54 protein-coding genes and 2 pseudogenes (1 of these 56 cut by a window edge) are annotated in these 56512 nt (G+C 56.1%); 28 read left to right on the top strand and 28 right to left on the bottom strand.

What is annotated here, in order from left to right; genetic code table 11:
- Window positions 1-347: the 5' portion of a nitroreductase family protein gene (locus tag VEV40_RS17365; RefSeq protein ID WP_324834146.1), read on the bottom strand. It extends 268 nt beyond the left edge of the window; the window shows 347 of its 615 coding nt (coding positions 1-347); it begins with the start codon at window positions 345-347; its stop codon lies beyond the left edge, outside the window.
- A gap of 134 nt (window positions 348-481) precedes the next feature.
- Here VEV40_RS17365 and VEV40_RS17360 point away from each other — a divergent pair, with 134 nt between their 5' ends.
- Both VEV40_RS17360 and VEV40_RS17355 read left to right on the top strand, forming a co-directional pair.
- The gene (locus VEV40_RS17360) at window positions 482-1363 is read left to right on the top strand and encodes a creatininase family protein (RefSeq protein WP_324834144.1); all 882 of its coding nucleotides are present in this window, start codon (window positions 482-484) and stop codon (window positions 1361-1363) included.
- Window positions 1364-1425: 62 nt separating this feature from the next.
- On the top strand, window positions 1426-2988 hold the full coding sequence (locus tag VEV40_RS17355) for a S10 family peptidase (RefSeq protein WP_324834143.1): 1563 nt from the start codon (window positions 1426-1428) through the stop codon (window positions 2986-2988).
- An 88-nt stretch (window positions 2989-3076) separates the two neighbouring features.
- Here VEV40_RS17355 and VEV40_RS17350 read toward each other — a convergent pair whose 3' ends face one another.
- Together VEV40_RS17350 and VEV40_RS17345 are read right to left on the bottom strand one after the other, a co-directional pair.
- Window positions 3077-3553 carry a hypothetical protein gene (locus VEV40_RS17350; protein ID WP_324834140.1) on the bottom strand — a complete coding sequence of 159 codons (477 nt, stop codon included), beginning with the start codon at window positions 3551-3553 and terminating at the stop codon, window positions 3077-3079.
- Window positions 3554-3555: 2 nt separating this feature from the next.
- Entirely contained in the window at window positions 3556-3759 is a 204-nt protein-coding gene (locus tag VEV40_RS17345) for a hypothetical protein (protein ID WP_324834138.1), read from the bottom strand.
- A gap of 532 nt (window positions 3760-4291) precedes the next feature.
- Here VEV40_RS17345 and VEV40_RS17340 point away from each other — a divergent pair.
- Window positions 4292-4564: a hypothetical protein gene (locus tag VEV40_RS17340; RefSeq protein ID WP_324834137.1), complete on the top strand. Its 273-nt coding sequence runs from the start codon at window positions 4292-4294 to the stop codon at window positions 4562-4564.
- Window positions 4565-4819: 255 nt separating this feature from the next.
- Here the strand turns inward: VEV40_RS17340 and VEV40_RS17335 are convergent, their stop codons facing one another.
- Window positions 4820-5773 (bottom strand): isoaspartyl peptidase/L-asparaginase, encoded by a 954-nt coding sequence (locus tag VEV40_RS17335; RefSeq protein WP_324834135.1) that lies wholly within the window; start codon window positions 5771-5773, stop codon window positions 4820-4822.
- Window positions 5774-5811: 38 nt separating this feature from the next.
- Window positions 5812-6264 (bottom strand): hypothetical protein, encoded by a 453-nt coding sequence (locus VEV40_RS17330; RefSeq protein WP_324834134.1) that lies wholly within the window; start codon window positions 6262-6264, stop codon window positions 5812-5814.
- 83 nt (window positions 6265-6347) lie between these two features.
- On the opposite strand from VEV40_RS17330, the gene VEV40_RS17325 reads away from it, so the two are divergent.
- The 3 genes from VEV40_RS17325 to VEV40_RS17315 all read left to right on the top strand — a co-directional run bounded on the left by VEV40_RS17325 (window position 6348) and on the right by VEV40_RS17315 (window position 9856).
- Window positions 6348-7037 (top strand): hypothetical protein, encoded by a 690-nt coding sequence (locus tag VEV40_RS17325; protein WP_324834133.1) that lies wholly within the window; start codon window positions 6348-6350, stop codon window positions 7035-7037.
- 59 nt (window positions 7038-7096) lie between these two features.
- A complete protein-coding gene (locus VEV40_RS17320; protein ID WP_324834131.1) occupies window positions 7097-7513 on the top strand; it encodes a hypothetical protein in 417 nt (138 codons plus the stop codon).
- A gap of 72 nt (window positions 7514-7585) precedes the next feature.
- The gene (locus VEV40_RS17315) at window positions 7586-9856 is read left to right on the top strand and encodes a TonB-dependent receptor (RefSeq protein WP_324834130.1); all 2271 of its coding nucleotides are present in this window, start codon (window positions 7586-7588) and stop codon (window positions 9854-9856) included.
- A gap of 4 nt (window positions 9857-9860) precedes the next feature.
- Here VEV40_RS17315 and VEV40_RS17310 read toward each other — a convergent pair whose 3' ends face one another.
- Together VEV40_RS17310 and VEV40_RS17305 are read right to left on the bottom strand one after the other, a co-directional pair.
- Window positions 9861-10340: a hypothetical protein gene (locus VEV40_RS17310; RefSeq protein WP_324834128.1), complete on the bottom strand. Its 480-nt coding sequence runs from the start codon at window positions 10338-10340 to the stop codon at window positions 9861-9863.
- Between the two features lie 5 nt (window positions 10341-10345).
- Window positions 10346-11584: an FAD-dependent oxidoreductase gene (locus VEV40_RS17305; RefSeq protein WP_324834126.1), complete on the bottom strand. Its 1239-nt coding sequence runs from the start codon at window positions 11582-11584 to the stop codon at window positions 10346-10348.
- A 41-nt stretch (window positions 11585-11625) separates the two neighbouring features.
- Here VEV40_RS17305 and VEV40_RS17300 point away from each other — a divergent pair, with 41 nt between their 5' ends.
- Window positions 11626-12213, top strand: coding sequence for an FmdE family protein (locus VEV40_RS17300; RefSeq protein WP_324834125.1), 588 nt, complete (start codon window positions 11626-11628; stop codon window positions 12211-12213).
- Between the two features lie 49 nt (window positions 12214-12262).
- Here VEV40_RS17300 and VEV40_RS17295 read toward each other — a convergent pair whose 3' ends face one another.
- The 4 genes from VEV40_RS17295 to VEV40_RS17280 form a co-directional block, all read right to left on the bottom strand.
- Window positions 12263-15469, bottom strand: coding sequence for a TonB-dependent receptor (locus VEV40_RS17295; protein WP_324834123.1), 3207 nt, complete (start codon window positions 15467-15469; stop codon window positions 12263-12265).
- A gap of 228 nt (window positions 15470-15697) precedes the next feature.
- Complete coding sequence (locus tag VEV40_RS17290) at window positions 15698-16906, bottom strand: glycosyltransferase (RefSeq protein WP_324834121.1); 1209 nt, start codon at window positions 16904-16906, stop codon at window positions 15698-15700.
- 23 nt (window positions 16907-16929) lie between these two features.
- A complete protein-coding gene (locus tag VEV40_RS17285) occupies window positions 16930-17775 on the bottom strand; it encodes a hypothetical protein (protein WP_324834120.1) in 846 nt (281 codons plus the stop codon).
- Between the two features lie 109 nt (window positions 17776-17884).
- A complete protein-coding gene (locus VEV40_RS17280) occupies window positions 17885-18358 on the bottom strand; it encodes a hypothetical protein (RefSeq protein WP_324834119.1) in 474 nt (157 codons plus the stop codon).
- Window positions 18359-18841: 483 nt separating this feature from the next.
- On the opposite strand from VEV40_RS17280, the gene VEV40_RS17275 reads away from it, so the two are divergent.
- Genes VEV40_RS17275 through VEV40_RS17265 form a run of 3 tightly spaced genes read left to right on the top strand, consistent with a single transcriptional unit; the run spans window position 18842 to window position 21193 of the window.
- Complete coding sequence (locus tag VEV40_RS17275; RefSeq protein ID WP_324834118.1) at window positions 18842-19048, top strand: hypothetical protein; 207 nt, start codon at window positions 18842-18844, stop codon at window positions 19046-19048.
- Window positions 19048-19815 (top strand): septal ring lytic transglycosylase RlpA family protein, encoded by a 768-nt coding sequence (locus VEV40_RS17270; RefSeq protein WP_324834117.1) that lies wholly within the window; start codon window positions 19048-19050, stop codon window positions 19813-19815. The genes VEV40_RS17275 and VEV40_RS17270 overlap by 1 nt, the downstream gene beginning before the upstream one ends.
- The gene (locus tag VEV40_RS17265; protein ID WP_324834116.1) at window positions 19808-21193 is read left to right on the top strand and encodes a M48 family metallopeptidase; all 1386 of its coding nucleotides are present in this window, start codon (window positions 19808-19810) and stop codon (window positions 21191-21193) included. The genes VEV40_RS17270 and VEV40_RS17265 overlap by 8 nt, the downstream gene beginning before the upstream one ends.
- Window positions 21194-21207: 14 nt before the next feature.
- Here VEV40_RS17265 and tyrS read toward each other — a convergent pair whose 3' ends face one another.
- Window positions 21208-22479: a tyrosine--tRNA ligase gene (tyrS, locus tag VEV40_RS17260; RefSeq protein ID WP_324834115.1), complete on the bottom strand. Its 1272-nt coding sequence runs from the start codon at window positions 22477-22479 to the stop codon at window positions 21208-21210.
- A 93-nt stretch (window positions 22480-22572) separates the two neighbouring features.
- Between tyrS and VEV40_RS17255 the strand changes: the two genes are divergently transcribed.
- Window positions 22573-23007, top strand: coding sequence for an MmcQ/YjbR family DNA-binding protein (locus VEV40_RS17255; protein ID WP_324834114.1), 435 nt, complete (start codon window positions 22573-22575; stop codon window positions 23005-23007).
- 206 nt (window positions 23008-23213) lie between these two features.
- Here VEV40_RS17255 and VEV40_RS17250 read toward each other — a convergent pair whose 3' ends face one another.
- Complete coding sequence (locus VEV40_RS17250) at window positions 23214-24296, bottom strand: class I SAM-dependent methyltransferase (RefSeq protein ID WP_324834113.1); 1083 nt, start codon at window positions 24294-24296, stop codon at window positions 23214-23216.
- Between the two features lie 177 nt (window positions 24297-24473).
- On the opposite strand from VEV40_RS17250, the gene VEV40_RS17245 reads away from it, so the two are divergent.
- Together VEV40_RS17245 and VEV40_RS17240 are read left to right on the top strand one after the other, a co-directional pair.
- Complete coding sequence (locus VEV40_RS17245; protein ID WP_324834112.1) at window positions 24474-25262, top strand: SDR family oxidoreductase; 789 nt, start codon at window positions 24474-24476, stop codon at window positions 25260-25262.
- 2 nt (window positions 25263-25264) lie between these two features.
- Entirely contained in the window at window positions 25265-26047 is a 783-nt protein-coding gene (locus VEV40_RS17240) for a hypothetical protein (RefSeq protein WP_324834110.1), read from the top strand.
- Window positions 26048-26271: 224 nt separating this feature from the next.
- Here VEV40_RS17240 and VEV40_RS17235 read toward each other — a convergent pair whose 3' ends face one another.
- Window positions 26272-27303, bottom strand: a complete 1032-nt coding sequence (locus VEV40_RS17235; protein ID WP_324834109.1) for a hypothetical protein — start codon at window positions 27301-27303, stop codon at window positions 26272-26274.
- A 236-nt stretch (window positions 27304-27539) separates the two neighbouring features.
- Here VEV40_RS17235 and VEV40_RS17230 point away from each other — a divergent pair, with 236 nt between their 5' ends.
- Window positions 27540-28487, top strand: a complete 948-nt coding sequence (locus tag VEV40_RS17230; protein WP_324834108.1) for an FRG domain-containing protein — start codon at window positions 27540-27542, stop codon at window positions 28485-28487.
- A 54-nt stretch (window positions 28488-28541) separates the two neighbouring features.
- On the opposite strand, the gene VEV40_RS17225 is transcribed toward VEV40_RS17230, so the two are convergent.
- A complete protein-coding gene (locus VEV40_RS17225; protein ID WP_324834107.1) occupies window positions 28542-29942 on the bottom strand; it encodes a neutral/alkaline non-lysosomal ceramidase N-terminal domain-containing protein in 1401 nt (466 codons plus the stop codon).
- 156 nt (window positions 29943-30098) lie between these two features.
- Between VEV40_RS17225 and VEV40_RS17220 the strand changes: the two genes are divergently transcribed.
- Together VEV40_RS17220 and VEV40_RS17215 are read left to right on the top strand one after the other, a co-directional pair.
- Window positions 30099-30593, top strand: coding sequence for a DinB family protein (locus VEV40_RS17220; RefSeq protein ID WP_324834106.1), 495 nt, complete (start codon window positions 30099-30101; stop codon window positions 30591-30593).
- A gap of 259 nt (window positions 30594-30852) precedes the next feature.
- Window positions 30853-31155, top strand: a pseudogene (locus VEV40_RS17215) (alkaline phosphatase family protein); the annotation flags it as partial.
- 49 nt (window positions 31156-31204) lie between these two features.
- On the opposite strand, the gene tdh reads toward VEV40_RS17215, so the two are convergent.
- Complete coding sequence (gene tdh / locus VEV40_RS17210; protein WP_324834105.1) at window positions 31205-32239, bottom strand: L-threonine 3-dehydrogenase; 1035 nt, start codon at window positions 32237-32239, stop codon at window positions 31205-31207.
- A gap of 104 nt (window positions 32240-32343) precedes the next feature.
- Here tdh and VEV40_RS17205 point away from each other — a divergent pair, with 104 nt between their 5' ends.
- Window positions 32344-32970: a Maf family protein gene (locus tag VEV40_RS17205; protein ID WP_324834104.1), complete on the top strand. Its 627-nt coding sequence runs from the start codon at window positions 32344-32346 to the stop codon at window positions 32968-32970.
- Here VEV40_RS17205 and VEV40_RS17200 read toward each other — a convergent pair.
- Together VEV40_RS17200 and VEV40_RS17195 are read right to left on the bottom strand one after the other, a co-directional pair.
- The gene (locus VEV40_RS17200) at window positions 32948-33097 is read right to left on the bottom strand and encodes a hypothetical protein (RefSeq protein ID WP_324834103.1); all 150 of its coding nucleotides are present in this window, start codon (window positions 33095-33097) and stop codon (window positions 32948-32950) included. The two genes, VEV40_RS17205 and VEV40_RS17200, sit on opposite strands and share 23 nt — an antisense overlap.
- A 6-nt stretch (window positions 33098-33103) precedes the next feature.
- Entirely contained in the window at window positions 33104-34249 is a 1146-nt protein-coding gene (locus VEV40_RS17195; RefSeq protein WP_324834102.1) for a M20 family metallopeptidase, read from the bottom strand.
- A gap of 154 nt (window positions 34250-34403) precedes the next feature.
- Between VEV40_RS17195 and lpxC the strand changes: the two genes are divergently transcribed.
- Window positions 34404-35324, top strand: coding sequence for a UDP-3-O-acyl-N-acetylglucosamine deacetylase (lpxC, locus tag VEV40_RS17190; protein ID WP_324834101.1), 921 nt, complete (start codon window positions 34404-34406; stop codon window positions 35322-35324).
- Here the strand turns inward: lpxC and VEV40_RS17185 are convergent.
- Both VEV40_RS17185 and glyA read right to left on the bottom strand, forming a co-directional pair.
- The gene (locus VEV40_RS17185; protein WP_324834099.1) at window positions 35321-36445 is read right to left on the bottom strand and encodes a lactonase family protein; all 1125 of its coding nucleotides are present in this window, start codon (window positions 36443-36445) and stop codon (window positions 35321-35323) included. The genes lpxC and VEV40_RS17185 overlap by 4 nt on opposite strands.
- A 103-nt stretch (window positions 36446-36548) precedes the next feature.
- Window positions 36549-37826: a serine hydroxymethyltransferase gene (gene glyA, locus VEV40_RS17180; protein ID WP_324834097.1), complete on the bottom strand. Its 1278-nt coding sequence runs from the start codon at window positions 37824-37826 to the stop codon at window positions 36549-36551.
- Between the two features lie 52 nt (window positions 37827-37878).
- On the opposite strand from glyA, the gene VEV40_RS17175 reads away from it, so the two are divergent.
- The gene (locus VEV40_RS17175) at window positions 37879-38778 is read left to right on the top strand and encodes a M23 family metallopeptidase (protein ID WP_324834096.1); all 900 of its coding nucleotides are present in this window, start codon (window positions 37879-37881) and stop codon (window positions 38776-38778) included.
- 9 nt (window positions 38779-38787) lie between these two features.
- Here VEV40_RS17175 and VEV40_RS17170 read toward each other — a convergent pair whose 3' ends face one another.
- From VEV40_RS17170 to VEV40_RS17160, 3 genes are all read right to left on the bottom strand, one after another.
- Window positions 38788-40014 carry an abhydrolase domain-containing 18 gene (locus tag VEV40_RS17170; RefSeq protein ID WP_324834094.1) on the bottom strand — a complete coding sequence of 409 codons (1227 nt, stop codon included), beginning with the start codon at window positions 40012-40014 and terminating at the stop codon, window positions 38788-38790.
- A gap of 18 nt (window positions 40015-40032) precedes the next feature.
- On the bottom strand, window positions 40033-41214 hold the full coding sequence (gene alr / locus VEV40_RS17165; protein ID WP_324834092.1) for an alanine racemase: 1182 nt from the start codon (window positions 41212-41214) through the stop codon (window positions 40033-40035).
- A gap of 89 nt (window positions 41215-41303) precedes the next feature.
- A complete protein-coding gene (locus VEV40_RS17160) occupies window positions 41304-43187 on the bottom strand; it encodes an AI-2E family transporter (RefSeq protein ID WP_324834090.1) in 1884 nt (627 codons plus the stop codon).
- A 182-nt stretch (window positions 43188-43369) separates the two neighbouring features.
- On the opposite strand from VEV40_RS17160, the gene VEV40_RS17155 reads away from it, so the two are divergent.
- Complete coding sequence (locus tag VEV40_RS17155) at window positions 43370-43804, top strand: NINE protein (RefSeq protein WP_324834089.1); 435 nt, start codon at window positions 43370-43372, stop codon at window positions 43802-43804.
- Window positions 43805-43811: 7 nt separating this feature from the next.
- Here VEV40_RS17155 and VEV40_RS17150 read toward each other — a convergent pair whose 3' ends face one another.
- Window positions 43812-44744 carry a hypothetical protein gene (locus VEV40_RS17150; protein WP_324834088.1) on the bottom strand — a complete coding sequence of 311 codons (933 nt, stop codon included), beginning with the start codon at window positions 44742-44744 and terminating at the stop codon, window positions 43812-43814.
- An 83-nt stretch (window positions 44745-44827) separates the two neighbouring features.
- Here VEV40_RS17150 and rbsK point away from each other — a divergent pair, with 83 nt between their 5' ends.
- Entirely contained in the window at window positions 44828-45754 is a 927-nt protein-coding gene (rbsK, locus tag VEV40_RS17145; RefSeq protein ID WP_324834087.1) for a ribokinase, read from the top strand.
- On the opposite strand, the gene dnaG is transcribed toward rbsK, so the two are convergent.
- The 3 genes from dnaG to VEV40_RS17130 all read right to left on the bottom strand — a co-directional run bounded on the left by dnaG (window position 45751) and on the right by VEV40_RS17130 (window position 49786).
- Window positions 45751-47508: a DNA primase gene (gene dnaG, locus VEV40_RS17140; protein ID WP_324834086.1), complete on the bottom strand. Its 1758-nt coding sequence runs from the start codon at window positions 47506-47508 to the stop codon at window positions 45751-45753. The genes rbsK and dnaG overlap by 4 nt on opposite strands.
- 439 nt (window positions 47509-47947) lie before the next feature.
- Entirely contained in the window at window positions 47948-48793 is an 846-nt protein-coding gene (gene gluQRS, locus VEV40_RS17135; protein WP_324834085.1) for a tRNA glutamyl-Q(34) synthetase GluQRS, read from the bottom strand.
- Between the two features lie 285 nt (window positions 48794-49078).
- Window positions 49079-49786: a Crp/Fnr family transcriptional regulator gene (locus VEV40_RS17130; RefSeq protein ID WP_324834084.1), complete on the bottom strand. Its 708-nt coding sequence runs from the start codon at window positions 49784-49786 to the stop codon at window positions 49079-49081.
- A 343-nt stretch (window positions 49787-50129) separates the two neighbouring features.
- Between VEV40_RS17130 and VEV40_RS17125 the strand changes: the two genes are divergently transcribed.
- Window positions 50130-50762 carry a hypothetical protein gene (locus VEV40_RS17125; RefSeq protein ID WP_324834083.1) on the top strand — a complete coding sequence of 211 codons (633 nt, stop codon included), beginning with the start codon at window positions 50130-50132 and terminating at the stop codon, window positions 50760-50762.
- A gap of 373 nt (window positions 50763-51135) precedes the next feature.
- Here VEV40_RS17125 and VEV40_RS17120 read toward each other — a convergent pair whose 3' ends face one another.
- On the bottom strand, window positions 51136-51567 hold the full coding sequence (locus tag VEV40_RS17120) for an anthrone oxygenase family protein (RefSeq protein ID WP_324834081.1): 432 nt from the start codon (window positions 51565-51567) through the stop codon (window positions 51136-51138).
- Between the two features lie 94 nt (window positions 51568-51661).
- On the opposite strand from VEV40_RS17120, the gene VEV40_RS17115 reads away from it, so the two are divergent.
- From VEV40_RS17115 to VEV40_RS17090, 6 genes and pseudogenes are all read left to right on the top strand, one after another.
- Window positions 51662-52009: a helix-turn-helix domain-containing protein gene (locus tag VEV40_RS17115; protein ID WP_324834079.1), complete on the top strand. Its 348-nt coding sequence runs from the start codon at window positions 51662-51664 to the stop codon at window positions 52007-52009.
- Window positions 52010-52385: 376 nt separating this feature from the next.
- Complete coding sequence (locus VEV40_RS17110) at window positions 52386-54530, top strand: PAS domain S-box protein (RefSeq protein WP_324834077.1); 2145 nt, start codon at window positions 52386-52388, stop codon at window positions 54528-54530.
- A 193-nt stretch (window positions 54531-54723) separates the two neighbouring features.
- Window positions 54724-55356, top strand: coding sequence for a GrpB family protein (locus VEV40_RS17105; RefSeq protein ID WP_324834076.1), 633 nt, complete (start codon window positions 54724-54726; stop codon window positions 55354-55356).
- A 226-nt stretch (window positions 55357-55582) separates the two neighbouring features.
- Window positions 55583-55987, top strand: a complete 405-nt coding sequence (locus VEV40_RS17100; RefSeq protein WP_324834074.1) for a DoxX family protein — start codon at window positions 55583-55585, stop codon at window positions 55985-55987.
- Window positions 55988-56087: 100 nt separating this feature from the next.
- Window positions 56088-56318, top strand: a complete 231-nt coding sequence (locus tag VEV40_RS17095) for a hypothetical protein (RefSeq protein WP_324834072.1) — start codon at window positions 56088-56090, stop codon at window positions 56316-56318.
- Window positions 56315-56512: pseudogene (locus tag VEV40_RS17090) on the top strand (hypothetical protein); the annotation flags it as partial. The gene VEV40_RS17095 and the pseudogene VEV40_RS17090, both read left to right, overlap by 4 nt.

Below are 56512 nucleotides of genomic sequence, written 5' to 3'. Positions count from 1 at the left end.
TGAATCGAGTACTGGTTCGGCTTCCCGTTCTGCGCAAACTTGTTGCTCCCGACCGACAAAATCAGCACAGGTGCGCTCTTTGCCCAGCCCTGGTTGAACTCCACCAGCGAATCGAAAATTTTCTGGTAAGTTGCGTCCCCGCGCCGACCAAGAAAAAAGCGCCATGGCTGCTCGTTGTAAGACGATGCCGCCCAGCGCGCCGCCTCGAATATCTTCTTCAGATCATCGTTCGACACATCCTTATCCGCAAAGGCGCGAGGGCTCCAGCGGCGCAGAAAAAGATCTTCGACTCCGGGCACAGCCGGAGCATGCTTCAGCTTTTCTAACTCTTCTGGCGTATAAGGCACAAATAGAACTCCCTTCAGGAATGTTTCTGTACATGCTTAGATTCGGCTTGCGTCGCAAACGTCGTGAAAATCTCATGTCTCATTTCGCTGTATCATGGGTTTTCCAGAAAGCATTCAGGAGACCCGCTGTGAAGATGCGCCATCTCGCGCTCGGCCTGCTGGCAGCCGCGTCCATCGCCGGCCTTGCCCAAACCCAGAGCCAAACGGAAAACAAGCTCTCGCCCAAATGGGAAGAACTCACCGCTGCGGACTTCATCACCGCCATCCATCAGTCGCAGGGCGTCTGCATGCTCCCCTTCGGGATCATTGAAAAACACGGCCCACATCTGCCCCTTGGCAACGACCTCATCAATGCGCGCTATGTCGCCGAGCATGCCGCCGCGGAAGAATACGCTGTCATCTTCCCCGCCTACTACTTCGGACAGATTGCCGAAGCGAAGCAAGAGCCGGGCACGGTTTCCTACAGCATGCACATGCAGCTCGATCTTTTGCAGGAAACCACCAACGAAATGGCCCGCAACGGCTGCAAGAAGATCGTCATCGTCAACGGGCATGGAGGCAACGACAGCTTTCTGCCCTATTTCGCTCAATCACAGTTACAAATGTCGCATGACTACGTCGTTTACATCTACCGCTGGCATGAGAACTATCCCGGCCGTCCCGCGCTGCACTCAAAAGTTGACATGCACGCCGGCGAATCGGAAACAGCGCACACCATGGTCTCGCGCCCCGACCTCGTCCATCAGGACCGCGCCGCGCAGGAATCCGGCGCCGACCAAGCCCGTCAGCATCTGCCGCCTGACGTCTACACCGGCATCTGGTGGTATGCGCGCTTTCCCAATCACTACGCGGGAGATGGCAGCGCCGCCACGCTCGTCCTCGGCGAGGCCGATATGAAGGCAAACGTCAGCGACCTCGTCAGCGCACTCCGCGCCATCAAGGCCGACCAGACCAGCCTGCAACTGCAAAACGAGTTCTATGAGAAGGCGCAGCACCCGCTCGATACGAAGCAGTAGAGTGAAATTCGTTTTAGCTTAAAACCTGTACTGTCTGTCACAAACTGTTATGCAGGTCGTCCATGCCGCCATGTATCGTATTCCTCATGAACTTCCAAAAGATTCGTAAGACCGGCAGCCTTCTGCCGGCCGTCGCTGCCTTATGCTTATTTGCACTTTGCTCCCTCCCAACCCGCGCACAAGCTGACAAAGAAAAACCCGCCGACAAAACCGCCCCCGAAAAATCAGACAAGGACAAGGCACAACCGCCACTTCCGGCCGACGCACATGTCGAGCAGTCGATGCAGCTCGACGGCAAAACGCTGCGCTATATCGTCACCGTTGGCACACTGCCTACGCGCGATAAGGACGGCAAAGAAGCCGGCAAGGTTGTCTTCACCGCCTATACGGTTGATGGGCCAAACCGCCCCGTCACCTTTGCCTTCAACGGCGGCCCGGGCGCATCTTCTGTCTATCTCAACTTCGGCGCCATCGGGCCCAAGCATCTTCAGGGCGTCGGCAATGAAGGCGACAGCCCCTCCGACCCAACTACGCTGGTCGACAACCCCGGCACCTGGCTTGATTTCACCGATCTTGTCTTCATCGATCCCATCGGAACCGGCTTTAGCCGCTCAGAAGTCCCTGAAGCCGAAGGAAAGAAGCTCTTCTACAGCACAGAGTCCGATATCGAATACCTCTCGCGCGCCGTCTATGACTGGCTTGTCACCAACAATCGGCTCACTTCCAGAAAATATCTCGTTGGCGAAAGCTACGGCGGATTCCGCGGCCCGCGCATCACGCACTATCTGCAAACGCAGCTTGGCGTGGCCATGAACGGCGTCGTGCTCGTCTCGCCCTACCTCAACCCAACCATCGAACAAAATGGAGACCTCTCACCTATACCCTGGATGGTCACGCTGCCGTCTATCACCGCCGCACATCTTGAGCGCGAGAACAAGCTCACGCCTGAGGCCATGCAACAGGTCATCTCCTACACGCTCGGCGACTACGCCACCGACCTCTTCAAGGGCCGGACCGACCCCCAGGCCACCGACCGCATCGTCAAAAAAGTGACCGAGATGACCGGCCTTGACCCCGAATTCGTCAAGCACTCCGGAGGCCGCCTTGAAACCGGCGCTTATCTGCGTGAAGTCTTCCGCGAAGAGGGCAAAATTGGCTCCGTCTACGATTCAAACGTAACCGCCTATGATCCGTTCCCCTATTCGCCCGAGCAGCGCTCGAACGATCCGCTGCTTGAAACACTCATCGCCCCCATGACCAGCGCCATGGTCGATTTCGTGACCCATACCGTCGGCTGGAAAGTCGATGCCCGCTACAATGCTCTGTCCTATGAAGTCGGTCGCCTGTGGGACCGCGATGAGGAACTGCGTAAAGGTTCGGTCGACGCTCTTCGCCAGGCCGTGGCCGCCGATCCCAAAATGCGCGTCATCATCGCCCACGGTTGGAACGATCTGTCGTGCCCCTTCATGGGATCGATCCTCACCGTCGACCAGATGCCGCTCATGGGAACAGACACTACCCGCGTCGCCGTCCACGAATACCCCGGCGGACACATGTTCTACACCCGCGAAGCCAGCCGCTTGGATCTGCGCAAGGATGTGATGGACATGGTCAGCAAGCACTGAACAATTCGGCATGGGTCATTTGGAATGAACTGACGCCTACTCATACTGGTGGCCCAAGCTGAAGGTAGCAGCTTCCCTATGCAAATTTTCAACTCAAATTATCTTTTGCCCAGGCAAAGATAGACCCTGCTGCCGAGACCACAATCAAAAGCCAAGTGATTCCCTTTACGCAATGAAGGTTTGTGCAGGTGTCCTTCAGCGACGCGTTAATGGAAGCCCCAGCCGCGGCGGCGACGGAAATCGCTGTACCCACGGCTGCCAGCCTGGCTTTTCTTGTTCCCCAGGCTTTCTTCCAGGCCATCTGGTAATCCTGGGCCTTTAGATATTGACCGCTTCTTCCCTCAGCGTCGCTGTCCGAATGGATGGTGATGTGATCTCTATTTCGGAGGTCGTTGCAGGCTGCGCGTGCGCCTACTTCGAGCACATACGACTTGCCCAGCAGAACGACCTTGACCTTGTCGCCTTCCTTCAGGCCCAGGCTGTTCTTATCGGTCAGAATCGCTACCCCTGGCGGGGTCGCAGTGCGGCCCGTGACGATACATTCCTTACCGGGCGCGCCAAACATAGCTATACCCCCGCTATCTCTTTGACTCGGACCTTTGCCCCGCCTACGGCCCGCTCAAATGCCTCGCCCGCCCTGATGAGCGCTCCTGGATCAAGTGGCGAACCAGCTGGCTTGTCGTTTTCTTCAAAGTAGGTGATGAGCGCCTTCTTCACAACGTCTAATATCTCGGGTTTGATCCGGCTGTAAGCGTCAATGAATTCGTCCATGTCGCCGGGAGATCCTGTTGGATCCTCTGGATCTTTATCGTCGCGTCTCCAATTCCGCATTTCCGGTCCAACGCAATACACACACTGAAATTCCCGTGGGTTGTCATTCTTGAACCCATGCTCGTTGCATACAGCAATATTGCAGAGCTTGCAAAAGCCCCAACAATTGCCGACAAACGCCAGTTCCACACGAACAAACTTCTTTTTCCTCTCATTGGGCGGTTGAGAACAGGCGTAACACACAAGGTCCATAGCGGCCAAAACAATATCACACGCAATAGCGGTATGCCACTGAAATGCTGGATACCGGCACCCTTGCTCTCACAATCCTGTATCCTTGTCATCGCCTTCTGGTTCGGCTCGGGGGAATGGACTGGCAAAATCCTCAAATCCGGCAGACATTCGGTCATATCGGCAAGCGTATGCCTGCATTTTCTGTGCAGGAGTCACCCTGGCCTTATCTGCGTGCGGAGGCGCTCAGTACACACCGCCTCCAATTACTCTTTCCGTCTCACTAAGCAATCCCACGATCATGTTGTCTCCGGGAAGTTCTATCAGTGTTCCCGTAGTCGTCGTCGCTCCCACTGAAACCGTGACTTTCGCCATCAGTGGCCTGCCAGCCGGAGTCGCTGAAAGCTACAAGGAATCCGAGTCTAACCCGTCAGGACTGCTCACGCTTACCGCTGGCGCAGCTACAAAATCCGGAACCTACCAGCCCACAATCATCGTCGGCTCATCCGGTCAGACAGCGTCGTTTGTCTTCACACTGGTGATTACCACGGTGAACGCCAGCTCTGAGTCCTGAGAAATTATTATCGAGTCCACCGTGGCTATCCTCTAAGACGTGCCCGTTTCGTTCCACGGGAACGACAACGCATCCACTCATCCGCCTCGTCATCCATCAACTGAGTAAGCGAGACTCCCCGAGCTGTTTCCGCCCTTCAGAATGTAGTGCAGCAGCATGGACCGGCCACCCCATTTGCTGGCTGCACCCGCGCGGTCATCTTGCGAGCCATGCGGCGGCAGGCCCTTTCCCTGTTGGCAGCTCTCTGAAAATAGCCTACATGTCTTCAATCACAATCCCAGTACGCGGTCCGCGCGCGTCACAAAGGCCCCACGCCATGCGCGGCGTGTTGTGGGCGATGCCGCAGCGGCCATCAGGAGCCAGCAGGATGATGCCGCCGTGGCCTCCTAAGCGCTTGTAAAGATATGCGATTGCATCGGGCGCGACCTGTTCCGGCGCACGGCCCTGCTGCACGCGGTCTACAGCCCATTTGCCAAGCACTAATTTCATAATCGGTTCGCCCCATCCGGTGAGTGAGACGGCTGCACTTGTATTGTCGGCGTAGCAGCCGCAGCCGATGAGCGAGGAATCGCCGACGCGACCGGGAGCTTTGTTTAAAGTGCCTCCTGTGGATGTGGCTGCGGCGATGTTGCCGTTCGCGTCCAGGGCCACGGCGCCGACGGTGTCGTGTGAGGCAAGTTCTGCCGCTGTCTCCGGAGATTTGTCATCGCCGGCGAAGGTGAGGTCGGGCAGTCCGGCACGCTCCTTCGCCTGGGCCTGTTGAAGGCGCAACCGCTCGCGGTCGAGCACAAGCTCTGAGTTGTCGATCAGCTTCATGCCGTGCGATTGCGCGAATTCCTCCGCGCCCTGCCCAACGAAGTAGACGTGCGGGCTTTTATCGAGGACGAGCCGCGCTGCATGAATCGGGTTGTGCAGGCGCTCGACGCAGGCTACGCCTCCGGCGCGCATCGTGGCCCCGTCCATGAGCAGAGCGTCGAGCTGCACGCGGCCGTCGCGGGTAAGAAAGCTGCCGCGTCCGGCGTCGAAGATGTCGTCATCCTCAAGCACGGCGACAGCGGCTTCGACGGCGTCAACGGCGGATGCGCCTTTTTGGAGCAGCGCATATCCGGCAGCGAGAGCATTCGACACGCCGCGCTGGTGCGCTTCGACCATGTCATTGGGAATGGCCCAGGCGCCGCCGTGAACCAGGAGCAGAGGTGAATGTGGCATACGCGAACTCCTGATTGTAATTTCCTAATGGCCAGTCCTCAACATAGCGAAGGCTCGTTAGGGTCGCACTGCTTGAGCGTCAACACCAGTGAGTAGTGCTTGTTTAGAATACCGGTGACAGTTTCCGTCCGCTGTAGCTCCTTAAGGTCGCCCGCGGCGCTGATGGAGTAGCGGTTGCCGCAGATGGCCGCCAGTCCTTCGCGGCTAAGGTATGCTAGGCAGCCAACCATGCGCACAGCCAACGGCGAACGAAGAGCGCGCGGTGGGAGGTCCACGTCGCCCTGATCATTGGTCATGACTTGCTCAATGTTTTCGTGACGCTGCGCCGACGTCTGCTGCCATAATTCGCTGACGCCTGTTTGCGCCAATGGTGCACCGAACTGGTCCACCAGCTTTACATGATATGCGGGAACGATTGTCAGGTCCTGCGGATAAAAGAGCACGACCAACACCAAACTCGAAAACAACCACCAGGCCCATTTCTGTCCCATCGGGGCTACTCTATCGCGATTTCGGCAGTCAAGTCACCGTCGTAACTATGCAGGATAAGCGGCCTCGTCCTAGCCTGATTTCTATGGGTCAGATACATGCGGTACTTTGGGGCCTGGCTCTGGCAACCAGTTCACCAGGCCTCCTCTTCGCTACCGCCAAACCGCATGTCACCGCCCTGGGTGCTGTGCGAAGAGTGCCGTACTCGATTGCCGGCGATCCGGCGGGCGCTGCACCTGACGAGAATGAGCTGCGGGTCCGGCCTCTCGTCATCGATGCAAAGATCAAGGAATGGACGACCGGAGAGGTCCACGACGTTACTGATCGGAGCTTTGCCGTGCGGCGCGCTATCCGGTTAAATGATGCCCTCCCGACAGACAAGGCCGAGCATTGGGTCTGGCAGCGCGGACCCTGGCTGCTTGTTGACCGTGCTACCGGACACATCACCGCCCTTAAGCTTCCGGACTACGATCCATCGGTTTCGAGCGTGGTGTGGTTCCGCGACTACGCGGCTTATTGCGGTCTGACAGCCAAAGCAAGTCAACTCTATGCCATTGTGGCGCAGGTGGCGGTGCGCAAACCGGTCTTGGCAAAAAAGCTTGGCGCCTGGGACACAGAAGATCATCCGAAGCCCGCCTGCGCGGCTTCGACATGGCAGCGCGAACCATTGCGCGTCACTTTTCAGCCGACGGGAGGAGCGCAGGTCAGTTTCGATCTGCTAGGGGCTTCGGCGGTCCTGGTGGAAGACGGCGACGCAGAGGACAGCGACAATTAGCGACAACTAGACGCATCAGGCTGTTTCGAGCGCATGAAATTCGACAATGCGCATTCAGCTTGTCATTTGGAGCCGGCATCCCATTCGGCTACACTGGTTTCGTGCGACGCGTGCTTTCCATCTCGATGCTGCTGCTTTTCAGCTTTTCGCTGATTTCGCCGCTCATCGGGTCGGATGCTGTTGAAGCAAACTTGCCGGCCTGCTGTCGTCGAGGCGGCAAGCACCATTGCACGCTGTTGTCTGAATCTCTTTCCAAACAGGGCAAGAGCATCGAGATCATCGCTGAGGAGTGCCCCTTCACTCCGGCTGTTCCTGCGGTAGCACACTTTTCTGCCATTGTTCCGCCGATAGGCGACGCTGTTTTTGCGGGACTTATAAGCCATCCAGCCATTCACGCGCAGACAGCGGCGAAGTATCGTATTTCCTTTGACCGCTCGCGCCAGAAGCGCGGTCCTCCCAGCCTCATTCTTCTGTAGCTCACTCAGTGGTTTTGCTGCTCATCGAGTCCTGGGATTTTTCTCCAGCTACATGAAGGAGGCTTCTGCCAGATGTGCAGAATTGCATTCATTTTGCTCTTATCCGGGCTGATTTTCAGCCAGCATGCGCATGCGACTGTCTTTGGGCGCGTTGAAGGCATCGTGCATGATCCGCAGCACAGGCCTGTTGCTGGGGCGCAGATTGTGCTCAAGTCCGCGACATCGGACTTTTCTCAGAACACACAGAGCAATGGCGACGGAGAATTTCTCTTTAGTGCAGTTCCAGCGGGCGAGTATCTCATCACGATCAGTCAATCGGGTTTTCGCACGATGGAAGAGAACATTGCGGTGGCCTCAAACACATCGCCCATTCTGCATTTCGAGCTGGACATCGCGAGCGTGCAGCAATCCGCTGTAGTAACTGCGGAAACGCAGGCGGTAAACGTAGACAGCGTCACTCCTACCGCGCTTGTCAGCCGTGATGATATTGTCCGTACGCCGGGGGCGAGCCGGACCAACGGATTTGAAATGATTACGGATTTCGTTCCGGGGTCGTATGAAACGCATGACATGTTGCACATGCGCGGCGGCCACCAGGTCAGCTGGCTCATCGACGGTGTGCAGATTCCCAACACCAACATCGGCAGCAACCTTGGGGCGCAGATTGACCCCAAAGATATTGACTACCTCGAAGTGCAGCGCGGAAGTTATAACGCCGACTTGGGCGACCGCACTTATGGCGTCTTCAACGTCGTTCCGCGGGCCGGCTTTGCCGGCAACAATCAGGGCGAATTGGTGCTGAGCGGGGGAAATTTCTACCAGACCAACGATCAAATCAACTTCGGCAGCCACAGTGAAAAGTTTGCCTATTATGCGAGCCTGAACGGCAACCGCAGCAACTATGGCCTGCAGCCACCGATCGCGGATGTTTATCACGATGCGGTGAACGGCTATGGCGGGTTTGCATCGTTCATATACAACCGCACACCGCGCGACCAATTCCGTCTGGTGACACAACTGCGCACAGACTATTTCCAGGTGCCCTACGATCCTGATCCGAACAGCCCCGAAAATCAGGTTTATGACTCAAGCGGGTTGCGTGACGGGCAACATGAGACAGACGGCCTTGCTGCATTCTCATGGGTGCGGACATTCAATGCATCGACGCTATTACAAGTTTCGCCGTTCTATCACTACAACAGCGCCAACTACGTGCCAAAACCGTACGATTTTCCCGTAGCCACGACCAGCGACCGCGCTTCCAACTATGGCGGGCTGCAGGGGTCGATTACGACTGAGATTGCCCGCAACAACATTCAAACCGGAATCTACTCCTTCGGGCAACACGACAGCTACCTGTTCGGAAGCATCTTCAACGATGGCAGTTATCCAGGCTTCTCCACGCCGGATTCAGCGACAGGGGGATTGGTCGAAGAGTTCATTTCTGACAATTACAAAGTCACGCCCTGGCTTACACTCATCGGCGGCCTGCGTCAGTCCTGGTTTCGCGGTGACTTTACCGAGAAGGCAACCAGTCCGCGCGTGGGCGCCGCCGTACAGGTTCCGAAACTTAACTGGGTATTTCGCGGATTCTATGGGCACTACTATCAGCCGCCTCCGCTGCTGACGGCTTCTGGTCCGATCCTTGGCTATGCCAACGCCTCAAACACGGCATTCGAGCCATTGCATGGCGAGCGCGATGAGGAGCACCAATTTGGGGTACAGATCCCGTTCCGCGGGTGGCTGCTTGACGCCGATACGTTTAGAACGCGCGCGAACAACTTCCTTGACCACAGCAATGTGGGCGAATCGAGTCTTTATTATCCGGTGACGATCGACGGTGCGCTTATTCGCGGATGGGAGTTGACGCTACGTTCTCCCCGCCTCTGGCGATATGGGCAGGCGCATTTGGCCTACTCGAACCAGATTGCCGAGCAGCGCGGTGCGATTACGGGTGGTCTTGTTTGCTTCCCTGTCGGTTCAACGCAATGCGAGGCGGATTTCAGCTATTCGCCGCTTGATCACGATCAGCGCAATACGCTCAATGTTGGCTATGACGCGTCGCTGCCGTGGCGGGTTTTCGCATCCACGAATGTCTATTACGGCTCAGGGTTTACGAATGGAAATCCGAACGAGCAGTACCCAGGACCCTATTTGCCGGAACACACCACCTTCGATCTGTCGCTGGGCAAGACATTCGCGGAAGATATAACCGTGTCGGTTACATCCATAAATGTTGCCAATCACCGGGTGCTGCTGGACAACAGCCTGACCTTCGGGGGCTTTCACTACAACGATCCCCGCCAGATTTATGGTGAAATCCGCTACAGATTCCACTATTAGAGGATCACTTTTTCATGTCGCGCGAATCCCATTGGATACAACCGGTGGGTTGGGTGTAGTCCACCAGCTTGCACCCTGAGACGCTGCCGGGCGCGTTGTTGCCACTGCTGAAAGGCATCAGCGTAGGCGGCCCGAGTATGCCCAGGAACTGGCTGTCCCATTTCACCGGTATGAGCGAATTATTTTTGAGGGTGAACGTCGCCTGGGATGGGGTCGGCCTTCCATCCACGGGGTCGAAGTCCAGCACCAGGGATTTTTTATTTAGCTTCCAGTGAAGATGCCATACCTCGGGGTCTTTCTCGTGCCAGTTCTGCTGCAGTATGGCAGTCCCGTCCTTCGCCAGTTCGAGAAAGACGACACGATGAACCTCCGCGGAATATCCGCCACTGCCCATATAGAAGTTCTTGAGCTTATCGGCATAGCTGGAAGCCGCAAGGAAAGCGATCGTAACCAGGGCAACGTATCTGGGACGGAAGATCCCCATACCGCCTACATCATAGCGCGAACTATAGATTTTTCGATGGGTGAATGGATGTGCTCAGGTCGAATTCCCAGACCGACACCTCGCGCAAGGAGCCGTCTGATTCCGGGAATTCGTGTAAAAGCGCGCAATTGCCAGGGTGCCTTTGCTTTTTTCGGAGTACCGAGAAAATTCAGCGATACATTGTGAATTCTTGCCTGCGCCGACTGAACCACTCGTACGGGAAATTCGCGCCGCTGCTGCACCTGCGCGAGCAAATCATCTGTTACGCGCCTTTCACGCAGGGCCTGAGTCAGGATGTTTGCCGCAGCCACAGCGTCCTGAACTGCAAAATTGATGCCCACGCCGCCTGCAGGAGACATGGCGTGCGCAGCGTCTCCGAGGCAGAGCAGACCGGGCTTGTGCCATTTACGCAGCCGGTTGATCTGGACCGACAGCAGCTTAATCTGGTCCCAGTGCTGGATCTCTTCCACACGTTCGCTCAGAAACGGCGCTACAGACAGGAGTTGACTGCGGAACGCGGGCAGCCCGGCATTTCTTACTAAATCAAATGCTCCTTTGCGGATGATCAGGCCTGCCTGGAAGTAATCTCCACGATTGATCAGGATCAGCATCTGGCCATAATCAATGCGGCCCAGCGCCTGATAAGAATCGTCCGGCTTACGGCTGATGCGGAACCAAAGCACATCGACTGGCACGCCGAAATTGATGACTTCAAAATGTCCGGAGTCGCGTACATTTGAGTGCCGTCCATCGCAGCCGATAACGAGATCAGCTTCGATCTCAATCTCTCCTTCGGGCGTTTTCACACGCACCCCCTTGATTGCACCGCTTTCTTCAAGGAGTCCTACAGCTTCGTGTTCCATACGCAGATGGAATGTAGTGAATTGCTTGCTGTGATCCGTGAGGAAGTTCAGGAAATCCCACTGCGGCATGAGAGCAATGAACCTGCACTGCACAGGCAAATGAGAGAAATCAGCTACTGTGAAAGCGAAATCTCCATAAAGTCCACCGATTGACCGCACCTCCTGATGCGGCACTTTCAGAAATTCCTCTAACAGGCCAAGCTCGCGCATTAACTCAAGAGTTGATGGGTGTATGGTGTCGCCGCGGAAGTCGCGGAAGAAATCTTTGTGCTTCTCCAGCACAGTGACGCTGACGCCGGCGCGCGCCAGCAGATACCCGAGCATCACTCCCGCAGGTCCACCGCCGGCAATGCAGCATGTTGTGGTTTCGCGTTTCTGCATGCGTCTGCTCCTCGAACCCTTACGAGGATTACCATACATCCATGGATACTTTCGATGATCTTCTTAAACAGGCTGAAATTGCGCATGGCCATCTTTGCGCTGGGCAGATACTCGGAGTTCGCATGGCCATGCTTGGCTGCGCCCGCCTCGGCATCGAAGAGCCGCGTGGAACAGACCGCAAACGTCTGGTGACATTTGTGGAAATTGACCGCTGCGCTACGGACGCGATTGGTGTCGTTACCGGGTGCCGCCTGGGCAAGCGCGCACTGAAGTTCCGCGACTGGGGAAAGATGGCGGCCACGTTTATTGACCTTGCTTCCGGCCGCGCGATTCGCATTTCGGCGAAAGAGTCATCGAAAGCGTTGGCGCGTGAGATGTATCCGGAGATTGAGAACAAGAACCAGCACCAAATGCGCGCGTATCGCGAGATGAGCGACAGCGACTTATTCGACGAGCAATGGGTTCGGGTTACTGTCGAACCGAACGAGATGCCGGGCTACAAAGGCGAGCGGATCGCCTGCGATATCTGCGGTGAAGGCATCAATTATGACCGCTTCATACGCCGAGACGGTAAAACGCTTTGCCTAAGCTGCGCCGCTCCGGAAGAGCGATATTATCAGCCTGTCTGAAAAGAAAAAGCCCGTCACTTTGGCGGGCTTTTTCAGGTTGCGGGCGAAATCAGAAGCTGAAGCGCGCTCCAAATTCACCTGTGAAGGACTGCGGGATCACAGTGCTGTTAGGCGTAATGAAGTTGGTTGGTTTCAGGAACGTGGATGGATCGGTGGGATCGAGCGAGTTCACATTGCTCTGAAGGTTCGGGCCGAAATTGGCGCGGTTCGTCAGATCAAATCCCTGGAAGAAGACTTCGACGTTGTATCTTTCTCCAAAGGTAATTGTCTTGCCGATTCTGGCATCGAGTTCAACGAAGGTCTGGCCTCCGGTCGAATTGTACGATGCCTCCTCGCATGTTCCGGCTGAGAGGCAAGACTTGTAGAAGCTGCTGCCGTACACACTGCCATCGGAATTGAAGAGCGCAGTGAGGTCAGAGAACTTGTTCATCTTGCCGCCTTTGGGAATGATGGCGTGCGCATTGCCGCGACCGCTCCCCACGCCCCATTTGTCGCTGCTGGAATAGACATCGACCGGTCGTCCGGAACCGATCTGGAAAATCGGAGATATATTGATTTTCCAGGGAAGCGCGAGAGTCGCAGCCGTTGTCAGGTGATGGGTTTCATCGTTCGGAGCGCGGCCGTGATCCTGGCGGCGGAATTGGCCCAGGAACGGATTTGTAGCCGTATTGCGGAATGCCGCCGGGTTGCCTTCAAAGGCGAGTGCCTTCGACCAGGTGTAATTAGCGGTGCCGGTGACGTGTTTCCACATCTGCTGGCGATAGCTGAGATTCAGAGCATCGTAGTATGAGCGCCCGATCGACTCCTCCTCGCCGAATCGACCAAGTACAGGAACACCAGCGGCCTTAAACGCTGCGGAGAATGGCCTGATTCCGCCATTGAAGTACTCGGTCGGATTGATGTTGACCGTTTTGTTTTCGTGGAGGCCGCGCGCCTGCACATATTCCACTTCCACAACGGAGTGGGTATTCGGTGCAATCTGTAGGCCAAAGTTGATCTGCTGTGTATATGGGTTGCGATAATTCGGGTTCATCAGGCGGCCGGTAGAGCCGGGCGCAAGATCATGGCTGGCAGGCGGAATGACCGGCATGGGATCGACCCCGTAACGCCAGTTGCTCAAAATAATGTTCGTGCCGGGTACGATGTTAGCAGCGGAACAGCTTGAATCGCCAGGGCCATTGCAGGCGATGCTGAAGGTGTTTGCAAACACTGTGTTGTTGGACTGCTGAATCATGAACAGCGGAATATTCTCGAACGTCTGTCCGAAATACAGGCCATAACCGCCACGGACGACAAGGCGGCTGTTGCCAAACGCATCGAAGGCAAAGCCGATACGCGGGCTGAAATCGAGATTGTCATTGTGCGGTAAACCGGTGTAGACGCCGCCGATATGGCTGAGATCCGGGATATAACCTGTGTTGTAGTTATTGCCATTGCGCGTTGCCGGCACAGTGGGAACACCGGTCGCGGCAGCTGCTTGCAGCTCCTGGACCGTGCGGCTGTTTTTCTGCTTGTCGATGCCGTAGAGATCGATATCGCGGTCATAGCGGATACCGAGGTTCAAAAGGAGTCGCTGGGTCACTTTCCAGTCATCCTGGAAGTAGAGACCGATCATCTTCGGCGAAAGGTTAAATGAAGGATCGCCGGCGGTGCCTGTCATGCCCTGCACGAGTCCTGGAGTTGCAAAGCCCTGCGGATACTTGGCCGGATTTCCCAAAATATTGGAGGGGGTGTCAAAGAAATCGAATTCCGGAGTCGGATTGTTCTCGAAAAAGCCACCGACCTGGGGTTCATAGATATAGTCAACACCGGTACGGAATGTGTGGGTGCCGTGTATCCATGAGAAATCGTCGCGGAACTGGAACTTGTGCTGGCTTGACTTCTGCGGAACATTAATGTTTGTCCCGAAGCTGGTGCCATCAGGGAAGTCGACATACGGGGTTCTTGTTGTTGAATCGATCAGGTTATTCCAGTACTGGAACCCGAAGGTGAAGTTGTTGACAACGTTGGATGTGAGAATCGAGTTCAGAGTAAAGTTTGTCAGAATCAGATCGTTAATGGTGAAGTTGCCTTCTGACAGATCGTTCTGAGATGTGGACTGGTCATTGTTGCTCTTATTGTCCTGCGCCGTATAGCTGATAAAGGCCCTTTCGTTCTGGTTGAAGCTGTGGTCGATACGGCCGTTGTAGCGCTTGTCGTCATAGGGCGTGGGAAGTGTGTGTGCAGGCTGCGGCGCAGGATTGAAAGCTCCGCTATTGGCTGCAAGCACCAACTCGTTGTAGGAATCCGGGTTGACAGAGAGGCTGGAACGCTCCCGTAATCCCTCATAAGCGAAAAAGCCAAAATCCTTATCCTTCCGAATCGGGCCTCCAAACGATCCTCCATATTGCTGGCGGCTATAGTCAGGCTTCGGCTGATGGCCTTGTTCGGAGAAGTAGTTATTAGTCTGGAAGTCCTGCGTGCGGAAGAAACCATACAGGCTGCCATGGAAGGTATTCGTGCCGGATTTGGTGACCACGTTGAGGGCCGCGCCTTCGCTCTTTCCGTTCGCGGCGGAAAAACGGTTCGGGCTGATGTTGAATTCCTGCACAGCTTCGAGAGGCAACTGCATGACAGCGCCACCAACGGTGTTGTCCTTATTGTCAATGCCATTGACGGTAGTGTTGGTATTGCGGCCAGACGAGCCGTTCACTGCGTAAATCGCATACCGGTTCTTGGTCGGATCATAGCTGTCCACCTGCTTGACACCCGGCGCCAGGATCGCCAGATTGGCGAAGTCACGTCCATTCAAGGGAAGCGCCTGAATATCCCGTTGCGTTACGGCGGTGGAAACATCGGTCTTTTCGGTATCCATTAACTGGTTGCCCGCGGTCACCTCAACGGTCTGCGTCACTTGTCCGGCAGTGAGCGGAACGTTGACTGTAGCCGTGGTGCCAACCAGTATTTGCAGCCCCTTCACCTGGGCAGGACTGAATCCGCTGGCTGCCACCGTGAGTTGATAAGAGCCAACAGGTAATAAATCGAATCGATACTCGCCTGCTCCATTCGTGACTGTTTTTCGCTCGGCATTTGTAGAAGTGCTGGTTACCGCAACGGAGGCGCCGACAACCGCAGCCCCGGTTGGGTCGGTAACAACGCCGGCGATATTGCCGCTCGCCGTTACTTGGGCCAGTAAAGCACAGTTCCCCAATAAAACTGCAAGCACAAACAACAAACATCGAATGGGACGCAGGTGCGTCCTGCACGTCATAGCCATAAACCACTCCTTAGGAAAAATACTGCACAATCGGTTGCCTAACGGAACCGAGGCCTCATGACCCCTGGGTTCGGAATTCACAACAAATTCACAACACAGGATTGCTGGAGATAGTAAATGCTTGTCAGCAAATCGTCGATAGGAAAAATCAGCCGCGCCAAGTCCGGATAAATTTCTCTTATTTCGCCTGTCATAACCCTATGGCTTACAAAGTGTTTGAAGAAGACTTCATTGGCCGTCGGCAGTGACCTGTTCCGCAGCGGAGAACGCCAGCGCCTGAGCATATCCGTCATAGACGCGGTCGAAAACCTGATCCCATGAGGTGGTGAGCGCGTCGGCGCGCGCGGCGGAACGCACTTTCTGGAAGAGGTGAGCGTCGCGAAGAACTTTAAGGATGATTTGGGCAAACTCCTGATCCTCGGCAACAAAGCCGGTTTCCCCTTCTTTGATGATGTAACGCGGGCCGCCATCCGGAGTGACAATGGCGGGAATGCCGGATGACAGAGCTTCAAGCACTACATTGCCGAAGGTGTCAGTGTGTGAGGGAAATACGAACAGATCCATGTTCGCGTATGCGCGCGAAAGCTCCTGACCGCGCAACACGCCGGGAAACTCAGCGTCGGGTAAATGCTCGCGCAGCCAAGATTCTTCGACACCGTGTCCCACAATACGGAAACGGAAGTTGTTAAAGCCCGCCTGCAACAACTGCTCGCGGATCTGAACGAGAAGCGCAACATTTTTCTCAACCGAGAGACGCCCGACAAAGCCGAGAACAAAATCTGTGTCATCTGAAGGACGGTCACGGTAGCTCGGCGAGAACTGCTCCGTATCCACGCCGCGCGCCATCAGCAGACATGGCTTGCCGGTAGTCCGCTCCAGCAGATGGCACAGATCGATATTCGGTGCAAATAGCAGGCGGGCACGTGAATAGAATCGCGCACTGGCGAAAAGGCTTATTTCCTCAATATTGTGGGCAACCGCAGAAGCCGTCCTTTCAGGAATCCAGTTGAGAAACCATTGCGAGCGCTTGGCGGCGTATTCATGTACGTTCGTGTGCCAGGATGCGACGAGCGGCAGATGGAAGTGGTTCGCCATGACCGCGCCAGTCATGCCAAAATCGCTCGGGCCAGTGATGTGAATGAGATCAGGGCGGAATTCCCGCAGCGAGCGAGCGATGATCGGCATGTGGCGAAAAAACCCAAAATCAATACTCAGGTCTTTTTCCAGGCCAAAGGAAAGCGGACCTCGTGATAACTCCAAGGTTGTCAGATTGCCTTCAGTCAGCCGGCGCGGATTTCGTCCGCCTGCGCGAATGCACAGAAACGGCAAATTTCGGCGGCGGATGTACGCCTCAAATTCCCGGCTGGTGTGGGCCACCCCATTGATCTCGTGGAAAGAGTCAGGAAAATAGGCCACGCGCGGCGGTGCGGAGGGCATACAGAGCGAGTGTATATCTTGACTTATTGACTTTCCTCGACCGCAACTCGATTAATGACGCGCTGCACGAATACAACGTTGAAATTAATATGACGGGCCAGATCGGGGAAGAATTCGGTGATGAAGTTACCGATGGGATCTGTGCCTAGCGCGGTACCATAGCGCGCAGCCGACGCGCCCCAGCCAGTGTCGCGATAGGGAACATAGGCATCGCCTATGGCCTCTTCAAAAAGGCCACCAACTACATTGGCATAGTTGAACATGCCTTTGCCGTTGTCGCCCTGCGTCCACACAACCTGATAGATGCAATGCGCTATGCGCCGCTTGTAGCCTGCGTTAGGCATGCGGTGATAATGCGGGTCCTGATGGACGATGGAGGGAACAAGAAATGTGCCGAAGAACTCATTCGTCATGTCCTGTGTGAGGGACACGGCAGAAAGCTTGGCAATGCCTTCCACCCCCGGGCCATATGGAGAATGAGAATCGACGGCGACAGAATAGACCGAGATCATGCCGATGGTGAGGAAGTTGAAGGGATCGATCACGTCTTTTCCCGCGAGGATTGCCTTCTGTTTCGGCGTCATCGGATGCTGCTCGGCGCTGTTGATGAATTTCTGAAAGGGGTCGTATGCCGCCCCACAGCTCATTTTCGGTACGGGGGATGCCTTTGATTGCGTATCGATGCAGACTGCTTGCACGGAGGGAAATGGCGGGCGGGCACTCAGGGTTGATTTTGGCGGGTCGGGAGCTGCGGGAGGAAACTGACCTGGTTCAGGGGTGGCTACCAGTTCTATCGTCGCCTCTGGGGCATCCGGCAACGATTGCTGCGCCCGCACGGGCGTGCAAACAGCGCCGGAGAAGAGCAGCATCCATACAACGGCGCCTATCCTGTTCTTGGGCCTGTAGCTAGAAGGTTTGCACAAGAACCCCATATCTGATTGGACGCACCGCAGGGTGATTTTTCCCTCCCAGATTCGGCTACTCATCGCTATGGTGACGCCGGAACAGTCTTTCATGGGCATCAGGCCAGAACTCCAACCAGAGGTTGCCGCCTGCCTCGCCTAGCAGAGAAAAACCCCAAGTCTTAAAGACGACGGCTGTATTGGAGCTTTTGTCGGGATAGTAGGCCATCGTCAGCGCAGAAGCCATCCCGTGGCCCACCACTACCGAAGTATTGAATACTGACACACCTGAATCACGCTGGCCGACAAACACCCGCAAGGCCGCATACAGGCCCCGGTGCACAATCGATCCATGGGCTTTGCGGTAGTAACGCGGATCTTCATGCAGCAGGGCAGGAAGGGCTCCATCGGAGAAAACGCGCATGTTGAAGCCGCGGACCACGGCCGCGCCCAGTCGCTGCCCGTAGGCTCCGGAATCCACACCGTATCTCGGGTCGGAATCTGTGAGTTGTTCCCATCCAGAAGAGAAAAAAGTGGAAAACCAGCTCAAAGGAAGGAGCTCTTCGTGGATTGGGAAAAGGAGCTTCTCCTTTATGGAAAGCGGCTGGCTCTTTTCGCCAGGCTGAACAGCGTTAGACCAGCCACTTTTTTTTATTCTAGGTGATGTGTTGCTTACTGTCGTATATGGCTTGGGAGCATCGGGAAGATGCACTTGCTGTGCGAGGGCAGGAATCGAAGCAAGTGCCAGCGTTATGAGGCCTGCATAAAAACACGTGAGCGTTGAAAGCATCGGATGTAATGTTCCTTGCTGAAGAGTGTGCGAGTAAACCGCAAGTCTACTGAATTCCATGTTTAGTTATATGCGAGCAGCTAAACCAACTTACGAGCTGCTAAACCACTTATTGGAAGGCCTTTCCAAGGCCATGGATGTATGACTGCTGCAAGTTAACGGCTTAGGCACCTGTGGTGTAAGAGCCGTTGACCTCTCAATCGAGCAAACAGCACACTGAGAGTGGTACAGGAACGCGCATTCATGCCCAGCACTCCATTTGAGGACTTCGGACGCAAGGTCGATGAGCATATCAACAATGCGGCTCCACGCATCGAAGAAGAAGTGCGCAGGGTCATCACTTATCTGAATGACGAGGTCGTTCCGAAGGTGCGACAGAACTCATCCGAAGCGCTGCGGATCGCCGCCGACCAATTGCGAAAGCTCGCTGACCATCTGGAGCGGAAATAGTGAAAAAACTGATCGGGTCGGCAGCTTTCTTAGGTCTTGCATTTGTCATTGGTTGTGGACATAAGCGGCAGGCGGTCTATGCGCCTCCACCACCGACTCCGCCGACGCTGCATGAGCCTGCGCCTGCCGTAACATCACAGGCGCCATCTTCAACTGCGTCGGCAACCAATGCAGCACCCACAGAGCAAACAGCAGACGAAGCTTTCGTCGAATCGCACACACCGATTTATTCGGAAACAGGAATTGCAAGCTGGTATGGACCGCCGTACCACAATCGTCGCGGGGCTAACGGACAGATCTTCGACCAGAATGCGTTGTCGGCAGCGCATCGCACGCTTCCAATGGGGTCACTGATACGTGTAACGAATTTACAAACCGGGCAATCGGCAGTGATGCGGATTACCGATCGCGGGCCATTCGTGCCCGACCGCGTGCTGGATCTCTCTGTCGCTTCCGCTAAAGTGATAGGGGTGTGGCGGCCCGGAACAGCGCAGGTGCGCATCGACGTATACGCCGCGCCCAGGCCGATTGACGAAGGCGGACGCTGGTGCGTACAAATTGGCGCTTTCAGTAAAGAGAAAGAGGCGGTGAAGCTTGAAGAGCATCTGGAGCGCAAATATCACACAGCGAATGTAATTGAATTTACCGGGCCGACCGGCCATTGGGTGAGGATTCGTCCACTGAACGACGACAAAGACCGCGCCGTTGAGATCGCGAAGGAATTGAAGCCGGAAGAGGGTGAGGCTTACCTGGTGCGGCTTGATTGAAATAGCGAGCCGGATCATTTCATCTACCTACACGCTTCCTCTTGACAAGCTGGAAAAAGCGATTCATTTAAGCAACTGGCGGACGGCACTGCATTTCGGCGGCGTGGCCTGGACTCTTCTGATCCTTTGGCTGCTCGTGCGATGGGGGCTTGGCGAGGGCGTCGGCGGATGGGCGGCATCGCTGACGCAGAGTGCATGGCTGCGTGGATTTCTGGTGGTTCCGGTGTGGCTGGCGCTGTTCTCGCTCATCGGCCTGCCGATTGAAGCTGCCTCGCATGCCGTTTCCCTGCATTATGGATTGTCAATTCAGCAATGGACTGGATGGTTCCGCGACTGGAGTCTGTCGTCTCTGCTGCTCATTCTGTTCGGAACGCTGGCTCTTGCTTGCCTTTACGCTCTCATACGGCATTCGCCCCGGCGCTGGTGGCTGTGGTTCTGGCTGATCACGATTCCGGTAGAAGTTTTGGGCATCTATGCTCTGCCTGTCTTCATTGATCCTCTGTTCAATCACTTCTCTCCTCTGGAAAAGAGTGATCCCGCCCTGGTCGAGCAACTGGAGCGCGTGGCCGCGAAAGGCGGGATTGATATTCCGCCGTCGCGCATGTTCCTGATGGATGCCAGCGCGAAGTCAACCGGAGTGAATGCTTATGTGACGGGCTTTGGCTCCTCGAAACGCATTGTCGTGTGGGACACGACGCTGAAGCTGGCCTCAACAGATGAAATCCTCTTCATCTACGGGCATGAACAGGGGCATTATGTGCTGCGCCATATCGTGAAAGGGCTGATTTTCTCGGCTGTGCTGATTTTTGTTTTCTATTGGATCGCATACCGCCTGCTGCGATGGATGGTGACGCGTTACGGGGACACATGGCGCATTCGGTCCGTCGATGACTGGGCCTCGGTGGGGCTTGTGTTGCTGCTCATGACGCTATTGAGCTTTCTCGCCGAGCCGATTGGGAACGCCTTCAGCCGTCGAATCGAACACCAAGCCGATGTCTACGGCCAGGAAGTCATACACGGACTGGTGGCCGATCCGCAGCAGATAGCAACGCAGGATTTTCAGCATCTTGGCGAGATATGGCTGGAAAATCCCTCGCCGAACAAGTTTGTAGAGTGGTGGACCTATAGCCATCCCTCGACCAGCGAGCGAAAAAGGTTTGCCGCGGGATACGACCCTTGGGTCATAGGCAATGAGCCGAGGTATTTCAGGAAGGAGTTTGCTTGTCGAAGAATAAAACGCCGTCATTCTGACGACCAACGGAAGGAAGAATCCATGCGATGCTCCATCTCGCGAGCTGTTTCAAGCTTCTTGCAAGAAAGCATTAAGGGTCTTTGCAGAGGTCGGCATTCTCTGGATTCTTTGCTTCGCTCAGAATGACGATTCACCCTTCTTCATTCGATAACTGCGATTTTTGCTTTCTTGCCTACTCGAATCGGCCATCGAAGTGGGAGTCTAATTCCGTTCATTTCCATCCGTGTTTCGCGAACAGGTTCGCTATTAATTCTCACGGCACCAGCTCGAATGAGCCTGCCAGCCTCGGTGACCGATGGCGCGAGACTGATGCGAGTCAAAACCTGATCCAGACGGATAGTTAACATATGCCCATCGGGAATGGCTCCCGGAGTCCCACCTGATACATCAGATAATTTCAGCTTTACCTCTTCTAAATCTTCCGGTAGTTCTCTTTGTTGAAACTGTTTCGCCCAATTCTCATCTGCTTCCTTTGCCGCTTCCTCAGAATGAAAGTCAGCCACAATCGTCCGCGCCAGCATCTTCTTGGCTTCCATGGGATGCAGCGCACCACTGGCCACATCAGCCTGCATTTTGTCGATCTCTGACTGGCGTAGGTCGGTGAGGAGCGTCCAGTAGCGCCACATCAACTCGTCGTTAATGGACATGAGTTTGCCATACATCTCCTGCGGCGGCTCATGAATCCCTATCGCATTATTGAGCGATTTCGACATCTTCTGAACGCCGTCAAGTCCTTCGATGATCGGTGTCATCAGGACAATTTGCGAGGGCTGATCATAGTGGCGCTGCAATTCGCGGCCAATGAGTAAGTTGAATTTCTGGTCGGTGCCGCCAAGCTCGACATCCGCTTTCAATGCGACTGAGTCGTAGCCCTGCGCCAACGGATAGAGCATCTCATGCAGCGAGATCGGCTTCTCTTCCTGAAAGCGTTTGTGGAACTCGTCACGTTCGAGCATCTGCGAAACGGTGAATTTTGCCGCGAGACGAATAATGCCCTCAAATCCCAGCTTGTCGAGCCACTCCGAGTTAAAGCGGACCTCGGTCTTATCTCGGTCAAGAATGCGAAATACCTGGTCGGTATAGGTCTTGGCGTTCTGGTCAATCTGCTCGCGGGTCAGCGGCTTGCGAGTGACCGAGCGTCCCGTAGGATCGCCGATGAGAGAGGTGAAATCACCGACGAGAAAGACGACCTGGTGGCCGAGGTCCTGAAAGTGCTTGAGCTTGCGCATCAGCACAGTGTGTCCGAGGTGCAGGTCTGGGGCGGTGGGATCGAACCCGGCCTTGACGCGCAGGGGGATGCCGGTTTGACGCGACTTTTCCAGGCGCTCGCGCAGGTCGGAGACGCGGATGATCTCCGCCGCTCCTTTTTGCAGCAGGTCTAATTGTTCATCGATGGGAAGAAATTGTGCCATTGCTCACTTCAGTATATTTGGGACTGGCCCCTTCGACTCATCTCAGGGCGGGCTATCCAGGCATTCTCGCCTTTCGGCGCATAATGAATATCGATGGACGCTGAACGGCTGCGCGAATTTCTGCTGAAGCTGCCGCACGTCGAAGAGACGATGCAGTGGGGCGAGACCCTTGTCTTCTGGGCAGGAGACAAGGCCATTGGAGGAAAGATGTTTGCGGTGGTCAGTCTCGACAGCAGGAGCAAAGGCGTGCTGTCGTTCCATGCCGGGGCCGACCGTTACAACGAATTGTTAGAAAACGAGGGTGTCATTCCTGCACCGTACATGGCGCGCATCTACTGGGTCTGTCTTGAGCATTGGGATGCTCTGCCACCGCGCGAGCTCGAAGCACTATTGACTCGCGCCTATGAGCAGGTCTTCGCCAAACTGCCGAAGCGCACGAAGGATGTTCTGGCCATGCCTTCGGCGCAACGACGAAAACTTATTGCAGACAGGAAGAAGCTCTTGGCTTCCAAAAAGAAGCAGAAGTAGTTTGCGTTCTTTATGCTAGCCGCAATTCACTATTGAATTGTCATCCTGAGCGAAGCGAAACGAAGTGGAGCACAGTCGAAGAGCTTGTCCTGAGCGAAGCCGAAGGAACCCGCTTTTCTTCTGCCCTGCGTTGCGCTAGAAGCAGATCCTTCGCTGCGCTCAGGATGACATCTATGTTCTGCCAGCTTTAGCTGCTCTAGGAGTGTTTACGCCCTTGCTTCAAAGACCATGTTGAACGGAGTCTCTGAAGCGCGGCGGAAGTGCGTAAAGCCTCCCTCCGTAACAACCTGGCGAATGCGTTTCTCTCCAGCCTGCGCTCCCAGTCCCAGCCCAACTTCCTGCGAACGCGAAGCCGGCACGCAGACAATGGTCGAGGCCGCGTAGTAGATACGGCCAATCGGGTTCAGATTGGAGGTGATGTCATCGCCCGCGATTGGCTCGACGATCATCCAGGTGCCATTGTTGGCGAGCGACTGCTTCACATGTGCCGCGGCCCCCGTGGGATCGCCCATATCGTGCAGGCAGTCGAAACACGCGACGAAATCGTAATCTTTGCCCGGAAAAGACTTCGCCGGAGCAACATCGAAGTGAACACGGTCAGAACATCCGGCAGACTTTGCTTTCTCAGACGCTTGTTCGATGGACTTGTCGTGGTAATCGAAGCCGAAGAACTCCGACTTTGGATAAGTCTTCGCCATCAGAAGCGTCGATGCGCCATGGCCGCAGCCGATATCGGCAACGCGCGCGCCAGTTTTGAGCTTTTCTTCCACGCCTTCCAGCGCGGGAATCCAACTTGTGGTCAGGTTGGCGAGATAGCTGGGACGGAAAAAGCGCTCGCAGCCCTCGAAGAGTCCTTTTTCGTGCTCGTGCCAGCCGAAACCTTTGCCCGTACGGAAGATATCGGTGAGCTTCTCCTCGTCTTTCATACACGAGGCAAGCATGTGGTAGAAGCCGGGCAGATGCACGGCGGTATCGTCCTGAGCCAGAGCGAAGGACTGTTCCGGTGTCATGGAATAGGTGTCCGATGGGGCATCATATTCGATATATTTGCCGGCGGCGTTGGCGTTGAGCCATTCGCGGATGTAGCGCTCATCGGTGCCGGTGCGACGGGCAAGCTCGGCGGCGCTTACCGGGGCGCAATCGCCCATCGCCCGGTAGAGGCCGAGACGGTCTCCGATGAGGATGAGCGTCGATTGCATGGCGGCGCCCATGTCAACGACGGCCTGATGAAGCAACTGATGGAGTTTGTCTGTGTCAACTGGACGTGGAGTCGCGGCTGCAGTTGTCATGAAAATTCCTCCTGTTGGATTGCCGCGGGTTGGATCGGGGAAATGGCCTGAACAAATAGAGCGGAGAAATACCGTCCGCGGAGCGAGCATTGACATCATAGTGACTGGAATCGATAGTCGCAAGAGTTTGTAGGCTGGTTCTTGATTGCTTTCGCAGGCTCAATTAGCGTCGAAGACATGAGTGGAGTTCGCTTGTCACTCGATGGACGAGTGGCGCTGATTACCGGTGGCTCGCGCGGCATCGGCGCTGAGTGCGTGCGGCTGTTTCGCGTAGCTGGGGCGAAAGTTGCCTTCAATTATCGAACTGCGCAGAGCCGGGCCGAAGCACTGGTTGCTGAGTGCGGCGGCAGCGAAAACTGCATCGCTTTCGAGCAGGACCTATCTTTAGCGGAAGACGGGCGGGCGCTCGTTGAGAGAGCAGTCGCTCGGTTTGGTCGGCTGGACTGCCTGGTGGTGAATCATGGCATCTGGCCGCCGGAGGATGCGCCGATTGCTTCGATGCCTGATGCCCAGTGGCGGCAGACGCTCGGGGTAAATCTCGACAGCGTCTTTGGGCTTGTGCAGGCGGCAGTGGGGCAGATGGAGAAACAGCCGAAAACCAGTCCAGCAGCCGGACACATCGTTCTTGTCAGTTCGACTGCCGGGCAACGTGGCGAGGCCTTCCACACCGATTATGCGGTGACGAAGGGCGCGCTTATCAGTCTTACCAAGAGTCTGTCGAGTGAACTCGCGAGTGAAGGAATTTATGTAAACTGCGTTGCGCCGGGCTGGGTGGCAACGGAGATGTCCGCGCCTGCAATGAATGATCCGGTATTGAGCCGTAAGATACTCGGCACGATTCCGCTGGGGCGCATCGCGACTCCGCGAGAGATTGCCGGGCCGATTTTGTTTCTCTGCACTTCGCTCGCAGGCTTTATGAGCGGCGAGATTGTTAATGTAAATGGTGGTGCGGTTCTGGTTGGGTGAAGATGAAAAAGTCCTTGCTCTCAGTCATTTGCGTTGTACTGCTGGCAATTCCGCTCGGAGCGCAGAACAACCCGCAGGACGCCAATACCCAAAAAGCCCGCGCGGCGCTTGATGCGATGGTGCAGGCACTGGGCGGTGACCGCTGGCTGAATCTGCAGAACACTTACATCGAGGGACGCACGTCGGGCTTCTATCAGGGCAAGCCTACGGGAGCCATCGGCGATTTCTACTGGTATCACGTATTTCCGGACAAGGACCGCGTTGAGTTAACGAAGAAGCGCGACGTGGTGGACATCTTCCTCGGCAAGAATGACGGATGGGAGATCACCTATCGCGGGAAACGAGCGTTGCCGCCCGAAGAGAAAGACGATTTCTTTCGCCGGCGCGACCACTCGATTGAAGTGGCAGTCAAGGTCTGGATGAAAGATCCTGGAACGATGCTGCTATGGGATGGACAATCGCTGGCGGAGCGGCATCTGGCTGACCAGGTGACTCTGATTTCTTCGACGAACGACTCGATTACCATCCAAATGGATGCCGACACGCACCTTCCACTGCGTCGGACGTTTCAGTGGCGAGACCCGGTCTATAAGGATAAGAATGAAGAAGTCGAAGAGTACGACGACTACCATGTGGTGGATGGCATCCCTACCCCGTTTGGCATTACCCGCTTCCATAACGGCGATATGACGAACCAGCGGTTCGTCTATAAGGCCGCCTACAATGTACAGCTTCCGCCAAATGCGTTTGATGTGGATGCCACGGTTGCGAAGATCAAGAAATAGGGCACAGAGCTCAGGTCCCCCGGCGGACACGGCGGCATCGTCCTTCTCGCCCCGGCGGTCCGCTATTGGCATTGCTCACAACACGCCCCGCATGGCTTGGGGATTGTGCGGATGCACATGGCCTGCGGACTGGGAAGGTGATCGAAGACGACTTCTGTGATTGGCGCCTTTGATTCCTTACCATTACCGCCCTAATGAATGCCGTTATTGGCCTCCTTGAGTGCCTACTGGCGGCCAACGACGACGATCATGAATGTTCCCGGTTTAGGCTTGGGGCGTCCGGTTGTTGCAGGTTCCAATTCCGCGGTTGGCAAATAGGCGAGATGCGAGGTCTCGTCAACGCCCATGGTCCGCGCACCATCCGGTGTTTTCACAACCTGTTCAACATCAAACTTGCCCGCCTTCTCGGATACGACAATGAGAGAGCCATCGCGGCAGCTTGCGAAAGCCCTGTTGTCCATGATCTTTGTGGCATCGACGCCTGCTCCGATTGGCAGAGCTGCTTCCACCTTGCCGTCCTCGGCGTTCATCACAACCAGTTTTTGCGGATTGCGACAGCCGACAAAGAGCCGATGCGTTTTGGCATCGAAGGCCATGCCGACGGGGTGTCCGCCAGGAGCGACCGGCCAGCGCGCGGTGACCTTTCGAGAATGCAGATCTACGACCGCAACAAGATCTTTATCTTCCAGGTTGATGTAAACCTTGCCTGTGCCGTCGGAAGCGAGGAACTCAGGTGCTCCGCCGAGTTCGATAGGGGGATCGATCTTACCGTTTTTGGGATCGATGTCAGGCTTAAAGGTCATCAGCGCGCCGCCATCGCCGGAGACAGCCAGGACCAGATTCTGCCTCCCATCAAAGATGATGCCATCGGAGTCCGGCATGGTCGCGATCCTACCCAGCACGGCGTAAGTTTTCAGATCGAAGACGATGATGCCGCCTCCGCCGCCTCCGTCGGTAATAAAGCCTCGCCCTGCACCGGGGGCGATGGCCACGCCATGCGCGATTGTCTGCCCGGGAATGTCTCCCAGCACCTTGCCTGAATCGGCGTCGATGACCATGGTGTGTGTGGAGCGGGGAACAAAGAGCCGGTGCGTCGCAGCGTCCACGGTGAGATAGTCCCATCCGCCGTCGCCACCGATCTTCCATGTGTTCTGCACGTGATAGGGGTTTTCCGCCTGTGCAGTTATGCCGCCAGCCAGGACCAGCGCTGCGCCGACAATCATTCCTGCTAAACGCCGCTTCGTCTGCTTCCGCATGATGTTCCTTTCCGGACCAAACACGATCTCCAGATGACTTTATTTCTGTTTCCTTAAATTGGGCTGAATATATGGGCGAATGATTGTGAATGTTGGTTCACAGATCTTTCGGCTCATGTGAGTCGTGTCGGTTCCCATTCAAGCCTTCTTGGCTTGAGATGCTAAACTGCCCCACGCAGCCAAACGAAGGCTTGAATGAGCCGCCGTCCTAGACGGATTCCGGCTAAATCCGGCTTATGATCGAGGCTGGAAATCGTGTTAATAGCGGGGGCAGCAGCAAGGTGGAGCAAAGAACTGCAAGATCTATCGACGAGGTGATGGAAACAATTCGGAGCGCACGAAAGGTCTGGCGACTTGCCACGGATCAAGAGTTGTGGTTCCGCGGAGAAGATAGGAAGCACCAAGCATCAACTTTGCTGCCAAAACTGTATCGTCACCTTCTCAAAGCGATAGGAACCGTATCGAAATCCTTACTGCGGGAAGAGAGAAACCTTCACGAGGAATTTCAACGCTGCGGAGCCCAATTGTACGACCATGACGATGTGGATGATTGGGACTGGTATTTTCTTATGCAACATCACAATGCGCCAACTAGATTGTTGGATTGGTCGGATGGGGCATTGATGGCTGTCCATTTCGCGGTTAAGAGCAGCTTGGATGCAACCGATGGCGGTTTTGTATACGTGCTTAACCCATGGGGTCTGATGGATGATTTAAAGGGGCTTCCGTCTTGGAAGAAAATTAAGAAAAGTTGGAGGAAATATAGAATCGGCCGCATGAAAAAAGGCCACGAATGCGCCGAAGAATGGGATGAAGTTTATCTACCCGGCAGACATTTTCTTAAGGAAAGCAAGAGCCTTGATTCGTCGAAAATTGAAATACCCGAATTGCCGATTGAACCTCTGGTTCTAGAATTCCCACAGATCACCCGTAGAGTAGCTGCTCAGCGAAGCCGCTTCATGGTGTATGGCTCCTACAAAAACTGGCTGATCAACTGGGCAGCAAGAAAAGACGCGCCGATTTGGCGCATCACGATACCGAAGAAAAATGTTGCCGCGATGAAGATTCAGCTTCGCGATTCCGGCATGACGGAATCAGTGATCTTTCCAGACCTCGACGGCTTGGGGCGAGAGGTGGATCAACTCTGGGACATCTTGAAAAGACGAACAAAATTCAAGAAATGATGCCACCGCAGGGTTACCTATCAAAGCCCCTGTTTGGCTTGAGTAGCAGTCCCTTTACTTCTCGCTCGTCGTAATCAAATCCAGCAATCCATTCACAATCGCTGTTTCCGCGCAGCCCGGCTTTAGCCTCGATCCGAGCACCTGAAACGTATATGCCCCAAACGCGGTGTCGTTTGGAATATAGCCGGAATTTGCCATCCCATCGGCGAGCGTCACCATAAACGTATTCGCCATGGGCGATTCGCGCTTCAGGCGTTTCCCGATCTCGCTGTATAACTCCGCATCCACGGAAGTGAGCGCAATATCTCCGATGCGCAGCACGCCCAGACGAATGTCTACGGGAGGGCCGTCTTCGTAAGTTCCCGGCGTGCCTTCGCGGGCTGTGTCGGTGCGCTTTCGTCCCGGGCACGTGACCATCTTCTGCTCTCCGGTAATGCCTGGGCTCGCATTCAGCCTCTCGATATTGCTCGTCACGCGTATCACCTCTTCGCCGAGCAGGACGCCTTCGCTTTCCATGACGCGCTCCAGCGCGTCGCGCACTTTCGGATCAGGCGGCGTGGGCTTGACCTTTCCATCTCGAATCGGCGCCTCTACTGGTTCGCGCGTCAGCACGTAGCCGGTGATGGGTACGCCGCTGCGAGAAGCCAGAGTGTTCGTGCTCGCGCGGAGATAAAGCGGGTTCTGGTCGCCGCTCGCGCCCTGCACGAAGACCGCGACCGTTTTGTCATCAAAGGCCTGCTCCACGTAACGAGAAGTCGCTCCCGCGAAATCGGCGCTGGTGATTCCCGTCAGAAAGCCGTTGACTGGATGCATCGCGTAGTCCATGTAGACGGCGATCGGCTCGCCATTCGCTCCGACAAATTCAACCACAGCCACGGTTTTGTCAGACGAGCCTTCGAGATTCGGCTCCTGCGTCCAGAGATGGGTCTGAGGATCGATGGCATCGCGATTCACGTTCAGATAGGAATGACCGGTGCCGAATCCAACGCGCGCCGGTTGCAGATTAGCCTTCGCCTGCCGCACTGCGTCCAGAATGTGGCCGACGATTGGAGGCGGCGGTGCGTTGGGATTGGGCGCCAAGCCGCGCATGCCGGGAAAGCCGCCGGGCCCCCAGCCACTGTGCGTGTGCGTGGCAGACATCACAATGTTCTCCACGGGACAGTTCAGTTCCGCAGCGATCTGTTTCGAGGCCGTCAGCCAGACTTGTTCGGGCAGACCACCCTGGTCCGCTCCAATCAGTGCGGCGCGGGTTGCGCCGTTGTCGAGCACGATGGCGCGCACATAGAGTTTTTCGTGCGCATATTTACCAGATGGAGGATTGTCCGGCTCCGAGGGCGGGGTTATATCGACACGCGCCGCGCCCACGCGAAGATTGCCCTGGGCGAATGCCGCATGTGCCGCGAGCAGACTGGAAAGCATCAGAATGACTGAGGAGAGGAACCGCAACCGACTCATTCGAAGCGCTCCTTTTGACCACAGAAATCTTACCCAACACTGCCTGTTACTTCACGCATTTCCTGCAGAATCAAAGCTTTTTTCTGAAGTTCAGTCAGTCAAGCTGTGTCTTTAGTGGGAGCCAGAACATCGAGGAAGGCCCTGTAAACTATATCCATGAGCCTGCTGACCCACTTTCAGATGCTTGCGCGTTACAACCGCATAGCCAATGAAAGGCTCTATGAGAAGTGCGCGCAACTGGACCCTTTGGAATATCGAAAGCAGCGGCAAGGCTCATTCGGCAGCATTCATGCGCTCCTCAATCACATTCTGCTCGGCGATCGCATCTGGATGTCACGCCTGCAGGGAGGCGGTCACACCACCCCGGCTCTCAACACGGTTCAATATGAAGACTTTTCCGAATTGTATTCAGCGAGGAAGGATCTCGACATCCAGATTGAGGAATTCTTCGCGAGTGCGAACCCAGACTTTTTAGACCATTCGATCAACTACACCAACAGCAAAGGACAGCAGTACCGGGAGGAAGTATCCGTCGCTGTAAGTCATATGTTCAATCATCAGACGCACCATCGCGGACAGGCTCTTGTGATGTTGAGTCAGACCAGCGTATCGCCTCCATCGCTGGACCTGCATCGAATCATCCATCCATAGAGCGAGTCTCAGGCGAGGTGCGTCGAGTCCGACCTCAGCATCCTGCACATTCGCACATTTATATATTGACGGGCCCCTGATTCGTGGCGAAACACCCATTTCAGGAATCGGTTTTCTGCGCCAGAAAACTAACAAAGAAGATGCTGAATCTCCCTATCGGGCGTCGCGTGCGGCTGTCCTGAACAAGTCCTCCTGACAGGACATCTGATTCGCGGCTTTTTTCTAGCCCCAATGAGACCCGGGGACCAATTCCGGAGATGCTGCCGCAGTCTCCGGCTTCGCCGCCCAGCTTGGGTTCCGCGTGCCGAACATCATCATTTCACCTTTCACCCGGCGTCACTATGTTTCGCATACGCCCATGGACCACACTGCAATCATCAAATTCGTGGAGAACCGCTTTATTGGCAGCTCCGCCCATCTGACGGCGCGCGACGCGGCCCAGTCAAGTCTGCTTGAATTCTTCGATTTCTCCGAGATTCCATGGGCGCCGCCGCCACAGCCGCCAACTCCGGCCAGTCCATCTACATTGGGCTATGGTCCATGCACTCCTACGAGCTTTTAGCCCGTAAAGATCGGGGTTTGGCTTCGAAGGCAATGTACGGTTCAGGCTTTCACGCGACCTTGATCCAGTCGAGGATGACTTTCCCGGTCTGGCCGGAAATCATTGCGTCGAAACCCTCCTGAAAGTCGCGGTAGCTGAAACGGTGGGTGATGACGGGTGAAATGTCGAGGCCCGATTCGATCATGACGCTCATCTTGTACCAGGTTTCATACATCTCGCGTCCATAGATGCCTTTGATGGTGAGCATGTTGAAGATAACCGCGCGCCAATCGATGGACATGGGTTTGGCAGGGATTCCGAGCATGGCGATCTTGGCCCCGTGACTCATGTTCGCAATCATCTCCTGCATGGCCGCGGGGTTGCCGGACATCTCCAGCCCGACATCGAATCCCTCCTTCATGTGGAGCTGTCTCTGCACTTCGGCGAGGGGTGTTTCCTTTGTGTTCACGGCAAGGGTCGCGCCCATTTTGCGCGCCAGATCCAGGCGGAAAGGATTGAGATCGGTGATGACGACGTGGCGCGCGCCAGCATGACGGACCACGGGAATTGCCATGATTCCGATGGGCCCGGCGCCGGTAATCAACACATCTTCGCCGAGCACAGGAAACGAGAGGGCCGTGTGCACGGCGTTTCCAAATGGGTCGAAGATGGCCGCGACTTCCTGATTGATGCCGGGATCGTGCCGCCAGATATTGGTCATCGGCAGCGCAATAAATTCAGCGAAGGCCCCCGGCCGGTTGACGCCTACGCCTTGCGTGTGCGCGCACAGATGGCGTCTCCCGGCAAGACAATTGCGACAGCGCCCGCAGGTGACATGTCCCTCTCCGCTCACGATGTCGCCGGGATAGAAGTCGTTTACGTTCGACCCGACCTCGACTATCTCTCCCACAAACTCATGCCCGATGGCCATTGGGACGGGAATTGTCTTCTGCGCCCACTCGTCCCATTGATAGATATGCACGTCTGTTCCGCAGATGCCGGTATGGCGCACTCGAATCAGGACGTCATTGATGCCGATTGTGGGTTCCGCGATATCTTCCAGCCATAATCCGCGCTCCGCGCGGCTCTTCACCAAAGCTTTCATGAATCTCCTCAACAGAATTTTTTATCATGCGGACGGCCAGGGCTCGATTCCAAAGAATCTGCATACAGAATACCGAGATTAGCGGTATGTCTTAATCTGGAAACATGGTTGTACTCGCCTCTGGATCGCCTCGCCGCAAGGAACTTTTGACTCAAGCCGGATTTACCTTCCAAGTGCACGCTTCCACGGTTATGGAAGAGCGCCGCGCAGCAGAAGAACCGATCGCATTCGCTACGCGACTCGCGCGGGAAAAGGCCCAGTCCGTTTTCGCTGAACTAGCCGCAATTGATTCTGAAAACGATCCTTTGCTCGTGCTGGGCGCGGATACGATTGTCGTTTCGCCTGCGAAAGAAATCCTCGGCAAGCCGAAAGACGCAAACGACTCGGCACGCATGCTCAGCTTGCTATCAGGAGCAACGCATTCGGTAATCACGGGCGTCGCGGTTATGACGCGAGCCGGTATCGAAGTTGCGTCGGAGTTGACCTATGTGACCATGACGACCATCTCGGAAGTTGAGATTGAAGCCTATATCCAAACCGGCGAACCAATGGACAAGGCGGGAGCCTATGCGATTCAGGGATATGCGGCTGTATGGATTCCGCGCATCCACGGCTGCTACTTCAATGTGGTTGGATTGCCGCTGGCGCTGGTCAGCAATATGTTGCAAGGCGCTGAAAAGCGCTTGCGAAAAGAACAGTCTGCGACGGTCAGAGCTTACGCAGCGGAGTGATCTCCGCTTCTTTTGCTTCGCTGGCTTCGGATGCAACCGGCTGCGGGCTTCGCGGAGACGAAGCCACCAGCCCAAAAATGATGAGCAGCGATACGGCCAGCAATCCGAATTCGACCAGCTTCAGCATTTGACCTCATTCTCCGGCGTCTGCCAGCATGGCCGCCAGCAATGCCGTGCGTGGCGCCATGTGTTTGAGCAGCAGCGATTCGTGCCGGGCATGTGCGCCCTCGCCCACTGCTCCCATTCCATCTAACGTGGGCACCCCCAATGCGGAGGTAAAATTGCCGTCCGATCCGCCCCCGGTCGCCGCCTCTTCCAGCGTGAACCCAAGCTCGCGGGCGTGACTTGCGGCCCGCTTGAAGAGCGCCACTGTTCCGCGAGTCCGTTCCATCGGTGGGCGGTTTAATCCACCTTCAATTTGCAGACTGCATTTGTTATCAAAGACGCGCAATGAACGAAAATGTTTATCGATGAGCGCTTCATCTTTGGCCCGAGCGATGCGAACATCCACTTCCGCCCGCGCTTCAGCTGCTACTACGTTAGAGCGCGTTCCGCCCTGAACGGTTCCAACATTTACGGTGATGCCGCGGTCTAACTCGGTGAAACGTGTAATACGCTCGATCTGCCGTGCCAGTTCAACGATGGCGCTATGACCACGCTCAAAATCCACTCCGCTGTGTGAGGCCACGCCTTGTATGCGAATTGAATAATTTCCAACTCCCTTACGCGCCGTCTTGTATGCGCCTGCCGACCCCTGCGCCGGTTCCAGCACAAAAACCGCGTCGCATTGCTTCGCCAGCTTCTCAGTTACGGGACGAGAAACATTGCTGCCAACCTCCTCATCGCTGTTCAGCAGCATAATGATCGGCCGGGTTAGTTTTTTCATTTCCTGCAGAATGGCAATGGCCGTCAGCGCCAGGGCCACGCCTGCCTTCATATCGAGCACACCAGGTCCCCACACACGTTCATTGTCCACGCGGAAGGGCATGTCCTTTAGTGTTCCCAGCGGCCAAACCGTATCAAGATGGCCGAGTAAAAGTATTGACTTGCGAGTGCTTTTTTTCGGGCCAAAACGCGCTTCCAGCAGATCGCCAAATTCTTTTTGCCGGTGCAGGCGGATATGTCCGCCTAACTTTGAGCAGCGCTCGGCAACGAATGCGGCACAACGATCCACAGCGGCCTTGTCATCGCTGGGAGATTCGATTCCGACCATCTTGCGCAGGAGGTCAAGAGTGTTCGGCAGTTGCCGCGCTACTTCCTCGGCCAGTTGATGAATCATGTAAGTTCCTTCAGTTCAATTATTTACTGAGTAAATACGGTTTCGAGATGCGATGCTGTTCTGCCACTATCGTGTGGCAAATGTGCCACATTAAAACTTAGTTTGCTGCCAGTAGTCTATGACGTTAAGCCCCACTTGGGTCGGGAAGTTTGTTTTGTTAGATTCATCGTACCTGGAGCAGACAGTTGCTTCGCCCATTGAATTCTCAGGCATAGGCTTGCACAGCGGCGCCCCAGTCCAGATGCGATTGCTGCCGGCTCCGGCCGGGTCAGGCATTGTCTTTCGCCGGACGGATCTCGACAACTTTGAGATTCCTGCAATTGGGCGCAATGTCGCCAAAGTAAGCTATGCCACCAGCCTGATGCGGCAGAGCGTACTCATCTCGACGACCGAACACCTGCTATCAGCGTTGATTGGCATGGGCGTCGACAATGTCATCGTCGAGCTCGATAATCTGGAACTGCCTATCCTCGACGGCAGCGCGCTGCCTTATGTCGAAGCTTTCCGGCAAATGGGCCTCAAGACGCAGCGCCGCCGCCGCGAGTATCTTCGCATTCTCAAGACGGTGGAAGTCCGCGAGGGCGACAAATTCATCGGCGTCTATCCGGGAGAAGGATACAGCGTCTCCTATCAGATTGATTTTCCCTCGCCCATCGGAAAGCAAGGCTTCACCGTCGATCTCGCCACGCGAAATTATGGCTTGCAAATCGCTCCGGCGCGCACTTTTGGCTTCAAAGAAGATGAGCAGATGCTGCGCAACATGGGCCTGATTCGCGGCGTATCGGATTCAAGCGCGATCATTCTTACGCGTCACGGAGTAGTCAATGGGCCATTGCGCTTTGATGACGAATTTGTACGCCACAAGGTGCTGGATCTGATCGGGGATCTTGCACTTGCCGGGCATCAAATCCTTGGTCGGGTAGTAGCCGAGCGCGCCGGACACGCCATGCACACCGCCCTTGTGGCGAAACTGCTAAAGGACCGTTCCGCCTGGAAGCTGGTCACGATTGGGCCAGAGAAGGCAAAAGCTAGAGCTATTTCAGCTCAGTCCGCTTCTCTTGTGACTGTCGGCTAAACAAACACCAGACATTGCGGTTTCACAAGGGGAAAGCTGTTGCCTGCCTCGGCCAGCTTACCGGTTTGCGCATCCCTCTGAATCACGGCAATGTTATCCGAACCCTGATTGGCGACCAGTAGCCACTTCTCCGTCGGATCGAGTGTCATGTGGCGTGGAACCTTGCTGCCGCAGGAGGTTACGCCAATCTGTGAAAGGCTGCCAGTGGCGGGGTCGATGCTGTAAGTGACCACTCGGTCCCAGAAGCGCACGGCGGCATAGGCGAACCGGCCGCTGCTGTCAATCACTATCTCTGACGCAGCCGCCTGTCCACGATAGTCCTTAGGCAAGGTGTCGATGTGCTGCAGCGAAGTCAGTGCGCCGGTTTTACCGTCCCACGCCAGAACATCAATGGTCGAAGCAATCTCATTCAGGCAATAGGCCCATTTCCCATTGGGATGAAAACGCAGTGCCCTTGGGCCCGATCCTGGCTTAGCCGTCCACTGTGGCGGATTGTTTGGCGTCAGCTTCGCGGTTTCCGCATCGAGGTGATAGATGTGGATGCAGTCCAGTCCAAGATCATTGATAAGAACGTAGCGGTTTTCCGGCGTGACTGTGGCGCGATGCGCATGAGCTGCCTCTTGCTGGACAGCCGGGCCGCGCCCCTGATAGTGGAACTGCGATACAGCTTCACTTATGCTGCCTGTCTGGTCAATGTGAAACGACGCTGCTGCTCCACCAGCATAATCGGCGCAGAACAGCGCGTGTCCCGTGTGGTCGAGGCCGACGAAGCAGGGGCCAGCGCCTGCGGAAGAAACGGTGTTGATGTGCGTCAGCTTTGCCGCAGCTCGGTCGATGATGAACCCGCTTACAGACCCGCTTTTTGCTCCCTCATATTCGTCGAGTTCGTTGGCGGCGTAGAGATGTTTGCCATCCGGTGAAAGCGCAATGAAAGTCGGATTGTTACTCTCTGCAGCAAGCCCGAGTTCTTTCAGTTCTCCACTTGCCGGGTCCCAGTGAAACCCATAGATGCCTTTGCTTGATGGGCCAGTCTGCGTACCCGCGAACAGAAGACGGCTATCCTGCATGGCGGATTTGGTTCTTGCCTCTGCCCACCAGGCTTTCATGGCAAGGGAAGACATGGATGCGGCTTTTACGAAAGTACGCCGGGAGATTGAATCGGTCACGCAAACATTCCTCTGAAAGATTGACGCGCAAACTCTACTAGAAAGTTGAAGGAATCGACTATACGACGGCCACTGGCTGCCGCAGCCACGGATAAAGCGGAAACTGCTCGGCCAGTTCGAGCACCTGTCCGCGAATGCGCGTAAGCACCTGCGGATTGGTGCGCTCCTGGAGGGCTACCGTGATCCACTTGCCGATGGTGCGCATCTCCGCTTCCTTCATGCCGCGTGTCGTCAGCGCCGGCGTGCCGATGCGGATGCCCGACGGCTTGAGCGGCGGGTTGGTGTCGTAGGGAATCGCGTTCTTGTTGACGGTAATGCCAGCCTCGCCCAGCGCCGTCTCAGCCTCGCTGCCCAACATGCCCTTGGCAAAGACATCCACCAGCATCAGGTGCGTGTCCGTTCCGCCGGAGACGACGCGGAAGCCTTCGGTCTGCAAGGTCTCAGCTAGCGCGCGCGCATTGGCGACAATTTGCGCCGCGTAGTGCTTGAATTCGGGTTGCAGCGCTTCGCGAAAAGCAACCGCTTTGGCTGCGATGATGTGTACGAGTGGCCCGCCCTGCTGGCCGGGGAAAACCGCCTTGTCAATGGCTGCGGCGAATTGCTGCTGTGAAAGAATCAACCCCGAGCGTGGCCCACGCAGCGTCTTGTGCGTGGTGCTGGTCACGATGTGCGCGTGCGGTACCGGCGAAGGATGCGCGCCGCCCGCGACGAGTCCGGCAAAATGCGCCATATCAACAATGAGCAGCGCGCCGGCATTGTCTGCGATCTGCCTCATGCGGGGAAAATCAAAGATGCGCGGATAGGCGCTGCCACCGCCAATGATCACCTTCGGCTTTTCGCGCAGAGCAATCTGCTCCAGTTCGCCGTAGTCGATGACTTCTGTATCTTTGCGAACGCCGTAAGAAACGACCTTGTAGAGCTTCCCGGAAAAATTCAGCTTATGTCCGTGCGTCAGGTGCCCACCATGCGCCAGATCGAGACCGAGAATGGTGTCGCCGGGATTGAGCACGGCCATATACGCCCCGGCATTGGCCTGCGAGCCGGAGTGCGGCTGCACATTCGCGTGTTCCGCGGCGAAAAGCTGCTTCACGCGGTCGCGGGCAAGGTTTTCGACCACGTCGGCAAATTCGCATCCGCCGTAGTAGCGGCGTCCCGGATAACCTTCGGCATACTTGTTGGTGAAGACGGTACCGGCGGCCTCGAGCACGGCCTCGCTGACGAAGTTCTCCGAGGCGATCATCTCCAGCCCTTCATGCTGGCGGCGGACTTCGTTCTCAATGGCGGCGGCGATCTCCGGATCGAACTGCGATAGCGTCAATGACATGCGGTCGGACATAGTTTGATTGTAGCCTCATGGAATGCGGATTTTTCCGCTCTGTTGCACAATCATGAAGCGATCCATGTGTCTGCGCCGTGTTCTCCTGATGATTCTTCTGCTTTGCGCACCGCTCATCGGGCTGGCGCAGAATGACGGCGCTTTTAAGAGCATTGTTTGGGCGCCCGCACAATTAGAAAGCGGCTCTCCCTGCCTGTTGACCGTGACGTTCGAGACCGCACCAGCATCTATGAAAGGCGAGTGGTTTGGTCACGAGGTTGAATTTTTCCCGTCGTCCACGAAGACCACCTGGTATGCCCTGGCCGGAGTTGATGTTGAAACCGCGGCCGGCGCTTACACGCTTACGCTTCATGCAACCATGTCGGACGGCCGGAGCGTGAGCGCCACCCGTGAAATTCAGATTGGTCCATCGCACTACAGGCAGGTGGAGCTTCGCGTACCGGAAAATTTCGTGACTCCCGATGCCGCGACGCTGAAAATAATCGCGGAAGACAAGGCCATCAAAGAACAGGTTTTTGCGCAGAGCGCGCCTTTGCCATTGTGGAAGGGAAACTTCCTTCGTCCGGTTCAATCGCCGCCAACGGACTCCTTCGGGACGCGCCGCGTCTTCAACGGCAAGCTGGCCAGCATTCATCGCGGTATGGATTTTCGCGCAGCTTCCGGAACGCCGGTCCATGCAGCCAACTCAGGCCGTGTCATTCTGGCGCGAAAACTTTTTTACGAGGGCAACTGCGTGGTCATCGACCACGGCCAGCAGTTCATGACCATTTACATGCACCTGTCGAAAATCCTCGTCCGTGAGGGACAATCTGTGCAGGCGCGTCAACTGCTTGGCCTGAGCGGAGCCACAGGCCGCGCGACCGGCCCGCACCTGCACTTTGCAGCGCGCTGGCAAGGCGGTTATCTTGATCCCGCATTGCTTTTCAGATTAAAACTGCCGGAACACCAGTAGCGAAGGCGATCAGCGCGACAGCAACTCTTCCCTCCGCGCACTTTCCATGATCGGCTTCGCCGCGGAGGGTCCTTCGGCAAGCTTTTTGAAAGCATTATAGACAAACGACCCCAAATACCAGCCGTCGATGAACTTATACGGCGTCTCGCCCGTGGTGTAATGGCCGCAGGGCAGCACCTTTGAAACAAAATCCACGCCCAACTCAGAAAACCTGCGCAGCACTTCAAGCGAGTATTCCCGCAGAAAAGTCAGGTCATAGGTCGCATGAACAACGAGGACTTTCTTCGGCGTGGCCGCGAAGCGCTCCATATAGGACACAGGGCTGATCGAGGCCCACAATTTCTGTAAGCGCTCTTGCGTCATACCTGCATCTTCAAACGCTTTGCGAATGTGCCGCGTGCTCTGCCCCGTCCAGACCACATCGCCAAAAGAAGTGGACGCATGGTTGAAGGCGTTCACGCGCAGGCGCGCGTCGTGCGCGCTGGCAATAAAGGCATAGCACGATCCCAGGCTCGTGCCCAGAATGCCAAACTGCTCATAGCCCTGTGCCTCCAGCCAGTCCAAGCAGCAGCGAATATCAACCACCGCCTGACGGCACGCGGCAATAGTGCGGCCAATGTTCGAGCTGACGGCATAATCCGAGCGCTCCAGTTCCATCGGGCGGCGAATGTCGTGGTAAGGCTTGCTCAACCGCAGCGCCGAAATACCAAAGCGATTAAACAGCGAGCACAACGCATTGTGGCTGAAGGCGTCCGCATTCCACTGCGGCATCACGATCATCGCCTGCTTCGGCTTCCCCACTTGCTTCTCTTCCGGCGCTGGATACCAGCGCGCATTCACCAGATTGTTCTCCGGATATGGCGTCCTGACAGGAGAAGTAAAGCGCAAAAACTGGGCGGACTTCAGCTTGCCGCTCACCGCCATGTCCCTGAGCTTCGCGTCGTGCGCCAGCGTCTCGGGCCGCACATTTGTAGGGAAGAGTTGGGGATGGCGCTCCTCCAATCTGTAATCACTGGGAGGCTCATAACCAAAGAAGCTGTCGCTTTCGCGAACAATGGCCTCGTTCAGGGCAACCATCCGATCGTCCTCAGGCGCGCATTCAGAATCATGCGAGCGGAGAAAATCATCCAACCACTCGAATCCCCATTCCACAGGCCGGACCACCCGGTTTTCATCGCGTGTTGTCAGCGCCGTCTCCCAGGTAAACATCCAGCGCGCATACCACTTGCCAAGCATATCTATAGTTTAATTTGTTTAATCGACCATCAGGCGCGGCACTCGCGTGCTAATCGCGCAGGTCACTTCATAAGGTATCGTCCCGGTCGCATCCGCGAGATCGTTAGCAGTGATGCACTCCGCGCCCTGCGAGCCAATCAGCACCGCCTCATCGCCAATTTCGACGCCAGGAACATCCGTCACATCCAGAATGGTCTGGTCCATCGACACGCGCCCCGCAATCGGGACCCTCATTCCCCGCACCAGAGCGTGGCCGCGGTTCGAGAGCAGGCGATTCAGCCCATCGGCATAGCCCACTGGAACCAGCGCGAGCCTCGTCTTCCGCCCCGCGCGAAAGGTCATGTTATAGCCTGCGCTTTCGCCCGCATCGATTGTCCGGACTGAAACCACGCGCGTCTTCCATGAAAGTATGGGCCGCAGCGCATAGACCTGCGCGGCATCAGGCTGGGCGGGCGTGAAATGCGACACATAACCGTAAAGCGCAATCCCCGGCCGCAGCATCAGGCGGGCCAATTGCTTTTGCGCAAGCCCTTCGAGTGCGAGCACATGCTGGGGGACAAAGACCGTTGCCGAATTGCCCGCGTGTATCCACGTTGGACGGATACCGTATTCTGCAATCACATCCAGTGCAGCTGCGAAGCGCTCAATCTGCGCCTCCGTCTCATCCGGGTACAGCACCTCCGGCGCGCTGAAATGGGTCATCACACCCTCGATAAGTATCGGCGAGTCCGTGCCGAAGCGAACGAGCAGGGCCTTCAACTCATCGAGCGAGCGCACACCCTGCCGCGACATGCCCGTATCGATTTCAAGATGCACCGCAACCGACCGCGGCCCAAACCCGCGCATGCGTGCAGCCTTTTCCAGCAACTCGAAATGAAACGGCTCCCACATCTGCGGCGTAAGCCGGTGCTCGATCATCGCGTCCTCCTCGCCGTGCCAGAAAGCGGACATGACCATGATCCGCGACTCAGGACTGACCCGCCGCAAGGCAATCGCTTCCGAAAGGCACGTCACGCCGAACCACTTCGCTCCTGCGCCCTCAAGCAGTGGAGCGCAGGCGGCAGCGCCGTGTCCGTAGGCGTCGGCCTTCACCACGGCCATTACGTCGGCGTCATCGGGGGCCGCGTTCCGCAGCAGGTTCCAGTTGGCAAGCAGGCGCGAGCGGGAAATTTCCGCCCATACAGGACGAGTTGGCGTCATAGGAATGTTTTCATCGTAAACTGCGCCTGCATGCCCAGGCTGGACGCCCGGCATTCCTTTCAGGAACGGTTTTCCCGTTTTATTGGAAATTAGAGGCGCACGCCTGCTTCCTTTTCTACCTTCCGTCCTGCCGTTATCGCGACATCACAACGGCGGACAAGTTGAATCGCTTGCGCCAGCGTTGTCGCTACGTCATCCGGGGAACCCGCGCCAAACCGCTCGCGTAGTATTTCGCTCTCTGTAGTTGCTCCCCAGATCCCGATCAGAATACGGTTCTCCGGCAACGACCCGCGGACTCGCAGGCACAAATTGCGCGCATGCACAAACGCAAATGGCGGAAGCGCGGAGATACAGATGGTTGTGTTCGGTTCTTCCCGCAGGCGCTCGAAAATTTCAGAAGTGAGCGCGGCAGCCGGCAGCAGTATTGACTTGTGCCCCCGCTGTTCAAGCAATTGCGCCAGCATGACTGCGGAAATCTCGTCAGCCTGATCGCTGGCCGGAATACAGACAACCGGACAGGCCCTCTCAACCGGAGCTTCGCTGTCAGGATCGGACAACGGAGAATGGTAATCAGTGAGCTCGGCAATCATTTCCGCCGCACTCTGGAAAAGAAAAGTGCCGCGCGTATCGTCCAGAAATCCCTTATGCCGGTCCTGCTCGGCAAGGCTCAGGGCCGGCAATACAACGCCGTCGTAAAGATCGACCAGTCTGTGCCCGTCAAGAAACTTGTCGGCAATATGGTGTGCTTCCGTCTGATCCATCGCCAGTAGGCGCTCATAGAAATGCGCTTCGGGCGCCAGTTCAGCTTCATCGCCCAACAGAATATGGAGGAACGACATCTGCGGCACATACCGCCCCATCACGATCAGGCAAACCGTCAAAGGCGTGGAAAGAATTAGTCCCGGCAGCCCCCAGAGCAGCGTCCAGACCATGGCCGTCGTCACCAGCGCAAGCGGCGAGATGCCGGTGTGACTGCCGTAAAGCGCTGGCTCAATAAAGTTACTCACCGCAATTTCCAGGACGACGAACAGCAGCAAAGCAAACAGAGGTGTCCACCAGCCGGGAAAAACTGCAAGCGCAAAGCAGATGGGCAGCCCTCCGCCGATGACCATGCCTGCATACGGCACCATGCGCAGAATGCCCAGCAGCACGCCCCAGAGGGTGGCGTTGGGCACATGCAGTAGAAACAGCCCCACGCCAAAAACCAGGCCATAGCTGGCGTTCACCAGCACATTCATCAGCAGATAGCTGCTGATGCGGCGCGCCGCGTCATCGAGCGCCTGTGTCATCACATTCAGGCGGCTCATGCCGGCAAGCAACAACACGCGATTTCGCAGGTCCTCACGCTTGATGAGCATGTAGATGGTAAAGATCACCACGATGCCGAGCATGCCCAGCGGTTTGATGACCGGCTTCAGCAGTTGCTGCGCATATGCGAAGTCGCTGGTCGGCGGCTGGACGACGACCACCTGAGCGGGGGCGGCGTTTGCAGAATTTGCCTCGCCTGTCTGACGAGTCGTTTCGCGATTCCGCGCACTGCTGCGAGTTCTATCTGGCTCTGGAGGCGGCGACGGCTGCGGTGCATGGGTCCCGGACAGATCCTGATTCAGGACCTTGATGCCTTCGATAGCATTCCTGACCGGACCGTTCATCGGCGAATGAATTTGGGACAGCTTGTGGTCGATATTCTGCCGGTAGCTGGGAATGTCGCTGGCCACATCGAGTAATTGCCGCACTACTACCCACCCAATGACGGTCAGAAATGCCGAAGCCAGAAGAGCCACAATAACCACGGCCGACAGCCGCCGCAGGCGCAGACGTTCCAGCTGAATGACCGCCGGAGCCAGCAGGAAATTCAGCGTCAGCGCCATGGCGAACGGGATAAGCAAATCGCGGGCAAAATACAGCGTCAGCAGCACCAGCCCGAGGACCAACATAGGCTCGTTGTTCAGCCATCCCCGTTTGTTCCTCATGGCGCCAGTGCGTTCCGTGCCGTTCATATTGTTTACCTGAATGGGGGTCTTACCGATTAGAGACTGAAGTCTGCGAGGAGTGCAACAATTCCTTATATGCGACGTGTCTTAATGCGGCACTGGAACCATCTGATATACGAATGCGTATGCTTTAATGAGCAGTAAGTAAGGGAGCCAGCCAAATGACCACTCCATGGATTACAGCGCAACTGACGGATGAGCAGAGGGCTGTCTTCTATGCTCAGATGTCGGTCGTGCAGAAAGATGAAGTGGTCGGTGTGCTGCTTGCCTTGTTCCTCGGCAGCTTCGGGGCGCACCATTTTTATCTGCGTCGGAATGGCCTCGGCATTATGTATGTGCTGTTCTTTTGGACCGGCATCCCCGCCCTCGCCGGTTTAATCGAGTGCTTCTTCATGCCGGCGCGCGTACGCCAGTTCAATGCCGAACAGGCCACTCTGCTGGCCGCCAGCCTACAATACGCCATTCCCGGAACCGGAGCGGCCCCGGGAGTGGTCCCGGCAAAGTCGTTCGTCGCTCCCGCCTGTGCTTCATGCGGAGCGCCTCTTGTAGGAGGCGTAAAATTCTGCAGCCGCTGCGGCGCCGCCGTCACGCAGTAAACAGCGCCTACATATTCGTGTGGCCGGCCCGCATCTCCTCGTTAAATGATGGCTTGGTGATGTCGAGCGCCGCATGCAGCTTGGCGTCGTATTCCTCTGCCCGACCCAGCAGCGCAGCAGTTGGGGCCGCATAGTCATCCGTCAGCGCCAGCATCCCTTGCTTTGAGAGGTCCACAGCCATGCGTCGCAGTTCCTCATCGGTGGTGTTGAGATACTGCGCGTCGCGCGGATCGGCAATCCACACCGGCTGGTCGTTCCCCAGAACATGCGAGAGCCAGTATGCCTTCAGTTCCAGGAATTCGATGCGAGCGGCGCCATCCGTGTCGGTAAAGATGAACTTCTTCTGCCAGCGGCTGTAATAGCGCGTCGTTACCGGAACAGGCTGGCGGTTGCCGCTCTTCAGCAGCTCAAGCTGCCCTTGATCGAACGTCTTGCGAACTGCGTTGTAGATAAACGTCTCAGCGTATGGCTGCTCCGGAGCGGCGACGATCTCGGCGAACGTCACCGTCATGCTGGCGGCAACCTTCGTGTGCAGGGGCGAATTCGTCCCGTCTTCAAGATGCGCCACGCCGTGGACGATATAGGTGTCCGCCCCGGAAGTTGACCGGTGAAAGGGCCATGCGAACTGGTTCAGGCTGATCGGCAGCCCGGCCAGCGTTACATAGGCGTCCGGACGCGGATTGCGCAGGCGCTTCGCCGCGTGGCGTAGGTGGTCTGTCATTTCTGGAAGCAGCTCTGGCTTCTGGAAATCGAATGCCTCGCTCAATTCGAGCTGCAACGTCTTCGCCGCAGACGTGTCCGCAGAGAGCGCCAGCTTGAATTTCGCTGTCGGGTGGTTGTTGAAATCCGTGCCTGCTTCAGTGGATAGGACGGTCAGTCCGGCTTCGCGGGCAGCCTTGCCCAGCATGGCCGTCAGTGCTGTTTCGAGGTTCGTGCTCATCACCCTTATTTTACTGGCTTGGCGCGCGATTTGGCGAAGGCCGCTTGGCGAAAACACGGCGAATCGCGTATATCAGGATGGTGATGACACGACCGATCACCATCCTGGGAAGCTTTGTCGCTGATGTCGCCTTTCGCACTCCAGCCATGCCCCGCTGGGGAGAAACCCTGCTTGGCTCCGTGTTTCGTCTCGGGCCTGGCGGCAAAGGCTCCAACCAGGCCGTTGCCGCAGCGCGTCTTGGGGGTACAGTCCGTTTCGTCAGCAAGCTGGGCCGCGACACTTTCGGCGACATGGCCCGGGAGCTTTACCGCGACGAAGGCGTCGAGACAAGCTGCCTCTTCGCAACGGACGAATCTACCGGAGCTGCCGCCATCATCATCGATGAGAAAAGCGGCGAAAATGGAATCATCATCGTGCCCGGCGCCTGTTTCCATCTGACTGATGAAGAATTGGCGCAAGCCAGCCCGCTCATCGCAGCGTCCACCGCCTTTCTCGCACAGCTTGAGCAGGACATCTCCGTCGTCCAGCGTGGTCTCGAATACGCGCACAAAGCGGGAGTGGCCACAATCCTTAATCCCGCGCCTGCGGCAAAGCTGCCTGACGCAATCTATCCGCTGTGCGACTATCTCACTCCCAATGAATCGGAAGCCACGGCGCTTACCGGAATTCCAGTCGGCAATCTTGCTGAAGCCTCGCAGGCTGCCGATGCCTTGCTGGCTCGCGGCGTCCGCAATGTGGTCGTGACGCTCGGCGCGAATGGCGCACTGTTAAAGAATCACCAAACCATGAAGCACATTCCAGCAGTTGATGCCGGGCCGGTGGTGGAAACCACGGGCGCGGGTGATGCTTTCAACGGGGGATTCGCCGTTGGCCTGGCCGAAGGCATGAGCGCGGAGGATGCCGTTGCCTTTGGCTGCGCCGCCGCCGGAATATCTGTCACCCGTTCCGGCACCGCGCCCTCGATGCCGCGCCGCGCCGAAGTTGATGACCTGCTGGCGCGACGAACTTAGGGTTCGCGAAGCTCGCGGTCCAAAGCCAACTTTTCCGCAGTCAGCTTGATTACCGAAGTGGTGTCGCCATTGCGTTCCGCCTCGCTGACAGCGGCGCGCAACTCCCGGCGGCGGCGTTCCAGATAGCGCCGCCGCAGTGTTTCCAATGCTGCGGTGACGTGCTCCGCGCTGACCGGCTCGATTTCACCGTTCAATGCCTGCGCCAGCAGGCTGCGTCCCGCCGGGTCTTCGATTGCTTCCATTGGGTCGGCATCACCGCGATGGCGCAACTGCTTGAGGATCGGTGCGACGGTTAATCCTTCGAAGTACGACTCATTAGAGTCGAAGCCTGCCATTGCCGCTTTGCAGGCTTGGTCTGAAACTGGCGCAGCAAGCGCGCGCAGCAGGTCTTTCTCCGCCTCACTTAATGTAGGAACCGCGTGAGCCAGTGAATCGCGCCGTTTGGCCGCAGCCTGCTTTAGCTCTTCGCGCACCAGCGCGGAATCGATGCCCAACTTCTGCGCTGCGTCGGTGGCAAACTCATCGCGGGTGATGCGGTTGGGCATACGCTTGATATGCGGCAGCAGGAAGTTCAGCGCCTTCACTTTGGCGTCGGCCGTAGAGGGCGGAAAGAGCTGCCGTGCTCGCTCAATCAGGTAGTCCGAATGCCGTTTTGCCGCGCGCAGCGCTGTCATGTACTCCTGAGCGCCGTGCTCGCGGATGTAGCGGTCGGGATCGAGTCCGCCTTCGAGCGTCACCACGCGCACCTCGAAGCCTTCTTCGGTCAGCAGCGCAATCGACTTCTCCGCCGCGTTCGCGCCCGCCGTGTCGGGATCGAAGTTTATGATGATACGGGTCGCATAGCGCGAGAGCAGGCGCACCTGCGCCTCGGTAAAGGCCGTTCCGCTGGTGGCGATCACGTTCTTTACTCCAGCCAGAAAAACCGAAATGCAGTCCATCTGGCCTTCGACCAGCACGGCAAAGCTGGTCTCGCGGATCGCCTGGCGCGCTTTGTCGAGATTGAAGAGGATGTTTCCCTTGGAATATAGCGGCGTTTCCGGCGAGTTCAGATACTTCGGACCAGCTTTTTCGCCTGCTTCGAGCGCCCTCGCAGTAAAGGCAATCACGCGGCCCGATTCGTTTGCGATGGGGAAGGTGACGCGCTTGCGAAAGCGTGAATAGATTGGTCCGGGCTTGCCGTCTTCCTGCGCTTTGAAGGAGAACAGCCCGGAAAGCCGCAGCGTGTCTTCATCGGCTAAGGATTGCAGACGCTCGCGCAGCGCGTGGAACGAATCCGGCGCGTAGCCGATGCGGAACTGTTTTATCTCGTCCGGCTTAAGGCCACGGCCGGAGAGATATTCGCGCGCCAACGCTCCTTCAGGCGAGCGCAATTGCTCCTCAAACCATGCCGTTGCCAGCTCGTGCAGTTCGAGCAACTTGGCGCGCTGACGGCCTTCCTGGGCTTCTTCTTCGGACGAGAATTCGCGCTTGGGCAGCGGAATTCCGCATTTCTGCGCGACGAAACGAACGGATTCAGGAAAGCTGACATTCTCGATCTTCTGGATAAAGGAGAAAACGTCGCCGGAGACTCCACAGCCGAAGCAGTGGAAGAATTGCCGCGTGGCATGAACGGAGAACGAAGGCGATTTTTCCTTGTGGAACGGGCAGAGGCCGCTGAAGTTCTGCGCTCCGGCCTTTTTCAGGCGCATATAGTCGCCGATGATCTTGACGATGTCGGCCTGCTGCTTGACGAGTTGTGCGAAGTCGGAGGCCATCGTGATCGGCCTGACCCCCCTCCCCGGGTATTCGGGCCGTTTCTTTTATTTTCAATGACTTAGCGGAGGATCATCCCCCGATATGCCGTTGATTTGAAATGGGTTAAGTGGTTTCTCGTATTTTCAATCACTTAGCAGGGGATCCATGAAAATCCCCGGGGCTAAAGCCCCCTTTTTTCCTGCACTCATATTCACCGGGCTAAAGCCCGGTGCTTTTACCCAGCCTTGCTGCGCAAGGTAAAAAGCAAGTTCTGCAATCTCTAACAACAGATATTTCTAGTGCTTCGCTGCCTTATTCCAGCAAATTTCTCCTTATATCCAGAATATCAATTTGGACGAAATAACACGCCAAATTAGCGCGGACTTAAATCTTTTGATTTGAGACAGTTAAGAAAATAATAAGGCGCAAAGCCTTGACAGGAATTTTCCACAGGCAGTCTCAGTCTTTAAATATGGCGGTTACCTCTTCCGGCGTTTTGCCCTGCTCGCGCAGGGCGCGGAGTGAAAGGGCGTCGTGGCGTTTGGCCAGGCGCTGGCCCTGGTTGTCGAGCATGAGTGGGCAGTGGTACCAGGCAGGCTGCTCCAATCCAAGGGCCTGGTAGATGAGAATTTGCCGCGCGGTTGAGCGCAGTAAATCGGCGCCGCGCACGACCTCGGTAATGCGCATAGCGGCGTCATCGACGACAACGGCAAGCTGGTAGGCGGGCACATCGTCGCGCCTCCAGACGAGAAAATCGCCGAAATCGCGTCCAGAAACGTAGCTTTTTGTGTCAAAATAGCCGTCTTTGAATGCAGTTTCGGTGCTTTCCGGAACGCGAAAGCGCCAGTTCAATCCGGCGGGTGATTCGGGCGGCTCGGATGGGGTAATGTCTGGGTGGGGCCTGCAAGTTCCCGGGTAGATGGGCTCGTCGTCTTCGTCGTGCGGGGCCTGCGCGCTGCGGGCCAGGTCCTTGCGTGAGCAGCGGCAGGGATAGACGAATCCGGCTTGTACCAGCTTGCGCCAAGCTTCGAGATAGAACTTTCGCCGCCGACTCTGAATATAAGGAGCGTAAGGGCCGCCGACATCCGGGCCCTCCTGCCACCAGATGCCGAGCCAGCGGAGGTCTTCAAGCATGGCCGTTACGAATTCATGCTTCGATCGCTGCGGGTCGAGGTCTTCATTGCGCATAATGAGGATGCCGTTCGCCTGCTGCGCGCGTTGGTAGGCCGTCCAGAAGGTGCGCGCGTGGCCGAGATGGAGGAGTCCGGTGGGTGATGGCGCGAGGCGGCCACGGTAAGGGATCACGGGGTTAGTCTGCGGATGGTTCTGGGTGCAACGTGAATGATTCACCGCAGAGGACGCGGAGGATGCGCTGAGGTCCCGCTAAGCGGTTTTGAAAAGCGAGGGTCATTCTACTGTTGCTCAGTATTGACAACCAAGAATCCTTCTGGACAGATCTGTGGTTTCCCACCCTATGCGCAAACTGCGCGCATAGGATGGGGCACCTTGGATTCTACGAATCCCAGGTCTCAAAAGCGAGACCTGGGGCACCCGGCTGGTACAAAAAGAAGAGGAGCGAGCGTAGAAAATTTAGTGGACCAGCAGGCGTTCAGGCTTTCGCAGCACGATCTTACCGCGCTGCTTGGTCAAGAGGCCAGCACGTTCCCAGTCGCTCAAAGAACGGCTGACCGTGAAATGCGTCACATTTGTGTAATTAGCTAGTTCCTCGTTCGTGATACTCACTTCGACCCCACCGGGAGTAATCTTTCCGATTCCGCTGGCGAGGCTTACTAGCAAATGTGCGATGCGACCGTTGGCATCATCGGCATTGAGTGAAATATTCGCCGAGATCAACCCTGTGAGATAATCCGTCGCCATAATCGACAAAGCATTGTCGAAAAGTTTCGGATAACGCAACAGCAAATCTCGTACAACCTTTCTCTCCCATACCAATGCACAACCGTCCGTCGCTATTTCTGTGGTGGCAAGATATCGACTCGGGGGAGAGATCATCGTGGCACCGCCGAATATCTGTCCCGCTGTCAACCAGAGCAGGTTTATCTTTCGGCCTTCATCCGTAATAAAGAAGTACCTGCCACGACCACTGGTGAGGATGAAGAATCGGTCGGCAGGATCATCCTGATTGGTAACGATAGAGGATGCACGAAGGTATCGATGCTTGGCGAAAGACAAGATGGAGCTGATTTCGGCTTCGGTCAATCCCGATAGGAATCGAGGGTTGAGTTCTTTGGGAAGGGCTATAATTTGATTTCCAGACAATTTGCAGGCGCAGGTCATGGTCCTCTTCTGAGCACACGCCGCAATATTCTGAGGAACGTCAATACCTTGAATCTGATTCAATCCTGCAATGAAGACATCTAGTTTTTCAAAGTAACTGTTTATCCCGCAACTAACATACACCCTAACGAATTGCTCGTGCCACTGACCGGCGATCTGTCAGTTTTACCAGTTTTTTGCTGCGCCTGAACCGTTGAGAATAACCCTTCAGACGATGAGTTCCATGGCCATAAGCTTCCTCGTGTTCCTGGGTGCCTCTTGCAGCGGGCTTCTCGGCATGTTTGTTTCCCCAAAGCTACCCGTTCAGCATCAAAGCTCAGAGTCCAAGGACGTTATAAGGCTGATGATGGGACTTGTCGCGACGACTGTGGCAGTTGCGCTCGGGCTGCTCATTTCTTCAGCCAAGACTTTCTACGATACGCAAAATAACGCTGTGACGCAGCTCGCCGCGAACTACATATTACTGGACCGAATCCTGACCTATTATGGGCCAGAAACGTCAGACACGCGCTCTGCGTTGCGTAACGGACTGGCTCATCTATTGGAAACCGATGTGTCTTTGCGTCGGAGCGACCCACCGTTTCTCGACGTCGAGTCTGGGTCACGAACCGGTGGGAGCTTCCTTACAAAGATCCTCGAGCTTTCCCCAAAAGATGAAAACCAAAGGTCTCTGAAGGCGCAGGCATTGAGCGTTGCATTCCAACTAGGCGAAACTCGCTGGCTTTTCTTCGGACAGAATACGGTTCCCGTTCCCAGCCTGTTGCTGGCCATGCTGATTGGCTGGCTGATCCTGTTATTCCTAAGCTTTGGGACATTTGCCCCTCGTAATCTCATGGTCTTGATCGGCTTGTTAGTGGCCGCGCTGGCGGTGAGCGGTGCGATTTTTCTGATTGCCGAAATGTATCGTCCTCAGGGCGGACTGATTCGAATTTCTGATGCTCCCTTCCGCGCTGCTCTCTCACAGCTTAGTCAGTAATCGCCCTATGCTCGGGTCGGCAATGCACCGATCCAATCCCGGGTGGCCGACAAACCGGAAGTATCAAGAAATTGCCCGGTAGGGCTGATAAGCAGGATTCTTCGCATCTGATGCATGATGTTTGACCACCCTTTCCATCGATGACGATGTTCTGAGCGCGGCCAAAGAACTGGCAGCGATCGAGAAGAAATCAGGAAGTGGGCGACCTCCTCTCTGGCAAGGCGCGCATTTATTCACGCTGGATTGAAATTCTAGACACGAAACAGCGTGCCACTTCTAAAAGTGCGGAAGACCATGCCCCGAGTTACTTCAGAGTTGGTACATCAACTCCGCGAAGACCTTTCTGTGATTCATGATTCCTGCGCTTCTCCACCTACTGGAGAATTCCGTGCAGCAGTAGGGCCATTGCCGCCACGAGGAGGAAGATGCGCCAGCGGTGGAGAGTGTCCCAATGTTTGTTCTGCTGGCGCCAGCCGTCTTCCAGCGCGGCGATTCGGTTGTTGATGGGCACGAGTACAGTGATTGAAAAGATGATGGCAGCAATCCATATGCCTGCGGCGGTGAGAAGGGATGGCAACGCCGGTTCATGGCGTCGCAGATATGTCTCGATGAGCATGAGGACGAGAGACAAGGCGTACCAGAAGGGCATCACTTTGCCGAGCAAGCGGGCGAAGAGGCTGAGGATCTTTGCCTGCGTGGTTTCTTCCAACTGCCAGACGACAGGGTTGATGAAGGCGGAGACGGCGAACTCGGTTCCAACCATGAGGCCGATGCAGAGGATGGTAATGATGTCGAAATAGTGCATAAATGAGCTCCTTCAGACTTTCTGATCCGGATTCGGTCTATACTGACTCAAATAGATGTACTGACTAATTTGTCAGTAATCGTGGTGTGACCCTATGCCGGTTTCGAAAAAAGAGATTTCGCAGTGTCCCATTGACGCCATGCTGTCGGTGATCGATGGACGGTGGAAAGGCACGATCCTGTGGCGGCTGTGCGACGGGCCGATGCGGACGAGCGAGCTGCGCCGCAGCATTCCCGGCATTACAGAGCGGATGCTGATCCGGCATCTGCAGGAACTGGTGCGCGACGGCATCATCGAGAGGCATGAAGAAAAGCGCGTGCCGCCGTGCGTGCGCTATTCGATTACGAAGTACGGATGGACGCTGGCTCCGGTGCTAGAGCAGATTTGCGGATGGGGACGGGTACATCTGGCGCGAATCGAGAGGAGTGCACGGCGTGTTTGAAAGATGAATCCCAGGTCTCAAAAGGGAGACCTGGGGCACCAAGGCTGTCTGCATGGAACTTTACCAGACGAAAACTATTAACAACCAGCAAATCCTGATACGCTACAATCCTGACGCAGCCCTCAACTCCTTTAGCAGGCTGTCGCTGTATTTCTGTGTTTCCCAGGCTTTCCGGGCCCCGAACCGCGTGCAGATAACAATTCCGGGAGACGAACTCTCGAGACGCGGGTAGTACGAACAGCAGAACGCTGGTTCGTGCGTGTGAAACCTAACAAAGAGCCCGCGAGGTGCGGATTTGTCCCAGGCGTTTAGTTGTTTTGGCGCTGCAGCGCTTCGTAAGCATTTGAGCCTGCCGATTCTGAGCATTTTATTGTGCGTGCTTGCTGGTCCTGGCAACGCGGCGCAGACGAATGCGAAAAACGTGCTGGTATTGTTTAGCTTTTTTGACCGCAGCCATGTGTCTTTGGATTTGATGGAGTCCTCGCTGCGGGCTCATGTACCGTGGCCAGTAAACTTCTCTATCTCCTATCTGGAGAATCCACGGTTTGAAGAGGAACCTTATCGCGAGAGCCTGGCGGAAACCTTCCGGCAACAATACCTCGGCGTGAATCCGGATCTGGTGATTGTAGCTTCAGAACCCGCCCTCCGATTCGCGGTGCAATACCGGGACAAGATGTTTCCCGGCGTGCCCATCGTCTTCTGGGCGATCAGCACAGCACTGGCGCACGAGAAGATGTCCGGAGTTACAGGTGTAGCAACTCCCAACGGAACTCGAGGCACGATTGATCTAGCGCTTCGTCTTCATCCGGATACGACCGCTGTGGCTGTCATTACGGGTGAATCGCAGACCGAGAGGGTTTGGTTGGCCGATGTGCATACTGAGCTTCTTCGTTACCGGGGCAAGGTCGGAGAGATCGACGTGATTGGCCCTCCCAGCTCTCAAATGCTTCAAAATATCGCAGCACTCCCTCCTCATACCGTGGCACTGTTTCAGCTCTTTCCCCAGGATTCCACGCAACCGCCAATTACATCCTGGGATGTCCTTGCCCTCACCACCCAGCGCCTTCCAACGTATTCCATCTTCCGGACACTCGCTTTGGACCACGGAGGAATCGGCGGCGCTTATTATGACGCCAAGCATGAGTCTGTGCTGGCTGGTGAAGTAGCAGCCCGGGTGTTGCGTGGTGAGAAACCGGACAATATTCCGGTTGTGTCGGTCTCGAACCTTCAAGTTGAGGTTGACTGGCGGCAGCTTCAGCACTGGCATATCCAAGAGTCGGCGCTTCCGCCGGGGAGCGTTGTGTTATACCGCGAGCCATCACTATGGGAGAGTTATCGGAGATACATTCTTGCGGGTATTGCGCTGATCGTGGCCCAGGCGCTCCTGATTATAGGACTGCTCTGGCAACGGGCGCGGAAACGGAAGGCGGAAGCTATTCTGCGGGAGAGCGAAGAACGTTTTCAGGTAATGGCTGACACTACGCCTTCACTGGTCTGGATGTGCGACCCGCATGGCAAGATCACGTACCTGAACGAGCGGCGAATCCAGTTCACGGGATCGGATTCCAAAGCTGGTTACGGAGAATCCTGGATCGAATACGTTCATCCCGATGATGTGCAGAGGATGCTGAATACTCTTTCGTATGCCTTGAAAACGAGGCAGTCGTTCTCACAGGAATATCGGCTTCGCGGGATAGACGGTGTGTACCGCTGGATGTTCGATGTCGCGTCTCCAAGACTAAATGGAGATGGATCCTTTGCCGGTTTTATCGGCTCGGCGATTGATACAACGGACCAGAAGCTTGCCCAGCAAGCACTCGAAAGACTGGGTGGTCAGTTGATAGAAGCGCAGGAGCAGGAGCGCAGCCGCATCGCAAGAGAGCTGCATGATGATGTCTGCCAACGGCTGGCGCTGCTGTCGATGAAGATTGAACAGGCGAATCTTGCTTCGAATGAGTCGCCGGAAACGAAACAGGATCTGGAGGAGATTGGCGAACTCTGTTGTGAGATAGGATGCGATGTTCAGTCCTTATCGCATCAACTGCACTCATCGATACTGGACTGCCTCGGCATCGGGACTGCCATTCGTGAATTCTGCGATGAGATATCGAGACAATACGAGGTGACCATCGAGTTCACGGAAAGGGATGTATCCAAACATACGCCCAAGGATATCTCGCTGTGCCTCTTCCGGGTAGCGCAGGAAGCTCTGCACAACGCAGTGAAGTACAGCGGGACAAACCACTTCACGGTAGAACTCACTGGGATGGCCGACGCGATTCAGCTCGAGGTGGCGGACCGAGGAGCCGGCTTTGAAGTGGAAGAAGCGAAGAAGAATGGAGGGCTGGGACTGATGAGTATGCAGGAGCGCATGCATCTGGCGCATGGCACACTCTCTGTCGAATCGACACCCGGAGAAGGGACGACAATTCTTGCGGTTGTGCCGCTGCCGGCCGCAAGCCGCGCGTCTTCGGTTAGCGCAGAGGATGACCGGATTCCCAGGGTGAAAGAAGTGGCGTGAAGGCTTGGGGCCTAGGTTTGAAAGGCAACAGCCTGGTTTGATCACAGGTCTCAAAAACGAGACCCTTCGATTTCGCTCAGGGCAGGCTTTGGGGCACCCGACTATTCGATTACGAAGTATGGATGGACGCTGGCTCCAGTGCTGGAGCAGATTTGCGTTTGGGGGCGGATACATCTGGCGCGGTTGGAGAAGGGTGGGCGACGTCCTTGAAGGGGCGCGATCGAATCCCAGGTCTCAAACGACCTACACTAGTGGAGTGCATGATAGAGACTTTACGAGACGGACGCTCGGCCGTGTTCATATTGCCCCTCCGGACCCGGCTTGGCCGGAGCAATTCCTGCGCGAACGCGAGCGTTTACGGCCGCTGTTAGGCCGTATTGCAGACGAGCTTGAACACTACGGAAGTACTGCTGTTGCCGGGCTCAGCGCCAAGCCCATTATCGACATGATGGGCCCCGTGGCCTCGCTTGATCAGGCGGACATGCTTAGTCTCTCCCTTGTATCGGCAGGGTATCGGAAAATCGATGCAGGTTTCATCAAACGGCGTTTCTTTCGCAGGGACCCGGAAGGCGCAGGTCCTGCTTTTCATTTGCACCTGGTCGTTTGCCCAACCTGGCCGCTCAAGAACGAGATAATCCTTCGTGACTGGCTGAGTCAGTATCCTGAGGTGGCGCGCGCCTATGAGACGTTGAAGATGGAACTGGCACTTACAAACGGTGACGACATGCCGCGATATACCGAAGGCAAAACTTCATTCCTGCGCCGCGTCGTCAATGAAGCGCGTCTTAGCATTGGTCTTGCCGCGGAGCAGGATTGGGAGGAGTAGCTATACCAGACAGCATTCCGGGGATTACGAAGCGCATGTTGATCCGGCATTTGCAGGAACTGGTACGCGACGGCAGGACTACTCCACACAGGCCAACCCCGGGCTTGTATGGAGCACCCCAGTGCTGATCCCGCCCTTCACGTTCCTCTCAGGATGGGCAACCACGGTGATGTTCGCAATATAATTTTTGGCGAGCGATGACTTCCTGACCGATTATTTCGATGCTATGACTACAGCTGCTTCTGCCTTCCGTTCGCAGCGCCACTTGATTGCTTACTGGGTGACGACTGCTCTGGTTGTCTTTGAGCTGGTGGTGGGAGGTGCGTGGGATGTTCTGCGGGTACCGCAGGTTCGCGCACTGTTTGAACGGCTGGGCTATCCGTCCTATTTTCTGGTGATCCTCGGAACCTGGAAACTGCTTGGCGCGGTCGCGCTGGTCATTCCGCGATTTCCCCGACTGAAGGAGTGGGCTTACGCTGGAGTGATCTTCGACCTGACGGGCGCGGTTGCATCGCTGGTGGTGTCAGGAATTGTGGATGTGGGTATGCTGGCTTACCCGATCTTGATGATTGGTGTTGCAGTGGCGTCGTGGGCGCTTCGTCCGGCGTCGCGGCGTCTTGCGAGTGGGTGAGGATGCGGGAGTACATCCCAGGTCTCAAAAACGGGACCTAGAGCACATCCCGGCTATTTAAGCTCATCTGATGTATGATGTTTGATGATGGAGAAACGCTATGCGTACCACGCTTGCAATCGATGACGACGTACTCAGCGCCGCGAAGGAGATGGCTAACCTCGAGAACAAAACGGTAGGCCAGGTGATTTCGGCTCTGGCGAGGCGTGCACTGGTTCCTGTTATGTCGAAGGTTGAGAAACGAAATGGTGTGCCGCTGCTGAAGGTGCGTAAAGGCGCGTCCCGAGTGACTTCAGAACTGGTGCACCAACTCCGTGAAGAGTTAATGTGACCCGGTTTCTTCTCGATATTAATGTGCTGATCGCTCTTATCGACCCCGCTCACGTGCAGCACGACCGGGCGCATGAATGGTTTGCGTCCAAGGGGCAGAAGGCGTGGGCCACATGTCCGCTAACGGAAAACGGTGTATTGCGTATTGTCGGTCATCCTCGATATCCAAATTCTCCGGGCAGTCCTGCCGCAGTG

Origin of the sequence: Alloacidobacterium sp. (genome assembly GCF_035631355.1) — a bacterium.
Taxonomy (GTDB): domain Bacteria; phylum Acidobacteriota; class Terriglobia; order Terriglobales; family Acidobacteriaceae; genus Alloacidobacterium.
The sequence above is the reverse complement of the archived record's forward strand: the minus strand, read 5'-3'. Positions and strand labels throughout refer to the sequence as shown.

Bases quoted from the DNA above. Each gene is read 5' to 3' on its own strand.
- VEV40_RS17360 (WP_324834144.1), top strand. From the start codon at position 482: ATGCGCCATCTCGCGCTCGGCCTGCTGGCAGCCGCGTCCATCGCCGGC.
- VEV40_RS17355 (WP_324834143.1), top strand. From the start codon at position 1,426: ATGCCGCCATGTATCGTATTCCTCATGAACTTCCAAAAGATTCGTAAG.
- VEV40_RS17350 (WP_324834140.1), bottom strand. From the start codon at position 3,553: ATGTTTGGCGCGCCCGGTAAGGAATGTATCGTCACGGGCCGCACTGCG.
- VEV40_RS17345 (WP_324834138.1), bottom strand. From the start codon at position 3,759: ATGGACGAATTCATTGACGCTTACAGCCGGATCAAACCCGAGATATTA.
- VEV40_RS17340 (WP_324834137.1), top strand. From the start codon at position 4,292: ATGTTGTCTCCGGGAAGTTCTATCAGTGTTCCCGTAGTCGTCGTCGCT.
- VEV40_RS17335 (WP_324834135.1), bottom strand. From the start codon at position 5,773: ATGCCACATTCACCTCTGCTCCTGGTTCACGGCGGCGCCTGGGCCATT.
- VEV40_RS17330 (WP_324834134.1), bottom strand. From the start codon at position 6,264: ATGGGACAGAAATGGGCCTGGTGGTTGTTTTCGAGTTTGGTGTTGGTC.
- VEV40_RS17325 (WP_324834133.1), top strand. From the start codon at position 6,348: ATGGGTCAGATACATGCGGTACTTTGGGGCCTGGCTCTGGCAACCAGT.
- VEV40_RS17315 (WP_324834130.1), top strand. From the start codon at position 7,586: ATGTGCAGAATTGCATTCATTTTGCTCTTATCCGGGCTGATTTTCAGC.
- VEV40_RS17310 (WP_324834128.1), bottom strand. From the start codon at position 10,340: ATGGGGATCTTCCGTCCCAGATACGTTGCCCTGGTTACGATCGCTTTC.
- VEV40_RS17305 (WP_324834126.1), bottom strand. From the start codon at position 11,584: ATGCAGAAACGCGAAACCACAACATGCTGCATTGCCGGCGGTGGACCT.
- VEV40_RS17300 (WP_324834125.1), top strand. From the start codon at position 11,626: ATGGATACTTTCGATGATCTTCTTAAACAGGCTGAAATTGCGCATGGC.
- VEV40_RS17295 (WP_324834123.1), bottom strand. From the start codon at position 15,469: ATGGCTATGACGTGCAGGACGCACCTGCGTCCCATTCGATGTTTGTTG.
- VEV40_RS17290 (WP_324834121.1), bottom strand. From the start codon at position 16,906: ATGCCCTCCGCACCGCCGCGCGTGGCCTATTTTCCTGACTCTTTCCAC.
- VEV40_RS17285 (WP_324834120.1), bottom strand. From the start codon at position 17,775: ATGCTGCTCTTCTCCGGCGCTGTTTGCACGCCCGTGCGGGCGCAGCAA.
- VEV40_RS17275 (WP_324834118.1), top strand. From the start codon at position 18,842: ATGCCCAGCACTCCATTTGAGGACTTCGGACGCAAGGTCGATGAGCAT.
- tyrS (WP_324834115.1), bottom strand. From the start codon at position 22,479: ATGGCACAATTTCTTCCCATCGATGAACAATTAGACCTGCTGCAAAAA.
- VEV40_RS17255 (WP_324834114.1), top strand. From the start codon at position 22,573: ATGGACGCTGAACGGCTGCGCGAATTTCTGCTGAAGCTGCCGCACGTC.
- VEV40_RS17250 (WP_324834113.1), bottom strand. From the start codon at position 24,296: ATGACAACTGCAGCCGCGACTCCACGTCCAGTTGACACAGACAAACTC.
- VEV40_RS17245 (WP_324834112.1), top strand. From the start codon at position 24,474: ATGAGTGGAGTTCGCTTGTCACTCGATGGACGAGTGGCGCTGATTACC.
- VEV40_RS17240 (WP_324834110.1), top strand. From the start codon at position 25,265: ATGAAAAAGTCCTTGCTCTCAGTCATTTGCGTTGTACTGCTGGCAATT.
- VEV40_RS17235 (WP_324834109.1), bottom strand. From the start codon at position 27,303: ATGCGGAAGCAGACGAAGCGGCGTTTAGCAGGAATGATTGTCGGCGCA.
- VEV40_RS17230 (WP_324834108.1), top strand. From the start codon at position 27,540: ATGATCGAGGCTGGAAATCGTGTTAATAGCGGGGGCAGCAGCAAGGTG.
- VEV40_RS17225 (WP_324834107.1), bottom strand. From the start codon at position 29,942: ATGAGTCGGTTGCGGTTCCTCTCCTCAGTCATTCTGATGCTTTCCAGT.
- VEV40_RS17220 (WP_324834106.1), top strand. From the start codon at position 30,099: ATGAGCCTGCTGACCCACTTTCAGATGCTTGCGCGTTACAACCGCATA.
- tdh (WP_324834105.1), bottom strand. From the start codon at position 32,239: ATGAAAGCTTTGGTGAAGAGCCGCGCGGAGCGCGGATTATGGCTGGAA.
- VEV40_RS17205 (WP_324834104.1), top strand. From the start codon at position 32,344: ATGGTTGTACTCGCCTCTGGATCGCCTCGCCGCAAGGAACTTTTGACT.
- VEV40_RS17200 (WP_324834103.1), bottom strand. From the start codon at position 33,097: ATGCTGAAGCTGGTCGAATTCGGATTGCTGGCCGTATCGCTGCTCATC.
- VEV40_RS17195 (WP_324834102.1), bottom strand. From the start codon at position 34,249: ATGATTCATCAACTGGCCGAGGAAGTAGCGCGGCAACTGCCGAACACT.
- VEV40_RS17185 (WP_324834099.1), bottom strand. From the start codon at position 36,445: ATGTCTTCCCTTGCCATGAAAGCCTGGTGGGCAGAGGCAAGAACCAAA.
- glyA (WP_324834097.1), bottom strand. From the start codon at position 37,826: ATGTCCGACCGCATGTCATTGACGCTATCGCAGTTCGATCCGGAGATC.
- VEV40_RS17175 (WP_324834096.1), top strand. From the start codon at position 37,879: ATGAAGCGATCCATGTGTCTGCGCCGTGTTCTCCTGATGATTCTTCTG.
- VEV40_RS17170 (WP_324834094.1), bottom strand. From the start codon at position 40,014: ATGCTTGGCAAGTGGTATGCGCGCTGGATGTTTACCTGGGAGACGGCG.
- alr (WP_324834092.1), bottom strand. From the start codon at position 41,214: ATGACGCCAACTCGTCCTGTATGGGCGGAAATTTCCCGCTCGCGCCTG.
- VEV40_RS17160 (WP_324834090.1), bottom strand. From the start codon at position 43,187: ATGAGGAACAAACGGGGATGGCTGAACAACGAGCCTATGTTGGTCCTC.
- VEV40_RS17155 (WP_324834089.1), top strand. From the start codon at position 43,370: ATGACCACTCCATGGATTACAGCGCAACTGACGGATGAGCAGAGGGCT.
- VEV40_RS17150 (WP_324834088.1), bottom strand. From the start codon at position 44,744: ATGAGCACGAACCTCGAAACAGCACTGACGGCCATGCTGGGCAAGGCT.
- rbsK (WP_324834087.1), top strand. From the start codon at position 44,828: ATGACACGACCGATCACCATCCTGGGAAGCTTTGTCGCTGATGTCGCC.
- dnaG (WP_324834086.1), bottom strand. From the start codon at position 47,508: ATGGCCTCCGACTTCGCACAACTCGTCAAGCAGCAGGCCGACATCGTC.
- VEV40_RS17130 (WP_324834084.1), bottom strand. From the start codon at position 49,786: ATGACCTGCGCCTGCAAATTGTCTGGAAATCAAATTATAGCCCTTCCC.
- VEV40_RS17125 (WP_324834083.1), top strand. From the start codon at position 50,130: ATGATGGGACTTGTCGCGACGACTGTGGCAGTTGCGCTCGGGCTGCTC.
- VEV40_RS17120 (WP_324834081.1), bottom strand. From the start codon at position 51,567: ATGCACTATTTCGACATCATTACCATCCTCTGCATCGGCCTCATGGTT.
- VEV40_RS17115 (WP_324834079.1), top strand. From the start codon at position 51,662: ATGCCGGTTTCGAAAAAAGAGATTTCGCAGTGTCCCATTGACGCCATG.
- VEV40_RS17100 (WP_324834074.1), top strand. From the start codon at position 55,583: ATGACTACAGCTGCTTCTGCCTTCCGTTCGCAGCGCCACTTGATTGCT.
- VEV40_RS17095 (WP_324834072.1), top strand. From the start codon at position 56,088: ATGCGTACCACGCTTGCAATCGATGACGACGTACTCAGCGCCGCGAAG.